Raw genomic sequence first — 57,671 nt, 5'->3', positions numbered from 1 at the left:
TGGTGCCCCGGGTGGGCTGGTACACCTTGGTCAGCAGGTTAAAGACGGTGGTCTTGCCCGCACCGTTGGGGCCGATGAGTCCGGCGATCTCGGTCCGGCCCACTGTGAGATTGAAGTCATTGACGGCGGTCAGTCCGCCGAAATCGATGCCCAGATGGCTGCACTCCAGGATGGGGGCCTTATCGACGTCCCGCTCCGGCACGATGGAGTGGCTGGGCACAGGCACCATCTTGGTGACCTGTCGCTTTTCCAGTCGGCTCATTTCGCCGCCCCCTTTCTGCTCATCTTACCATCCTCCTGCGCTCCATGCAGCTTCTCGGCAAAGAACTGGCGGATCGTGGCGTTGTTGGTGGCGATCATCACCAGGATGAGGACCACCGCGTAGATGAGCATCCGGTACTCGCCCACCGCACGGAGCATCTCGGGCAGCACGGTGAGCACTGCGGCGGCAATGATGGAGCCGCGGATGTTGCCCATACCGCCCAGGACCACAAAGACCAGCACCAGGATGGAGGTATTGAAGTCAAATTTCTTGGCGGCGATGGAGCCGTAATTCATGGCGTACAGAGCGCCGGCCGCACCCGCCAGCACCGCGGAGGTGACAAAGGCCATGAGCTTATACTTGGTGGCGCCGATGCCCACGCTCTCGGCGGCGATGCGGTTGTCCCGCAGGGCCATGATGGCCCGGCCCGCCCGGCTGTGGATCAGGTTGAGCACCACCACCAGGGAGACGATGACCAGCAGGAAGCCAGCGGTGAAGGTGGCAAGCTTGGCGTATCCGGTGGCTCCCATGGGCCCCTTGATGACCGCCGTGCCTCCCTCGGCCAGGTTGAGGGCCATCTCACTGGTGACCGAGAAATGCAGGCCATTCCCGTCCACGCCGATGTAGAGGCAGTTGATGATATTTTTGATGATCTCGCCGAAGGCCAGGGTCACGATGGCCAGATAGTCGCCCCGCAGACGGAGCACCGGCACGCCCACGATGATTCCGGCGATCCCCGCAAACACCGCGCCGATGAGCATGCACACAAAGAGGCGGGCGGGTCCCAGGGGGATGAGGTCCTGAAGGGCCACCGAGGCCACTACGCCGGAGAAGGCACCCACGCTCATAAAGCCGGCGTGGCCCAGGCTCAGTTCGCCCGAGACGCCCACCACCAGGTTCAGGGAAACCGCCATGACCACATAGCAGCAGATGGGGACCAGCTGTCCCTTGAGGGAGCTGGAAAGGCCGCCGCCGGCCTGAATAAACTGGACCACCAGGAAGGCAATCACCACGATACCATAGGTGATCAGATTGTCCAGCAGTCTTTTGTTCTTGCGCCCAGAGAGTTGTTTCATGGCGTCCACCTCAAACTTTCTCGCTGATCTTCTTGCCCAGCAGACCGGTGGGCTTGACCAGAAGCACCACGATAAGCACGGCAAAGACCACCGCGTCGGAGAGCTGAGTGGAGATATAGGCCTTACCGAAGATCTCAATGACCCCCAGCAGGATGCCGCCCAGCAGGGCGCCCGGGATGGAGCCGATCCCGCCAAACACGGCGGCGGTAAAGGCCTTGATGCCGGGCATGGAGCCGGTGGTGGGCATCAGGGTGGGATAGGTGGAGCAGAGCAGTACGCCCGCAATGGCCGCCAGGGCGGAGCCGATGGCAAAGGTCATGGAGATGGTGAAATTCACATCGATCCCCATGAGCTGGGCCGCCCCCTTATCCTCCGAGCAGGCCCGCATGGCCTTGCCCAGCTTGGTGTTGCCGGTGAAGGCGGTGAGGGCGATCATGATGATCACGCAGGCCAGCACGGTGACCAGCGTCACATAGGACACCGAGATCTGACCGCCCAGGAGAGAGACACTGCCCGTGGGCACCACGGAGCGGAAGGATTTCGGATCGGAGCCCCAGAGCTGGAGGGCCATATTCTGTAAAAAGTAGCTCACGCCGATGGCGGTAATGAGCACCGCCAGAGAGGGAGCCTGGCGCAGCGGTTTATAGGCCAGGCGCTCAATGACCACGCCCAGGACCGTACATACCACCATTGCCAGCAGGACCCCCACCACCGGCGGCAATCCAAAGGAGCCGGTGGCAAAGAAGCAGACATACGCGCCCACCATGATGACGTCACCATGGGCAAAGTTGAGCATCTTGGCGATGCCGTAGACCATGGTGTAGCCCAGGGCAATAATGGCGTAGATACTGCCCAGGCTGATGCCGTTGATCAGGTTGTTGAGGAACCCCAGTAACATACCACACACCTCAATATCTTAGGTCTCCTTATCCAGGGGAAAATGCCGCGGCGCCGGGACAGTGTCCACGGCGCTTTCCCCCCGATAAGGGAGGAGGGCTGCCGGGCGCTCCGGCAGCCCTCCCTTACTTATTCTTCCGTTTGGAAGCTGCTGATCTGGTCTGGATTACTCCATGGTGACGTACTTGGCATCCTCGACCTTGACCACAACGGGAGCCTTGGAGACTTCGCCGTTGGTACCCCAGGTCATGCCGGCGCCGGTCAGGCCGTCCACGCTGAAGTCAGAGGCGGTAAAGGTGCTGATGAGCGCCTCACATACGTCCTCGTGGCTCATATCGGCAGTGACACCGGCCTTCTCACAGGCGGCGGCGATGGCGTAGATGCAGTCATAGCCGTCGGCGGCAAACTGGTTGGGGGTGGAACCATACTTCTCCTCGTAGGACTTGGTGAAGTTGGCGCTCAGATCGTCGGTGCCCCAGGGGTTGAAGGCGGTCATGAGGACCAGGCCGTCGGCCAGAGAGGTGTCAAAGCCCTCCACGGCCAGGATACCGTCCATACCGTCGCAGCCGAAGAAGGTGGGAGCATAGCCCATGTTCTTGGCCTGGTTCAGGATCAGAGAGGCGGGCGTGTAGTAGATGGGCATGAACACCAGGTCGGCCCCGTTGCTCTGGGCATCGCCCAGCTGCACGGAGAAGTCGGTGTTGTCATCCGAGGGAAAGGTGGTCTCAGAAACCACTTCCAGGCCCTTGGCCTCGGCCTCGGCACGGAAAGCAGTGGCAATACCGGTGGAGTAGGCGTCGCCGTTGTTGTAGATGATGGCGATCTTGCTGCCCAGCTCCGGATGCTCAGCGATGTAGTCGGCAGCGGTGGAGCCCTGGTTGGGGTCAGTGAAGCAGATCTGGAACGCGTTATCCTTGCCGCTGGTCACGTCGGTGGAGGAGGCGGAAGGAGTCAGCTGGAAGTAGCGGTCCGCATAGGTGGAGCTGGCCACAGCCACACAGGGGTTGGTGGTGGTGCATCCGTAGAGGACCTGCATGCCCCAGTCCTGGAGCACGTTATAGGCGTTGGTGGCCTTCTCAGCGTCGTTCTCATCGTCCTGGAAGTTGAGCTCGAACTGGAGGCCGCCCTTGGCATTGATCTCATCCACCGCTAGCTGGGCACCCTGCTGGGTAGCCACGCCGTACACAGCAGCCGAGCCGGTCAGAGGGCCGATGCCGCCGATCTTGATGGTAGCAGCGGAAGAGCTGCCGGAAGGAGCATCCGAGCTGCCGGGAGCCGGAGTATTCGCCGTTTCAGAGCCGCCGCAGCCGGCCAGGAGCGAGACCGTCAGAGCAGCGGTCGCAGCAAGAGACAAAACACGCATCTGTTTCATAATCATGTACCCTCCTTATAGGTTGTTGACATTATACGCTCAGCACGCTAAATTGTCAACTTGTCATTTTGCTCAATACACCAGCCTATAATGTCTCCACGCTATGGACATATCGCACAACCTTAAATCAAAATACCGCCGTTAGGGCTGAGAATCTGGCCGGTAATAAAGCGGGCTCCCTCCGATGTGAGGAAAAAGACGCTCTCGGCCACATCCTCCGGCCGGCCGATGCTCTCCAGGGGGGTCTCCTGCCGCAGAGCCTCCAGATCCTCCGGTGTGAGATTGGCGTTCATCTCGGTGTCGATGACCCCGGGAGCCACGCAGTTTACAGTGATTCCAGAGGGTCCAACTTCCTTGGAAAGTGCCTTGGTAAGGCCAATAACAGCCGCTTTTGTAGCCGAATAGGCCACTTCACAGGAGCCTCCCGTAAGCCCCCACATGGAGGACATGGTCACGATTTTTCCCGCCTTCCGGTGGATAAAATGGGGCAGTACCGCCCGGCAACAGTAGAAGGTCCCGTCCACGTTGGTGCGGAAGAGTGTCCGCCAGTCTCCATCGCTGATGTCCGTGAACAGCTGCTGGCGGGCGATCCCGGCATTGCATACCAGAATGTCAAGTTGACAAAATTTATCCAACACATTGTCAACCATGCGTGCCACCTGCTCGGAATCGCCCACGTCGGCCTGTACCGCGATGGCCGTACCTCCCGCCGCCCGGATCTCCTCCACCAGCGCCTCGGCGGCCGCCTGGGCGTGGTGGTAATTGATCGCCACCCGGTCCCCCGCGGCGGCAAACCGCCGGGCGCAGGCCGCCCCAATCCCGCGGCTTCCCCCGGTAATGAGGACGGCACGTCCTGTGGATGTCTCGTTCATATCCCTTTCCTCCCCGCTTCTCCGGTGTGATGATAACAAAAAACCCCTGGAACAAATCGTTCCAGGGGATGTTGGTGGACGATACAGGACTTGAACCTGTGACCTCCCGCACGTCAAGCGGATGCTCTACCAGCTGAGCTAATCGTCCGAACAGCGTAGTTTATTATAGACCATACATCTTTTTTTGTCAATACCTTTTTTAATTTTTTCTGATAGAAATGGAATGGGGAGGACGGCCGGTCGGCCGTCCTCCCCATTCCATGAGAAAAAGAGAGAGAAAATGAAAAGAATCTGTATCCAAAACACGGAAGGCTCCGTGGAATTGTTTGTCTGCTCCCGCAGTCTGGAGCAGTGGTGGTTGGGTATTCCCTGACTGCATCTATAGGATACCACTCCTCCCGCGGAGAATGTTGAACGATCTTTGGCAGAATTTTAAATGTTCTGTAAACTGCCCTCCTCCCTGTCCACACAAAAAACCCCGTCCATTTGGACGGGGTTCTTTGCTTGAAAAGAGAGAGAGAGGAGGTACACAATGTTATCTATATACGCAAACACGGAGCTCTCCGTGGAATTGCTTGTCTGCTCCCGCAGCCCGGAGCAGTGATCGTTTTGGGGTTTTCCCCGACTGCATAGATAGGATACCACCCTTTTCTCTCCAATTGTTGGACAGTTTTTGAAAGGCCTGTGAACAATATGTAAACACAGCCTTCCGCGCTTACTTGAAGTAAGCCGCGCCGCTCTCAAAGAGGGGCTGATGGCGCTCGCCCGGGATATTCTTGCCCACGAACGCGCCACGGCGCTCCGAGTGGCCCATCTTACCGAAGACCCGGCCGTCGGGGGAGAAGATGCCCTCAATGGCCCGCAGGGCGCCGTTGGGGTTCACGTCGATGTCCAGGGAGGGGACGCCTGCGGCGTCCACATACTGGGTGGCCACCTGGCCGTTGGCCACCAGCTGATCCAGCAGGGCCTCGGGCGCCACGAAGCGGCCCTCGCCGTGGGAGATGGGGATGGCGTGCAGATCGCCCACCTGGCTCTGGAGCATCCAGGGGGAGCGGACCGAGGCGATGCGGGTGGTCACATAGCGGCTCTGATGGCGGCCGATGTTGTTGAAGGTCAGGGTGGCGCAGCTCTCATCCATGGGACGGATCTCGCCATAGGGCACCAGTCCCAGCTTCACCAGCGCCTGGAAGCCGTTGCAGATGCCCAGCATCAGGCCGTCCCGGTTCTTGAGCAGATCGTGGATGGCGTCGGTGATGCGGGGATTGCGCAGGAAGGAGCAGATGAACTTGGCCGAACCGTCGGGCTCGTCGCCGCCGGAGAATCCGCCGGGCAGCACCATCATCTGGGCGCCCTGAATGGCCTTTTCCAGCGCATCGGCCGACTGGGCCAGAGCACTGCCGGTCAGGTTGCGCACCACCAGAATTTCCGGCTCGATCCCGGCCCGCAGGCAGGCCGCAGCGGTGTCATATTCACAGTTGGTGCCGGGGAACACAGGGATGACCGCCTTGGGCATGGCCACCTTGTGCTTGGCCACGATGGGAGCGCGCTCGGTGCAGGAGATGGGCTCCACCGCGCCGGTGTCGGCGGTGCGGGTGGGATAGACCTCCTCCAGCACACCCTCGCTGATGGAGAGGAGCTCGGCAACCGGGACTTCCTCCCCGCCCAGACGGATGACCGGCTCCTGGGTGGTGTAGCCCAGCAGGAGGCCGCCCTCCACCTCGCCGTCGCACTCAGCCAGGATGGCGCCGGGCCGGGCGCCGAACCACAGGTTCTGCGCGTCCTCCCGGGCGGCAAAGCCGATCTCGTTGCCGAAGGACATCTTCATGATGCCCTCGGCCACATTCTCCTCCACCGCCCAGGCGGCCCGGATCTTACCGGCCTCGCTCAGGGCGTGGACACGGGCAAAGCAGGCGTTGATCTCATCGCAGTCCAGAGCATTGTCGGCCTGGAAGAGATAGACCGGGTGGCCTGCCTCCTTGAACTCAGGGGAGAGCACCTTCTCGGCCTTGGCGGGCGCGATGGCAAAGGAGATGAGTGTGGGGGGCACATCCAGATCCAGGAAGGAGCCGGACATGGAGTCCTTGCCGCCGATGGCGGCCACACCCAGGCCCAGCTGGGCGGAGAGGGCGCCCAGGAGAGCGGCAAAGGGCTTGCCCCAGCGCTCCGGCTCGTCCCGCAGCTTCTCAAAGTACTCCTGGAAGGAGGCGTAGGCGGCTGTGGGGTCACAGCCCGCCGCTACCAGCTTGGCCATGGAGGTCAGCACCGAGATAAAGGCGCCGGTGTAGGGATTGCGCTCCATGAGGTCGGGATCAAAGCCCCAGGCCATCACCGAGCAGGTGTCGGTGGTGTGGCCCGGTCCCACCGGGAGGAGGGCAGCCATGGCCTGGGTGGGGGTACGCTGGGTCTTTCCGCCGAAGGGCATCAGGACGCTGCCCGCGCCGATGGAGCTGTCAAAGCGCTCCACCAGACCGCGGCGGCTGGCGGTCTTGAGGCTGGCAGCGGTGGACCGGAGGCTCCCCTTGTGGAAGAGGCTCTCCGGGGTAAAGTAGTCGGGCACTCGCACGGTGGTGTGCTTGGCTGCGCCGTTGGTATTCAGGAAGGCACGGGAGAGGTCGGCCACCTTCTTGCCCCGCCAGGTCATGACCATCCGGGGAGACTCGGTGACCTCGGCCACCACATAGGCCTCCAGGTTCTCGGCCTCGGCATGGGCAATGAAGGTGTCCACGTCGGCGGGAGCCACCACCACGGCCATACGCTCCTGGCTCTCGGAGATGGCCAGCTCGGTGCCGTCCAGGCCGTCGTACTTCTTGCGCACGGCGTCCAGGTCGATGGCCAGGCCGTCGGCCAGCTCACCGATGGCCACGCTGACGCCGCCCGCGCCGAAGTCGTTGCACCGCTTGATGAGGCGGGTCACCTCGCCGTTGCGGAACAGGCGCTGGATCTTGCGCTCCTCGGGGGCATTGCCCTTCTGGACCTCGGAGGCCATGGTGGCCAGGGACTTCTGGTTGTGGCTCTTGGAGGAGCCGGTGGCGCCGCCGATGCCGTCCCGGCCGGTACGGCCGCCCAGAAGGATCACCTTATCCCCGGGGGCGGGGACCTCCCGCCGGACATTGGAGGCGGGGGCGGCGCCCACTACGGCGCCGGTCTCCAGGTGCTTGGCAATGTAGCCCTTGTGATAGACCTCGGCCACGTGTCCGGTGGCCAGGCCGATCTGGTTGCCGTAGGAGGAGTAGCCCGCCGCGGCCGTCTGGGCCAGCTTGCGCTGGGGGAGCTTGCCCTCCATGGTCTGGCTCAGGGGGACACGGGGATCGCCGCAGCCGGTGACGCGCATGGCCTGATAGACATAGGAGCGGCCGGACAGGGGGTCCCGGATGGCGCCGCCGATGCAGGTGGCCGCGCCGCCGAAGGGCTCGATCTCGGTGGGGTGGTTATGGGTCTCGTTCTTGAACATGAGGAGCCAGTCCTGCTCCTCCCCGTCCACGGTGGCGGTGACATGGACCGAGCAGGCGTTGATCTCCTCGCTCTCGTCCAGGTTCTTCAGGACGCCCCGCTTCTTGAGGACCTTGCCCGCGATGGTGGCCAGGTCCATGAGGGTCTGGGGCCGCTTGGCGGCCTTCTCCTTGCCGTAGACCTCCTCCCGGGCGGCCAGGTACATCTGATAGGCGGCCGCCACGTCGGCGTCATGGATCTCCACGTCATCGATATGGGTGGAGAAAGTGGTGTGGCGGCAGTGGTCGGACCAGTAAGTATCCACCAGGCGCAGCTCGGTCAGGGTGGGGTCCCGCTTCTCCTCGTCCCGGAAATAGGTCTGGAGGAACTTCAGATCGGCCAGGTCCATGGCAAGGCCGTACTCGCCGATCAGGTCGGAGAGACCGGCCTCGTCCCGGTCCCGGAAGCCCTCCAGCACCGCCACGTCGGCGGGCACGGCATAGGTGCGCTCCAGGGTCTCCACCCGGTCCAGTCCGGCCTCCCGGCTCTCCACCGGGTTGATGAGGTAGCTCTTGACCCGCTCCAGCTCTCCGTCGCTCACCTCGCCCTGGAGGATGTAGACGGTGGCGGCGGCGGCCAGAGGCCGCTCTCCGCCCGTGAGGAGCTGGATGCACTGGGCGCAGGAGTCGGCCCGCTGGTCATACTGCCCCGGCAGGGCCTCCACCGCGAAGACCCGGCAGGGCGCGGGGGCATCGGGGAAAGTCTCGTCATAGACGGCGTCCACCTGCGGCTCACTGAGCACGGTGGTGCGCACAGCCTGATAGGTGTCCCCGTCGATCCCCTCCACGTCGTAGCGGTGGAGGATGCGGACGCCCGTCAGGCCCTGAAGTCCCAGCTCGCTTCTCAGCTCACCCAGCAGGCGCCGGGCCTCCACGTCGAAGCCGGGCTTCTTTTCGGCATAGCAGCGAAATACGTTACCCATTACCATAACCCCTTATTCTCATATATAGTTGAATAAAAAACAGGCGCGGAGGGGCGCATCCCTCCGCGCCTGTCGGTTCCTCTTACATCATACCCGAAAAAACGCAGGAACTCAATTGGCGAAACTCCAATTTCCAAATCCATAGAACAGATTTTGTTGGGTGGGCGTGGCATTGGACACCTGCCCCCACTGGCTCAGCATGGACCAGTTTTTGAAGCAGAGCACCGCAAAGGGCGCCTGTTCCCCCAGCCGCTCATAGAGCTCCTTGGCCGCCGTGGTCCGCTCCTCCCCCTGGGCCGCCCGGAAGGCGGAGAGCAGTCCCGTCGCCGTGGGACCGTTGTACTTGCCGTAATTGAGGGCCCCGCCACCCAGCAGCGGAGAGGGATCAAAGTCGGCGCTCAGCTTGACCTCGCCCAGGTAGAGATCAAACTCCCCCGCGCTCAGGGCGGCGGTAAAGTCCTCCCAGGAGAGCTTTTTCACCGTCACCGATACGCCCGCTGCCGTCAGATCCCGCCCAATGGCGTCGGCCACTCCCGTCTTATAAGAGTTGTCCTGGTTGACCAGCAGGGTCAGCTCCAGCTTCTCTCTCCCCTTCTGATAGACGCCGTCACTCCGGCTCCACCCGGCCTGCGTGAGAATGGAATCCATCTCCTGGAGGGAGTAGTTGAGGGTGCCCGCCGTCTCGGCGTCATAGATACTGCTCACCGGGTGGGCGGGCAGCGTAGCGGCCACCGCGTGCCGGGAGAGCAGGGCCGAGCAGATGCTGTCCCGGTCCATCCCCCGCCCCAGCGCCTGGCGGACCGCCGCGTCCCGGCAGGGGCCCTGGGCCGTATTAAACCCGATATAGAGCATATTTGTCGTGGGATAGTCCATGGTCTCAAAGCTGCCCGAGAACCCCAGGGCGCCCACACCGGTGGAGTCGGTCCCCACCAGGGAGATCTCCTGGGTGTCAAAGGCATAGAGCAGGTCGTTGGCCTCCTCCACCGTCCGCAGGGGAATGGTCTCCAGTGCGGGCGCGGGAGTACGCCAGCTGTCATTCCGCCGCTGGAGGATATAGCTCTCCCCGCTCTGCTGGAGCACATAGGAGCCGGTCCCCAGAGGCACGCCTCCAGTCTCCCGGATGACCGGGATGTCCAGCAGGGCCGGCAGGTTTCCGTTGGGGCTGGTCAGGCGCACGGTCACAGCGCCCTCTCCGGCCTGGACCGAGGCAATCCCCGCCAGGCGGTTGCCGTACAGGGCGCTGGTCTTGGCCTGGGTCAGGGAAGCGGCCACATCGGCCGCCGTCATGGGAGTGTCGTCAGAGAAGGTGACGCCGCCGCGCAGGGTAAAGGTCCAGGTGAGGCCGTCCTCTGAGACAGTATACCCCGTCGCCAGGGCAGGCTGGGGCGTAAAGGTCTGATCCAGCTCATAGAGGCCGTCATAGACCAGCCCTCCCAGGGCCAGATTGGTCCGGTTGGTCCCCTGGATGGGGTGAAAACCAGCCTCCGGATAGCAGGGCAGCGCAAATTCCTTGGGCTGTGCCGTAGCCGTAGCGGTGGGCACAGGGGTCTGCGTGGGCGTGGGATCGGGCTCTTCCTCTCCACAGGCGCTCAGAACGGTGCTCAATAGCAGGACGGCGGCCAGGAGCCGCAGGTTTTTCTTCCGCTTTTTCATGGCTTTCCTTATCCCAGCAGCTGGACCATGGCGGCCTGGCTTCCCCGCACGCCCTGGGTATAGCGGTGGGACCAGAAGCGCTCGTGCTCACACATGGTGCAGGCCTCGGAGACCGCGATATGGTCCCGTTCCAGACCCATCTTTTCCAGGCGCAGGACATTGAGTCCCTTGAGGTCCACATGGAACTTCCCGCTCTCCTGCAGCTCGATGCACTTCAGCGCGGAGGCACCCAGCGCGCCGGTGAGGGCATTGGGCACATCCTCATCGGTCTCAAAGCAGCACTTGGAGATCCCCGGGCCAATGGCGGCCAGGATGTCCCCGGGCTTGGAGCCGTATACCTCCACCATCTTTTCTACGGCACGGCCCGCGATCCCGTTGGCGGTGCCCCGCCAGCCGGCATGGACGGCCGCGATGACCCGGCGCACCGGGTCATAGAACAAAATGGGCAGACAATCCGCCCCAAAGACCGTGAGGCACAATCCCGGAATGTCAGTGATGAGTCCGTCCGCCTCATAATCGCCCTTGCTGTGGATGCCCTTCCCCTTGTCGGCGGCGGTCACGGTGCGCACCGTGTCCCCGTGGACCTGGTTGGACAGGACCAGTCCCTCATAGTCCGCGCCGATGGCGGCGGTGAAGCGGCGGTAATTCTCCAGTACTTTTTCCCGGTCATCCCCCCGGCAGAATCCCAGATTGAGGGTGGCATAGGTTCCCTCGCTCACGCCCCCCTCCCGGGTGGAAAAGCCGTGGGCCACACCCCCCGCCTGTAAAAAGCCCTCGCTGGCCAGGAAGGGGACATTTTTGTTGACGCAAGTCACAATGCTCATAGTCAAAATCCTCAGTGAAACAGAGAAAAGCAGAATGGTCCCTCAGAGGCTGTCTCATTCTGCTTTTCCCATCGGTTTTCGGTTTTCACAGGGCGCGGCCCCTCACGAGGCCGGAGGCCGTCTTACTGATATTCAGGGCCGTGGTACTCCGCGCAGTCGCACTTCTTCCACTTCTTGCCGCTGCCGCAGGGGCAGGGATCGTTGCGGCCGATCTGAACGCCCTTCTTGACGGGCTGCTTCTTCACGGTCTCGTCGCTGCCGCCCGACTCGCCGGTGACACGGGCCACACGTTCGCGCTTGACGGCGCCGCCCACCTGCACCCGGGCCAGGTAGATCCGGCGGATGGTCTCCTCCTGGATGGCAGCGATCATGTTCTCGAACATCTCGTAGCCTTCCCGCTTGTACTCCACCACCGGGTCGTTCTGACCGTAAGCCCGCAGGCCGATGCCCTGGCGCAGCTCCTGCATGGCGTCGATGTTGTCCATCCAGTACTCGTCCACCACGCGCAGCATCATTACCCGCTCCAGCTCACGCATGAGGGGCTCACCCAGCTCCTGCTCCTTGCGGGTATAGATCTCAGTGGCCCGCTCCATGAGCTGCTCCACCAGCTGCTCGCCGCTGTACTGCTGCAGCTCGCCGTCGGTGTACTTGAGCTCATCGGGCCGCAGGAACAGGCCGCGGAAGGGAGCGCACACCTCGCGCCAGGTCTCGGCGTCCAGGTGCTTCTGCTCGCCCATCTGGCCCATGACCGCCCGGTTGATCACCGTGGAGAGCATCTTCTGGATGGCGTCCTTCAGGTTCTCGCCGTCCAGGACCTTGCGGCGCTCCTCATAGATGACCTTACGCTGGGTGTTCATCACGTCGTCGTACTCCAGCACCGTCTTACGGGTCTGGAAGTTGCGGGATTCCACCTGCTTCTGGGCGTTCTCAATGGCGCCGGAGAGCATCTTGGCGTCGATGGGGGTGTCCTCGTCCACGCCCAGGCGCTCCATCATGCCCATGACCCGCTCGGAGCCAAACAGACGCATGATGTCGTCCTCCAGGGAGAGGTAGAACCGGGTCTCGCCGGGGTCGCCCTGACGGCCGGCACGGCCCCGCAGCTGGTTGTCGATGCGGCGGGATTCGTGCCGCTCGGTGCCCAGAATGAACAGACCGCCCACCGCACGGACCTTCTCGGCCTCGACTTTGATGGTCTCCTTATACTTGGCCTCGGCGTCCGCAAACATCTTGCGGGCATTGAGGATGTCCTCATTGTCGGTCTCGGCGTAGCCGGTGGCCTCGGCCATCAGCTCATCGCTCAGTCCGGCCTTGCGCAGGTCGGCCATGGCCAGATACTCGGCGTTACCGCCCAGCATAATATCGGTACCGCGGCCGGCCATGTTGGTGGCCACGGTGACGGCGCCCAGCTTGCCGGCCTGGGCCACGATCTCGGCTTCCTTCTCATGGAACTTGGCGTTCAGGACCTTGTGGGGGATCCCCTTGCGCTTGAGCATGCCGGAGAGCTCCTCCGACTTCTCGATGGAGATGGTGCCCACCAGCACGGGCTGGCCTTTCTTGTGGCACTCCTCGATCTGCTGGACGATGGCGCGGAACTTGCCCGCCTCGTTCTTATAGACCACGTCGGGGTGATCCACACGCTGCACAGGCTTATTGGTGGGGATCTCCACGATATCCAGGGAGTAGATGGTGCCGAACTCCTCCTCTTCGGTCATGGCGGTACCCGTCATGCCGGAGAGCTTGTTGTAGAGGCGGAAGTAGTTCTGGAAGGTGATGGTGGCCAGAGTCTTGGACTCCCGGGCGACCTCCACCTTCTCCTTGGCCTCGATGGCCTGGTGCAGACCCTCGGAGTAGCGGCGGCCGTACATCAGGCGGCCGGTGAACTCGTCCACGATGATGACCTCGCCGTCCTTGACCACGTAGTCGATATCCCGCTGCATAAGGCCGCGGGCGCGGATGGCCTGGTTGATGTGGTGGGAGAGGGTGGTGTTCTCCACGTCGGCCAGGTTCTCCAGGTTGAAGGCCTCCTCCGCCTTCTTGATGCCGCGGGCGGTAAGGGTGACGGTGCGCGCCTTCTCATCCACGATGTAGTCGGCATCCTCGTCGGGATCTTCCTCTTCCTTGGTATCCACCTTGGCCACGCGCTTACCCTTCAGCTTGGCCACAAAATTGTCCACAATGGTGTAGAGCTGGGTGGACTGATCCCCCTGACCGGAGATGATGAGGGGGGTACGGGCCTCGTCGATGAGGATGGAGTCCACCTCGTCCACGATGGCAAAGGCATGGCCGCGCTGCACCATCTCGGCGGCGTAGATGGCCATGTTGTCACGCAGATAGTCAAAGCCGAACTCGTTGTTGGTGCCGTAGGTGATGTCGGCCTGATAGGAGAGCTTGCGCATCTGGGGCAGGATGTCGTGGATCACCAGGCCCACGGTCAGGCCCAGGAAGCGGTAGACCTTGCCCATCCACTCGCTGTCGCGCTTGGCCAGGTAGTCGTTGACGGTGATCACGTGCACACCCTCGCCGGTCAGGGCGTTCAGATAGGCGGGCAGGGTAGCCACCAGGGTCTTACCTTCACCGGTGCGCATCTCAGCGATGCGGCCCTGGTGGAGGATGATGCCGCCCACCAGCTGCACCCGGTAGGGCTTCATGCCCAGCACACGCCACGCGGCCTCACGGCAGGTGGCAAAGGCCTCGGGCAGGATATCGTCCAGCGTCTCACCATTGCGCAGGCGCTCTTTGAATTCGGGGGTCTTGGCTTTCAGCTGCTCATCGGTGAGCTTGCTGTACTCCGCGTCCAGCGCTTCGATCTTGTCCACAATGGGATAGATGGCTTTCAGCTCTTTGGCGGAGCTGCTGCCAAACAGCTTTTTTAAGAAATTCATGTTAGGTCATTCACCTTTCTTGCATGGTGCGGGAAAACCAATGCCTGTAAAACGTCATGTTAGAGTATAGCACATCCCCCTGTAATAAAAAAGGGGAAATTATGAACAAACGCCCTTTCTGCCCTCCTTTTCTTCCCTCTTCCGTCCTTTGGGCCCGTCATTTTGACCGAATCACCTTCTAGTTTGCCTCGACTTCCCGTATATTTTGTGGTACCCTATGGGCAGGCGGCGCCCTGTCCGCTGTCTCCGGTCGGGCCCGGAGGCTGGAGCGGGCGTCTCATTCCTTTTGGACAACTTGTAAAAAGGAGGATCTTGTATGAAGAAACAGTATCTGCGCAGGGCTCTGGCCTCTGCCATGGCTGTGGCCATGCTGGCCGGTCTCGTCCCGGCCGCTCTGGCCGCGGAGGGGGAGACTCACCTCACCATCATCGGTACATCCGACACCCATGGCAACATCTGGGGCTATTCCTATGAGGACATGAAGGAGAGCTCCAAGGACGGCCTGGCCCGTGTCTCCACCTATGTCAATCAGGTGCGTGCCGAGAATCCCAACACCATCCTGGTGGACGCCGGTGACACCATCCAGGGCACCATCATGACCGACGACCTCTACTCCAAGGACACCGCCGGCCATCCCGTGCCCGCGGCTCTCAACTACATGAAGTATGACGCCTGGACCCTGGGCAACCACGAGTTCAACTTCGGTGTGGACAAGCTCAAGTCCATCCTGGAGCAGACCGATGTTCCCGTGCTCTCGGCCAACATCAAGAACGCGGACGGCAGCTATCTCACCGGCGCCGGCTACACCATTGTGGAGCGGGGCGGTGTGAAGGTGGCCATCATCGGCGTCACCACGCCCAACATCCCCCGCTGGGACGGCACCAAGCAGGGCGTGTCCGACCTGACCTTTGAGCCCATGGCCGACTCGGTGGCCGAGTGCATCCAGGAGATCGGCGACAAGGCCGACGTCATCATGGTCTCCACTCACGCCGGTCTGGAGGCCGAGTACTCCACCGACGGCTCCGATGCCGCTCAGACCATCCTGGACAAGTGCCCCGAGGTGGACGTGCTCCAGCTGGGCCACACCCACACCACCTATATCAACAATGAGAAGATCCCCGTGGGCGAGGTCAAGAGCAACGCCGGCGAGGTGGTCCGCTATGACCTGACCCTGAACGCCGACAAGGAGATCACCACCGCTACCGTGGAGACCGTCTCCATGGAAGGCGTGGAGCCCGACCAGGGTCTGCGGGATGTGCCCGCCATCAAGGCTGCCCAGGAAAAGACCGTCTCCTTTATCCAGGATAACGTTCTGGGCCATGCCGCCGCGGATTTCCAGCCCACCAACGAGATCAAGGGCCTGCCCGAGGGCCGTCTCCAGGATACCGCCGTCATCGACCTCATCGGCACCGTGCAGCTGGAGAACTCCGGCGCCGATGTGACCGCCGTGGCCCTTTTCAAGGACACCAGCAATCTGAAGAAGGGCGACCTCAACTACGGCAACATGTTTGACATCTATAAGTTCCCCAACGTGCTCTACACCGTCAAGGTCACCGGCGCCGAGATGAAGGCCTACATGGAGTGGGCGGCCGCGTGCTGGAACCAGTGGCAGGAGGGCGACATCAACATCTCCTTCAATCCCGACAAGCCCGGCTACCTCCACGACCACTTCATCGGCCTGAACTATGAGGTGAACCTCTCCAAGCCCGCTGGAGAGCGCATCGAGAACGTGACCTTCCAGGGCAAGCCTCTGGCCGACGACCAGGTGCTCACCCTCTGCGTCAACGACTACCGCTATACCGGCCTCAAGAATGAGGGCATCATCTCCGGCGAGAAGGAGTGGGAGTCCCCCAACTCCGTGCGCGACATGCTGGTGGCCTATCTGGCCGAGCATGATCCCCTCCAGCCCACCGTGGACAACAACTGGAAGATCACCGGTGTGGACCTGAGCAAGGACGATCCTCGCCGCCAGGAGATCATCAACCTCATCAACGAGGGCAAGCTGGACACTCCCTACAATAAGAGCTACAATCTGGCCGACTATGACGCCCTGATCGCGGAGGCTCAGTCCCGCAATGTCATTGTGGACGGCAACGCTTTCCAGGTCGACAGCGCAGTCAGCAGCGGTCTGGGTGATATGGTCTTCTACCGTCTGCGCGATCTGGCAGTCGCCTTCAACGGAACCCCTGCTATGTTCAATGTAGAGTGGAATGGCCAGGTGGCCATCACCAAGGGCAGCGAGTACACCGCTGCGTCTCTCGCTCCCCGTCCGGAAGGCTCCGCCATTGATTACGCCAACATCACCATTCAGGTGGATGGCGTCGATGTGGAGACCTCCACTCTGCTCATCGGCGGCAACTACTATGTCTCCGCGGATGGACTGAACGCTCTTCTGGGCGTCTCTGCGGTTGAGGCCGACGGCGTGCTGACGGTCACCACCAAGTAAGCTTTTCCCCATCGGTCAAAAACGGGCGCGCGGCTGCGCGCCCGTTTTTTTACTTTTTCTGTCTCAAAATGGGCCTTCCGTACGTTATAGAAAAAGAACCCCGGCTTTCCGCCCCCGCCGAACAGGCGCTTCTAACGGGAGGCCGCCGTTCTCGACTCTACACAAACAGCGGAAAAAGGAGGAATCTCACATGAAACGTCTGCACCCGCTCCTCTCTCTGGGCCTAGCGTCGGCCCTGACCCTGGGCCTGCTCTGTCCCGGGGCCGCCGCGGCGGCCTTCTCCGACCAGGACCAGATCGTCCATCCGGATGCCGTCACCGCCGTGGCCGACCTGGGGCTCTTCGCCGGTCTGCCGGATGGCTCCTTTGCCCCCGCGCAGAACATCGACCGGGCCTCCTTTGCCCGGCTGGTCACCCTCATGCTCAACGGCGGAAAGATCCCCACCCTGGAGAATACCGCCGCGTCCTTCCCGGACACCGAGGGCCACTGGGCCCAGGACTGTATTACCTACTGTGCCTCCCTTGGGATTATCTCCGGCCGGAGCGAGACGGTCTTTGCCCCCGACGACCCGGTCACCATTGTGGAGGGGGCTCGGATGCTCCTCTCCGCCCTGGGCTATCGGGCGGACTACGAGGGGATCAGCGGTGCCACATGGCGCATCACGGTAGATATTCTGGCCGATCAGGCCGGGCTCTATGCGGACATGGGCTCCTTTGACAGCTCCACGCCCCTGACTCGGGATATGGCCGCCCAGATGGTCTACAACGCCCTGAACATCCCCCTTGTCACCTATGAGGAGACCACCGGTTCCGACGGCGTCAAATGCTGCACACGGGTGGAGCAGAAAGACACCCTCCTCACCAGCGTTTTTGCACAGGCAGAATCCGAGTAGTACAGCTGAGCGGCGGCGCCCTTTTTGAGGGCGCCGCCGCTCAGCTGTACGCCTGTCACAAAACCGCTTTGCCGTGCGTTATATGGGTGAAAACCGGTTTTCCGATCCAGCAGAAAGGAAGTGGTAGGATGGACACACAGGCACTGGAGGAGCGCTTCCCCGAGGCAGATGACGAGATCCTCTCAGAGGCCGTCTCTCGGTACGGCCCTCCTCTGCTGCGTTACTGTCACCACATTCTGTGTGATTACCATGAGGCGCAGGACGCAGTCCAGATTACGTTTTGTAAAGCTTATACCCGCCGCGCCCGGTTCCGGCGCGGCTCCAACCTCTCCGCCTGGCTCTACCGGCTGGCCTATACCACCTGCATAGATCTCCTGCGCCGCCGGAAGCGGCAGCTCTTTTCTCCCCCGGCCACCCCTGTGTCTGATCCGGACTACATCGGTCCCCAGCTCCGCGCGGCGCTCCTGACCCTCTCCCCGCAGGAGCGGGCGCTGGTCTTTGGCCGCGTCATGGAGGAGCGCAGCTATGAGGAACTCTCCCAAATGTTAGGGCACAGCGCGGCCACCCTGCGGAAACGCTATGAGCGCGCCCGGCATAAACTGGCCCGGGCTCTGACCGAACAGGAGGAATCTCTATGAAACGCACACCGGAAGAAGAGCGGATCTTCCAGGCCCTCTCCTCCATCCAAACGCCCCCCGCCCCGCTGGAAGCGGGCATCCATGCCCGCCTCGCCGCGCGCAGGACGCACCGGCGCCCCTATGTCCGCATGGCCCTGGTCTGCGCCTGTCTGCTGGCCGTTTTGGGCGCGGCCGCGGCGGCCGTCGGTCTCACGGACGCCTGGCGGTATTTCTTCTCCTCGCCCATTCCTTCCAGCGCGGTGACCGAGCTGGGGCTCTCCCAGACCAAAGGGGAATACACCCTCACGCTGGAGGACGCGGTGGCCGAGGATACCGGCGTCCTGCTCCTTCTCTCCCTCACCCGGGCGGATGGCGGGGTGATCGACCCGGCGGTGGGCCTCAACCTCTCCTCCCTGCGCCGCGCCCCGTCCCTCTCTCTGTCCGACGGCACATCCCTGTCCCTGCACGCGGTTTCTGCCCCGCAGCAGAGCACAGACCAAAAGGCCCTCTACTATGTCCTTCAGGCCTCCACTGCCGACCGGGCCGCCTCCCTGGCGGATGAAACCCTGACCCTGGACCTCTTTGCCCTGGGAAAGACCCCATACAATAAAACAGCGGTTTTGTCTCTGGCGGAGCTCTCCGCAGAGCACTGGGACACCTATTCCCCCTCTGATTTTTCCGGGATCTCCGCCGCGCTCTCCCGCCAGAATGCCGCTCTCCCGGTCCCGGCTGTGGATGGTTTCTCCGGTGCTGTTCTTCATGGTGCGGTCATGCTGGAGGAGAAGGGCCTTTCCATCGGGATCAGCGCTCCGGACATGGGCGTACAGAACGACATCCTCTGTGATAAGGTCTACCCCAACGCCATCGTCGATACCCGCACCGGTGCGCGGTACTATCACGGCTCCATGCGCTGCTATGAGCTGGAAAACGGGGAAGGCTCCTATGTATACAGCTTCCAGGACTGCCCCTTTACCCCGGAGGATCTCCCCTGGCTGGAGCTGGAGGTCGTCTATGCCTGCACTCCGCTGGTGCCTGACTCCTCCTTCTCCATCCCCTTCCAGGTAGATACTGTCACAAGCATCTCCGTTCCGCTGGACGGACTGGAGCTGGCCGGCCAAACCTTGCCCATCCACACCTTGCAGATCACCCCTCTGGGGATCTCCCTGATCGGTGCGGGGAATGATCTCACCCCCTATGAATGCCTCTATCAGGACACGCAGATCCCCTGCTCTCTCACCAAAACAGACGGCACCATTCTTTCCCTGGAGTGTACCGGCGGTTATGTGAGCGAATTTGCCGGAGAGAGCTGCTGTGTCCTCTCCCTCTCCAGGCCCCTTTGCTCGGATTCCGCCTTTACTTTCTGGGACCCCGGCGAGATCGCCTCCATTGCCATCGGGGACTGCGTACTGCCGGTGGCGTAGCCGTCCCCAAGTTGCCCCTGCCCTGCTTTTGTGGTAGAATAGCCGAAACACCATGCCCGGCCGAGCGCGGGCTGACAGAAGGATGTGCGAACATGGCACTGCCAAAACTGATCGTGATACTGGGCACCACCGCCTGCGGCAAAAGCGGCCTGGGTGTGGAGCTGGCCAAGCATGTGGGAGGCGAGATCGTCTCCGCCGACTCCCGGCAGGTCTACCGGGGCCTAGACCTGGGCACCGGTAAGGTCACAGAGGAGGAGATGGACGGGGTACCCCACCACCTGCTGGACGTGGTCTCCCCCAACCAGAGCTATTCGGTGGCCGAGTTCCAGCGGGACGCCTACGCCGCCATCGACGACATCCTGGCCCGGGGGAAGGTCCCCCTCCTGGTGGGGGGCACCGGGCTCTATGTCCGGGCGGTGGCCGAGGGGTACACCTTTCAGGAGAGCCAGCCCGACCCCGTCCTCCGGGCGCAGCTGGAGCGCAAGAGCGCCGAGGAGCTCTATGCCATGTTCCGCGCCCAGACCGGGCGCACCCTCTCGGGCGGCGAGGAGAAGAACCGTCACCGCCTGGTGCGCACCATGGAAAAACTTCTCTCGGGAGATTCCCTCACCGAATCCCCCCGTGTGCCCCGGTATGAGGTCCTCCAGCTGGGCATGACCTATCCCCGGGATGTCCTCTGCCGGCGCATCGACGAGCGGCTCCAGAAGCGGCTGGACGACGGCATGATCGAGGAGGTGGCCCGCCTGCGGGCAGAGGGGGCCACCGACGCCTTCTTGGAGGGGTTGGGGCTGGAATACCGCTACATCCTCTGGTATCTCACCGGCAAGCTCTCCTCCCAAGACGAGCTCTTTGACGAACTGGGCCGGGCCATCAAGCGCTTTGCCAAGCGGCAGATGGTATGGTTCAAAAAGGACCGGGACGTCCTCTGGCTGGACACGGAGGGGGCCCCCCTCTCCCAGGCCATCCAGGCCGCCGACGCCTTCCTCCGGGGCTGAGGGCGGGTCTTGCGCCCCTTGACGGCACATGGTAAAATAGGGAAGTAAGCCCATTCCGCCCTGCCTTGGCGGAACCGGGCACAGACCTTTACCATGGCCCGTTCTTCCGGGCTGTGAAACCATCCAAGGGAGGAACGGAGTGTAATGGGCTTTCGTATCGTCACCATCAACCGGGAATTTGGCAGCGGAGGACGCACCATCGGCAAGCAGGTGGCCCAGCGCATGGGCGTGACCTGCTACGATGAGGAGCTGGTCACCCAGATTGCCAAGGAGAGCGGTATGTCCCAGAGCTTTATCCAGAGCTTCAGCGAGGAGGCCAGCGCCACCAGCAGCTTCCTGTTTACCCTGAACAACTGGGCCAACAACGCCCTCTCCGATCAGATCTATATCACCCAGCGCAAGATCATTCAGGATCTGGCCGAGCAGGGTCCCTGCGTCATCGTGGGCCGCTGCGCCGACTATTTCCTCAAGGAGCGCACCGACTGTCTCAACGTCTTTATCCACGCCAACATGGAGTTCAAAAAGGACCGCATCGTCCGGCTCTACGGCGAAAAAGCGGACACGCCGGAAAAGCGCATCCTGGACAAGGATAAGCGCCGCATCGCCTACTATAAGTACTATACCGACCGCAACTGGGGGCAGGCCGCCAACTACCACCTCTGCCTGGACAGCAGCGTGCTGGGTGTGGATCGCTGCACCGATCTGATCTACTCTCTGGTGGAGGGTTGATTTCCGCTCCACGCTCTCCTTTATTGCGTCATCAAAGACGCCCGCATGTCTGCGGGCGTCTTTTTTATCGTGTACAGGCCGCCGTTTCTTCCTCTCTTTCCAAAAGTTTTACCCGCTCTTTTGAAAATCTTAAAGAGTTCGTCTCATGTTCTTTACCTTCCTCTGGTATCCTAGAGCTACAACCAGAGAAAGGAGTCCGCCCTATGTGGAATTTCAAATACAGAGACGAATACCTTCCCTTTGTGGAGGATCTTCTGGCCCATCCGGATGTGTGCGCTATGCGCCAGCTTCCCCAGCATGCCAAGGGATTCAGCTGTTTTCACCACAGCCTGCTGGTATCCTATCTCAGCTTCCGCCTCTGCCGCGCCCTGGGACTGGATATGCGCTCGGCCGCCCGGGGCGGACTGCTCCACGACCTCTACCTCTACAACTGGCAGGACAAGTCCACCCATCCCCATGTGAACCACGCCTTTGACCACCCGCTGGTGGCGCTGAAGAATGCCCAGGCGCGCTTTCCGCTCAACCCCACAGAGGCCGACATCATCGCCACCCATATGTTCCCTCTCGCCATCACCCGCCCCCATCACTGCCTGGAATCCGTGGTGGTGGGCGCCATGGACAAGCTCTGTGCCGTGGCAGAGCTTCTCCGTCTGACGCCCCCGGTCGTGGAAGAGGCCCCCGTCACCCTGCTCTCCCCCGCCCAAAGCGCCACTCTGGGCCGGGCGGCTTAATTCTCATTCAAAAATACAGTGGCCCCGGTACCATCTCCCGCAGGAGAGGTACCGGGGCCGCTCTGTTTGCTTAAAATCGGGATGGCTCTGCCGGTGCCAGGGAAAACCAGTAGGAAATGCAGGGCTCCTCCCCGGCATTGGCGTAGGTATGGGGGGTGTGGGCGGGCACCAGCGCCACGTCCATGGGGTGCAGAGTACAGGACATGCCCTCCATCTCCAGACGCATGCTCCCCTGGGTGACCAGGAGGAAATTCCCCTCCGGCAGGCCCATACTGTACTCCTTTTCCTCCCCGCCCCCCTGCATGGTGATGCAGACGCATTTGTAGGGAGGATTGCCGCACAGGGCCAGCTCATACTGCACCCTGGAGTGGAGGCGGAACACAGGCTCAAATTCCTCCCGCCGGGCATAGAGGCGGTGCTCCTGGGCGGGTTCTGTCAAAAAATCCGCGATCAGGATGTCCAGCGCCCGGCAGATCTGTCCCAGATGCTGGAGCGTAGGACTGGTGGCCTCCCGCTCCACATTGCTCAGGTAGCTCACCGAGAGCCCGCTCTTGTCGGCCAGCGCCTGAAGCGTGAGCCCCCGCTCTTTCCGCAGGCGCTTGAGCTTTTCTCCCACTTCCATTCCCGTTCCTCCTGTCGGCCGTTTTTGTCTATTATAGCAGTCGTATCCCTCGCCCGTCAAAGCTTTTTTATAATTATAAAATTTTATTGACATTTATAAAAATCGGAGCATAATAGAACCATCCATATCTGGTTCAGGAGGGATACTTATGCAGGCAGACCGTCTGATCGTTCACGCAACCCTGGTCACCATGGATCCCCAGCGCCGCATTCTTTCCGATCACGGCATCGCCATCCGGGATGGCCGGATCGCCGCCATCCTTCCCACCCAAGCGTTGCTGGAGCAGTACAGCGCCCCCCACGTTCTGGACGCCTCCGGCACCATTGCATACCCCGGCTTTATCAACACCCACAACCACCTCTTCCAGATGCTGCTGAAAAATCTCGGCAAGGATCTGGGGCTCATCCGCTGGCTGGATGAGTGCATTATCGCCCATTACCGCAACATTACCCCGGAAAACATCTACTGGGCCGCTCTGGTGGGCTGTGCGGAGCAGCTCCACAGCGGTGTGACCACCTGTGTGGACTACCAGTACGCCCACGGACGGCCCGGCCTGAGCGATGCGGTCATCAAGGCCTTTCAGGACATCGGCATCCGGGGCGTGCTGGCCCGGGGACATGCCAACACGGAGGACTACCCCGACCCCTGCAAGCCGCCCCATGTGGAGGCCATGGAGGACTTCTTTGACGACGTGCGCCGTCTCCACAGCCAGTACCGCTCCGACCCCCGCATCGATGTCGCCATCGCCCCCGGCATTGTCTGGAGCCTGTCCGAGGACGGCTTCCGCCGCTGCGCCGATCTGGCCCGGGAGCTGGACACCCTCCTGACCATCCACACGCTGGAGACCGAGGAGGACAACGCCTTCTGTCTGGAGCGCCACGGGGTATCCACCATTGAATTTTACGAAAAGACCGGCGTTCTGGACACCAAGCTCCTGACCGTCCACTGCGCCCTGATCCAGCCCCACGAGGTGGAGACCCTGGCCCGGCACGGGGTGAGCGTCTCCTATAATGCCATCTCCAACATGCTCATGGGGTACCAGACCCTGCCGGTGTGCCAGCTGCTGGAGCACGGCATCCCCGTGGGCCTGGCCACGGACGGAGCGGCCTCCAACGACAGTCAGAACATGCTGGAGGTGCTGAAGATCTCCGCCCTGTGGCAGAAGGCCTTCTACCGGGACCCCACGGTCCTCCCCGCCATGCGCCTTCTGGAGATGGCCACCATCGACGGCGCCCGGAGCATCCACCGCGAAAAGGACCTGGGCTCCCTGGAGGTGGGAAAGCGGGCCGATCTCTTCCTCTACGATCCCATGAACTGCACCACCGTCCCCAGCTTTGATCCGGTCACCTCTATTATCTATAACGCCAGCCCGGCCGGCGTCCGCACCACACTGGTGGAGGGCGAGGTGGTGCTGGAGGACGGCCGCCTCACCCGCATCGAGGAGGCCCGCTCGGTCTTCCGCCTCCAGGAGGAGGCCGCTCTGCTCCAGGAAAAGGGAGGGTTAAAGCCGTGAAAACGATAATTCTGGAGGGCTCCGCCCGCCGCCGGGGCCGCACGGCCGAACTGGTGGAATTCCTCCGTCTGCGCCTGCCCGGTGAGGTCACCGTGGTCCGGGCCTATGACACCCCGGTCTCCCCCTGCCGGGACTGCCGCTACTGTCTCTCCCACCCGGGCTGTGCCGTAAAAGATGAGATGAAGGATCTCTATCCGGCCATCGAGGGGTGTGACAATCTGATCATCGCCTCGCCCCTCTACTTCCACTCGGTGCCCGCTCCCCTGAAGACCATCATCGACCGGCTCCAGCCCTACTGGGCCGCCACCGTCCGGGGGGACGAAGATCAGATCTCCACCAAGCGGGGCGCGCTGCTGCTGGTGGGGGGCGCACCTCCCTTTGAGGGGCAGTTCCTTCCCGCCGAGCTCATGCTGCGGGGCGTCCTCTCCGATCTGCACGCCAGCTGTGAGGACATCATCCGCATGGATGATGCCGACCGCCGCCCACTTCCCCAGCGCCCGGAGATCCAGACACAGCTTACAGCTCTGGCCCAGCGTCTGTCCACCCTGTAAATTTCCAGAGAAAGAGCGCCTGTCCCTTCTGGGACAGGCGCTCTCTTTGCATATCCGATGGATTGGGTCTGTTTGGGCAGATTGGGATGCGTCACTGCCCCAGGAAGAGCTGGACCCATCCGCCCTCATGGTAACCCACGCCGATGTGGGTAAACGTGCTCTTGAGGATGTTGGCCCGGTGGCCCGGCGAGTTCATCCACAGCTCCATAGCCCGCTCCGGGTCATCGGTCCCCATGGCGATGTTCTCTCCGGCGGCGCGGTAAGAGGACACGCCGCACTCCTCCAGGACCGTAAAGCAGCTGCGCCCATCGGGCCGGGTGTGCTCAAAGAGTGTTCCCAGCTCCTGGGCCCGAATCTCAGCCGCTGTCTCCAGTTCGGAGAGGACCTCCAGCGGGGGCAGGCCCTCCTGGGCCCGGGCCTCATTGACCAGACGCACCACCGCCGCCACCGGGTCCTCTGCCTCGGGCGTGGTCTCCTGGGAGGGGAGCCCCGCTCCCGCTGTAAGCACACCCTCCAGACGGCCATATACCGCAGCGGCCTGGCCCCGGGTAAAGGTCGCACCACCGGCAAAGGTGCCGCTGCTGTCCGTACCAGAGAGGATACCCAGAGCCATGACCGCCGCCACGGACTCCTGATATTGCGCAGGGATCTGGGCCCAGTCCCCGATCTTGGCCTGGGTATCCCGCAGGGCCTCCTCATCCGGCATGGCCACGCCCTGCTCCTCCAGCACATGCCGGATGACCACCGCCATGGCATTTCGGGTCAGGGCCCCTTCCAGGGGCACATCCTCCACCCCATCCAGCAGGCCGTGATGCTCTGCCACCGCCGCCGCACCGGCATACCAGCTTCCAGAGGACGGGGCGGACGCCACCTCCTCCGGCCAGCAGGCGCGGGTCAGCATGCTCAGCCACTCCGCCATGCTGAGGGAGCCCTCGGGGGAAAACTGCCGGACTCCGGTCACGGCGTCATAGTAGGTCCCCGTCATCACTCCATCCGCATAGGCCTGCTCAATGGCCGCAAAGGCCCAGTGCTTCTCCAGGACATCCGAAAAGGCGCCCCGGCTCCCGGCCTGCGCCGGGACCCCCAGGATCATGGCGGCCGCCAACAGGGCCGCGGCTGCTCGCTTCTTCTGCATCCTCCATCCTCCTGTCATACTCTTATTTTCCCACACAGAACCGCTCAAAGATCCGCGCCGTCACATCCTCCCGGAGCGTCCGTCCGGTGAGTTCTCCCAGAGCCTCCATGGCCCCTTCCACATCCACCAGCACCGCGTCGGGCGTCATACCTAAGGCAAGGCTCTCCCGGGCGGCGCGGACCTGCTCCAGGGCCCGCCCGGCGGCCCCGGCCTGCCGGGCGTTGGTGAGCATCTCGCCCCGCTCTTCCCCTCCCTCCGAGGGGAAGCAGGCGGCGATGGCCTCCTCCAGGGCCGGAAGGCCCTCTCCCGTGCGGCTGCTCAGGGAGACCACCGGTACCGGCTTCTCCGCACTCCAGGGCAGCGAAAGGGGATGGGCCTGGGGCAGATCGGCCTTGGTGCCCACCAGGATCACCTGTCCGGCCCGCTCCACCGCCTCTCGGAAGAGGTCCTTGTCCACCTCATCCAGGGGCCGGGTCAGATCCACCAGCACCAGGGCCAGTTCCGCACCGGCCAGTGCCCGGCGGCTGCGCTCCACGCCGATGCGCTCCACCGCGTCCCCGGTCTCCCGGATGCCCGCAGTGTCGATGAGCCGCAGCAGCCGCCCGCCCAGCGTGCACTTTTCCTCGACCGTATCCCGGGTGGTGCCCGGGATATCGGTGACGATGGCACGCTCATAGCCCAGCAGGGCGTTGAGCAGAGAGGACTTTCCCGCGTTCGGCTGCCCCACGATGGCACAGGGGATCCCCCCTACCAGCAGCTTGCCCCGGCGGTAGGTATCCAGCAGGGCGGAGAGATCCCGCTCCGCCCCTTCCAGCGCCCGGTCCAGGGTCTCTGCCCCAAAGGCGTCGATGTCCTCATCCGGGTAGTCCAGCACCGCGTGGAAATGGGCGCTCACGTCCACCAGCGCGTCATAGACCGCCCCAATCCGGCGGCTGAGGGCGCCTGAGAGCTGTCCCCCCGCGATCCGGGCCGCCGCCTGGGTCTCCGCGTCGATCAGGTCGGCCACGGCCTCGGCCTGGGTCAGGTCCAGCTTTCCGTTCAGAAAGGCCCGGCGGGTAAATTCGCCCGGCCTTGCCTGGCGCACGCCCTGGGCAAACAGGGCCTCCAGCCCCAGCGTCAGCACTGCCGGGGATCCATGGCACTGCAATTCCGCCGTATCCTCTCCCGTATAGCTCTCCGGCGCCCGGGACACCGTGGCCAGCACCTGGTCCACCGGGTTTCCCGCCCGGTCCAGCAGAGCGCCCAGTACCAGGCGGCGATTTTCATACTCGGTCAGGCTCCGGCCGCTTGCCGCCCGGAAAACAGCGGCGGCCGCCGCAATGGCCTCCGGCCCAGACAGGCGTATGATTCCCACCGCCGAGCGGACCGGCCCCGTAGCAATGGCGGCAATGGTATCCCTCATGGTCTCACCTCATCGGCCGGCGCTCCATGGTACGCCGGTTTTCATGCAGAATACACCGCCTTCACAGCGGGCGGTGCCTTGTCGCTGTTTATTCTAGCACGGTTCCCCGGAGGGGGACAAGTCCCGCCCCTTTTCCTTTGGATATTCTGCCGTCTTTTTTCGTTATATTTTGCGTTATGTAAACAATATTTTGAATAATGCATCCACATAACTTGTCCACCACCTTGTGGATAACTATGTGGATAATGTGGAAAACTTACTCTCACAAGGATAGCCTTTTTCTTCCAATCCACATATCCTGTATATCATTTTGCATAGTGGGCTCCAAAGAAAAATTATTTTCACCCTTTTTTGACAGTCGGTTTTTACAAAAAGGTATGGACTACTCTTATAAAGTGTTATATAATCTCTCTAGATAAGGAGGTGAAGGCAATTCGGCCGCGCTTGCAGTGAATGCGCGGGAGGGCCGGAATTCTTTTCTCGTCTTATTCCACCCTCAAGCCTGTATACCGAAACGGCTCAGCCGGCGTCCCTTGGGGGACGGCGGTACTTTTTATGACCAGCCGACAGGCAGGCGGCACCCACCGAGTTCCCCCGACAGTGCCGCTTCGTCCGCAACGAGATGAGATGAAATGGAAGGGAACGCCCCTTCCCGTGGACATCCTGTGGAGGGACATACAACGTTGAAACAGTTCAAAAGCGCAAAAAGCAATGCCATCTATGAGTTGGACGGCAGACCGCCGTTCCTTCAGGCCTTTCCCCTTGGCTTCCAGCAGCTGCTGGCTATGTTCGTGGGCAACATCGTTCCCATGATCCTGGTGGCCAGCGCCGCCAATATGGACAGCTACTATTCCACCCTGCTCATCCAGTGCTCTGTTCTGGGCGCAGGCGTGGCTACGCTGATCCAGGCTTTCCCCATCCATCTGGGCAAGATCCGCATCGGTTCCGGCCTTCCCATTATGCTGGGCCTCACCTATACCTTCCTGCCCATCTGTTTGGCCGTGGCGACCAACGAAGAGCTGGGACTTCCCGTTTTGTTCGGTGCCCAGCTGGTGGCGGCCCTGTCCTCGGTCTTTGTAGCATTTGTGCTGCCTTACATTCGTAAATTCTTCCCGCCCATCGTGACGGGTACTATAATCGTCTCCATCGGTATCTCCTGCTTCTCCATCGCCGCCTACAACCTGGCCGGCGGTCAGGGAGATCCCACCATGGGACAGCTTCATAACTGGCTGATCGGCGGCCTGGTCATCGTGGTGATCGTGGCCTGCTCCGCCTTCGGCAAGGGCATGGTCAGCGCCGCGGCCGTGCTCATCGGCATCGTGGTTGGCTATGTGGTGGCCGCGGTGACCGGCTATGTGGACTTCAGCAACATCGCCTCCGCCAAGTGGTTTGACATTCCCCGTCCCCTGGCCTTCGGCGACGGCGGCCCCGCTCTGGTCTTCAAGCCCGAGTTCATCCTGGTCTTTATTCTGCTCTACTTCATCAACGCCGTGGAGATGGTGGGCGATATGACCGTGTCCGCCACCGGCGGCCTGGGCCGTCAGCCCAAGGACGAGGAGCTCTCCGGCGGTATCCTGGGCAACGCCTTCGCCTGCATGTTCGCCTCTGTCTTCAACTGCTTTGCCACCGGCTCTTACAGCCAGTGCTCCGGCATCGTGGCCATGACCAAGGTCTGCTCCCGCTGGGTCATGGGCACCGGCGCCCTGACCCTCATTGTGGCCGCCTTCTGCCCTAAGCTGGCCGGCCTTCTCTCCACCATCCCCAACTGCGTGGTGGGCGGTGCTACCATCGTGGTCTTCTCCATGATCGCCATGAGCGGCATGAGCCTGGTGGCCAAGAGCCGCTTTACCAGCCGTTCCATGCTCATCTGTGGTATCTCCATCACCCTGGGCCTGGGCATCTCCTTTGCCAAGGATACCCTGGATCTGGTGGGCGGCTATGTGCAGATGTTCTTCGGTGAGTCCAGCATCATTCTGGTGGCCCTGACTGCCATCGTGCTGAATATCGTCCTGCCCAAGACGCAGGAGGATCTGGACGCGGAAGCTTCCGCCGACTGATTTGGAAAGGAGCGCAACTACTATGATCGACCATCTGCTGAAAAACGGAATCATTGTCACCGTCAATCCCGACCGTGAGGTCTTTTTCCACGGTGCTGTGGCCATCCAGGGCAACCGCATCGTGGAGGTCGGCCCCAGCGACGCTCTGGAAGCCAAGTACACCGACGCCGCCAAGGTCACCGACCTGGACGGCAAGATCGTCTTCCCCGGCTTTGTCAACACCCATAACCACCTCTTCCAGACCCTGCTCAAGGGTCTGGGCGATGACATGGTGCTCAAGGACTGGCTGGAGACCATGACCTTCCCCGCTGCCACTAACCTGACCCGCAATGACTGCTACCTGGCCGCCATGCTGGGCTGCATGGAGGGTCTGCACAGCGGTATCACCACCATGCTGGATTATATGTATCCCCATCCCACCGGAGAACTCTCCGACGGCGTCATCGACGCCATGAAGGAGCTGGGCATCCGCGGCATCCTGGGCCGTGGCTGCATGAACACCGGCAAGCAGTTCGGCGTTCATCCCGGCATCATGCAGGATGTGGACACCATTGAGAAGGACCTGCGCCGCCTCTTTGAGACCTATCACAACAGCGAGGACGGCCGCATCAAGATCTGGGTGGCTCCCGCTGCCATCTGGTCCAACTCCAAGGACCTGCTGCAGATGCTCTGGCGTGTGACCAACGAGTACAAGTCCGGCTTTACCGTTCACATCTCCGAGACTCCCTTCGACCGCGACGCCGCGCAGGAGCTGCATGGTCTGCCTGACGCCGAGGTCCTGGAGGACCTGGGCATCGTGGGCCCCAACGTGCTGATGGTCCACTGCTGCTACCTCACCGACAAGGACATCGCCATGGCCAAGAAGTACGACATGAAGGTGTCCCACAACGTCTGCTCCAACCAGTACCTCTCCTCCGGCGTGGCCGATGTGCCCAAGATGCTCCGCAACGGCATCACGGTCTCCCTGGGCGTGGACGGCGCTGCCTCCAACAACGCCCAGGACATGGTGGAGCTCATGAAGTTCACCGCCCTCCAGCACAAGGTCGCCACCCGGGATCCCCTGGCCATGACCGCCGAGAAGGTGCTGGAGATGGCCACCATCGACGGCGCCCGCGCTCTGGGCATGGGGGACGAGATCGGCTCCCTGGAGGCCGGCAAGAAGGCGGACCTGGTCATCTTCGATCCGCTGGAGTGCCCCAAGGCCATCCCCATGCACAACCCCGTGTCCACGCTCGTCTACTCCGCCTCCATGAAGAACATCGTGGGCGCCATGGTAGATGGCAAGGTGGTCATGGAGAACGGCGTCATCACCACCGTCAAGGACGAGAAGGAGATCTACCGCAAGGTGCAGAAGTGCGCCGAGGACCTGTGCGAGCGCGGCCACATCACCAACCGCCGCGAGGGCCACAAGTGGAACCGCAGCTTCGGCTAATTGGCTCCTGTATTTCCTTTCTATCACACAAAAACATCCGCTCCGGAACTCCGGAGCGGATGTTTTCTTTTTTGCTCATTTCAAAATATTTTATTTTTGTGCCACTATAATCAAAAATGTAACCATTCCTGTAACCGCGCTGTGTTACAATAGCACCAAGAGTTACAAAATAGCATGTAATTGTCTTCTCTTTTCCTAGTTTGCAATCAGGTGGTGGTGTAGATGCGTTTTATCTATGAATTTACCGACCTGGCCGCCTTACAGGGCCTGTGTCTTCAGCGCCTGGGGATCCTGCCCGACGAGGTCTGGGACGTATCCATTCTGGATGTGACCGCCCACACCCGCCACGGCAACCTCCTCTTCTCCACAGCAGAGACTGACCTGCCCGAAAACCGCTGCCGCCTGGGCCTGTGTGTACATTCCGAAGATCTCCTGGCGCTGGAGATCCGGCTGGCCTATCAGCCGGGCTGGCAGTACCGGCGGCGTTTCGCAGTGGTCACCCTGCCGGTCTGGGAGCTCTGCTTTAGCCAGGGAATCCACTTCTCCCCCGTGGCCATCACCCTTGCACCCCAGGGCACCGCTTGCACCCTGTTCGACGGCCTTGCCCAGGTGGAGCTGCCCGAACTTCCCCACACCGATTCCGACCTCTATATTCTGGATACGTCGTCCCCGGTTCAGCCGGAACTGGCCGCTCTACCGCTGAGTTCCTGACCCGCTCTGCCCTTGTCTTCTATGGTCTGCTATGCTATAATGAACGAAATAATAATAGTAGCATAATGGTACTAATAGGAGAGGAGCTTGTCCTATGTCCCGTTCGGAACTTGTGCGGCGTTACGGCATTTTTACCTCCGGTGTTATCTTTGCTGCCCTTGGAATTGCTCTCATCACCCGTGCCGGGCTGGGCACCAGTGCGGTGTCCGGTCTGCCCTATGTGTGCAGTCTGATTTTCCCCGCACTCTCCTTTGGTACCTTCAATTTTATCTTTGAGATCCTGCTCTTTTTGGGGCAGGCCGCCCTGCTGGGCCGGGCATTCAGCCGGGTCCAATTTCTTCAGCTGCCCGCCAACTTTGTCTTTTCTTACTGCATTGACCTCTGGATGTGGGTGCTGCATTTCTTTATCCCGGAGGTCCTACCCTATCCGGTGCGGCTGCTCCTCTTGCTGATCGGCTGCGTTCTGCTTGGCTTTGGTGTGGCCCTGGAAGTGGTGGCTGATGTACTCATCCTCTCCTACGAGGGCTTTGTCAAGGCACTGAGCCAGCGCTTCCACCGGGATTTTGGACACACCGAGCTGGTGGTGGACAACACCATCCTGGTTCTGGCCATTCTGACCTCCTTTGCAGGACTGGGCCGTCTGGCCGGACTGCGGGAGGGCACCATCATTGGAACGCTCATCGTGGGGCATATCTCCGGCTTCTTCTGCCGCCGTCTGGCCCCGCTTACAAAGCGCCTTTGTCAGAGCGACGCTCTCGCACAATGATACAACAACGCCCCGGTCTCCCTTGAGAGGCCGGGGCGTTCTCTTTTTCAAACCGAATCAGGCATCGGCGGCACTGCCGCCAAACTCCCGCAGGGTGAGGTTTTTGTTCCGGTCGGCCGTCCACTGGATGGCCCACTGGGACCCGAAGAGCAGGAGCTGATTGCCCTTGTAGTCCTCCACCAGCTTGGTATCGGTGCCCAGAATCAGATCCTCCTCCTTGAGCGGCTCGGCGTCCTCATCCTCCCGGACGATCCAGCGCAGATACTCGTAGGGCAGGCCCTCCATATAGAGGTCCACGTTATACTCGTTTTTCAGGCGGTACTCCAGCACGTCGAACTGAAGGGTACCCACCACGCCCACGATGACCTCCTCCATACCGGAATAGGGGGTCTTGAAGATCTGGATGGCGCCCTCCTGGGCGATCTGCTCCATGCCCTTGAGGAACTGCTTGCGCTTCATGGTATCCAGGCTGCGCACCCGCTTGAAGTGCTCGGGCGCGAAGGTAGGGATGGGATCAAACTTAAACTTCTTGGCGGCAGTGCACAGGGTGTCGCCGATGGAGAAGATGCCGGGATCAAACACGCCGATGATGTCTCCGGCATAGGCCTCCTCAATGATCTCCCGCTCGGCGGCCATCAGCTGCTGCGGACGGGAGAGGCGGATCTTCTTCCCGCCCTGGACATGGTAGACCTCCTTGTCCGCGTCAAAGCGGCCGGAGACCAGGCGCATGAAGGCGATCCGGTCCCGGTGGGCCTTGTTCATGTTGGCCTGGATCTTAAAGACAAAGGCGGAGAAATTGTCGTCCATGGAGTCGATGATCTCCTCCCCCGCCTTCCGGGGCAGGGGCGCGGTGGTCATCTGGAGGAAGTGCTCCAGGAAGGGTTCCACGCCGAAGTTGGTCAGGGCCGAGCCGAAGAACACCGGGGAGAGCTTGCCGTGGCGCACCCGGTCCAGGTCAAACTCGGCGGCGGCGCCGTCCAGCAGCTCGATCTCGTCCACCAGCTGCTGGTGGAGGGTGGAGCCGATCAGGCCGTCCAGGTTGGGATCCCCCAGCTCCACCTCGGTGGCAGTGGCCGCCTTGGAGCCGCCGTTGCTGGTAAAGTGGATGATCTTCCGGCTGCCCCGGTCGTAGACGCCCTTAAAATCCTTGCCGCAGCCAATGGGCCAGTTGACGGGGTAGGTCTCGATCCCCAGCTCCTTCTCCAGCTCTTCCAGCAGCTCGAAGGAGTCCCGGGCCTCCCGGTCCATCTTGTTGATAAAGGTGAAGATGGGAATGTCCCGCATGGCGCAGACCTTGAAGAGCTTGCGGGTCTGGGCCTCCACGCCCTTGGCCGCGTCGATGACCATGACCGCGGAGTCGGCCGCCATCAGGGTGCGGTAGGTATCCTCCGAGAAGTCCTGGTGGCCGGGGGTGTCCAGAATGTTGATGCAGTATCCGTCATACTGGAACTGCATGACCGAAGAGGTCACCGAGATGCCGCGCTGCTTCTCGATCTCCATCCAGTCGGAGGTGGCGGCACGGGTGTTCTTCTTGCCCTTGACCTGGCCGGCCTGGGCAATGGCCCCTCCGTAGAGGAGGAACTTTTCGGTCAGGGTCGTCTTACCGGCGTCGGGGTGGCTGATGATGGCAAAGGTGCGCCGGCGCTTGATTTCCGATTCATATTTTGACAAGGCAAAAACCGTCCTTCATTTCAAAAATAACGTTTTATTTTATCACATATGCCGCCCTCGTCACAAGGGACCCCGCCGGGCGGTCTCATTCCTTCAGGGGGGCGTGAGCAGACCGGTCAGCTCCGAGATGGACTGAATGCGCCCCTCGGCCTGGTCGACGCTGCCAAACCCATAGGCCGCATGGAAAAAGGGCACGCCCGCCCCGTGGGCGGCGTCGCAGTCCCCCTGGGTATCCCCCACATAGACCGGTGCGGAGAGTCCGTTGCGCCTCGCCACCAGGGCGATGTTCGCGGCCTTGGCCTGTCCGGTCCGGCCCGGGCACTCAAAATCCCGGATATACTTCTCCAACCCGTGGACTTTCAAGAAGCACTGGATATAGCCATCCTGGCAGTTGCTCACGATGAAGAGGGGAACGCGCCCGGACAGCTCCTCCAGCGTCTCCGCCACACCGGGGTAGAGCTTCCCGCCGTGCTCCCCCAGATAGCGGAGCTGGTGGCGGTAGCAGATCTCCATGATCTCCATCCGCCGTGCCCCGTCTTCGATCTGGGGCAGGATCCGGGCGGCGATGTCCTCCATCAGCAGCCCCATGCAGCTGCGCAGCTGGGGCACGGTCAGTACAGGCTCCAGCCCGCACTCCTGAAATCCGGCGTTCCAGCCCTGGCAGATCCCCTCCACGGCGTCCCAGAGGGTTCCGTCCAGATCAAATAAAATGCCGTCCGTCTCTCGCATGGCACTGCTCTCCTTCCGCAAAAATCACCTGTCTAGTGTACCATGTCCAGGCCGGTACGGCAAGGTGATAATTGGGCCAAAAAAGCCGGCTTTCGCCGGCTTTTTGTCTCTGTTTCTCTCAGTTGGCGGCCTCTTTGGCCTCGTCGATGTAGCTGTACAGCGTATATTTGGAGATCCCAAAGAATTTGCACACTTTATCACCGCTCTTGGTGATGAGGAAGGCCCCCGAGTTATTGAGGAACTGGATGGCCTTGACCTTGTCCTCCTTGTTCATCAGCGCCACCGGCTTACCCACCACCCGGACGCTCTGCTCGATGAGCTCGTCCAGCAGGTCGCTGACGTTACGGGAGATCTCCTCCGGCTCCTGGTTCTCCTGTTCGGTGGAGGTAAACTGCTTGAGGCTGTTCTCCATGGCCAGCATGAGGGTAATGTCGTAGTTGATGCCGAAAATGCCAACGGCATTCCCATCGTCATCCCGGATATAGAAGGTACTGGACTTGAGGATCTTGCCATCCTTGGTCCGGGTCAGGTAGCTCAGATGGTCCTGCAGATTGGCCCGCTCGCTGCGCAGGGCCTCCAGCACTACATGGGAAGGGCCGTCTCCCACCTTCCGACCGGTCACATGGCCGTTTTCAATGGCCACAATGGAGCTGTCCGGATCATTGGAGATCAGATCGTGGACCACCACTTCACAGTTGGGGCCAAATTGCTGGGCAATTCCCTTGGCCAGCTGAAACAAAAACTGAAGTATGGATGCGTTGAGCATAATTCATTCCTTCCTTCCGCCAGAGGCCGGCAGTCAAGCGCCTTTTTGCGGAAAATATACCTTTTTTTGGCTCTTCCATCCCCATTCTCTCCTTCTCTGCCTCAGAATCGGTCGTAAAAGCCACATATGCATTGAGAATATTGTATCATATCATGGAAGAATTACAAGAAAAATCGTTATGCCTGAAAAATTTTCTGGTACTCTAAAAAAGGGTTGATTTTCGGTGCACTCTGTGTTAGACTTGGAGTATAAAAAGTGATTTGCCTGTGCAAATCCACTAAAAAGTCATCATATTGGTCGTGGCTGCAACGAAGTGCTTCGCGCACGGGCTGGAGGAGTGTTTCTGAATCCGATTGCTGGTCATGGGCCGCAACCGGCAGGACGCTCATTTCCATGAGGGTCCTTTTTTATTCCGCCGCGCAAAGGGGAACAGGGGCATCTCGTGCAGACCCGCCGAACAAATAAGGAGGACAACCATATGCTGCTAGTGGGAAACGGTAAACTCATCACCCGCAACGAAGCCCTCCCCTATGTGGAGGATGGCGCTGTCGTGATCGACGGCCAGGTCATCAAGGAGATCGGCTCCTTTGCCGACCTGAAGGCCAAGTATCCCGAGGCTGAATTTGTGGACGCCAAGGGCGGCGTGATCATGCCCGGCCTCATCAACGCCCACACCCACATCTACTCCGGCCTGGCCCGCGGCCTGTCCATCAACGGCTTCAACCCCACCAATTTCTTTGAGGTGCTGGACGGCCAGTGGTGGTACATCGACCGGAATCTGACCCTGGACGGCACCCGCGCCTGCGCCTATGCCACGGTGCTGGACTGCATCCGGGACGGTGTGACCACCATCTTTGACCATCACGCCTCCTTCTGTGAGATCCCCGGCTCCCTCTTCGCCATCAAGGATGTTTGCCAGGAAGTGGGCATCCGTGCCAACCTCTGCTACGAGGTCAGCGAGCGCGACGGCATGGAGAAGTGCGACCAGGCCATCCAGGAGAACGCCGACTTTGCCAAGTGGTGTAAGGAGCAGGACGACGACATGATCAAGGCCATGTTCGGCGGCCACGCCCTCTTCACCATCTCGGACAAGACCTTCGAGAAGATGGTCAAGGCCAACGACGGCATGACCGGCTTCCACATCCACGTGGCCGAGGGCATGAACGACGTGTATGACTCTCTGCGCAACTACGGCTGCCGCCCGGTCAACCGCCTGCTCTACAACGGCATTCTGGGTGAGAAGACCATGCTGGGCCACTGCATCCACGTCTCTCCCGCCGAGATGGACATCATCAAGGAGACCAACACCATGGCGGTCAACAACCCCGAGTCCAACATGGGCAACGCCGTGGGCTGCGCGCCGGTCCTCCAGATGTACCAGAAGGGCATCCTCATCGGCCTGGGCACCGACGCCTACACCCACGACATGCTGGAGAGCCTGAAGGTCCTGCTGCCCATGCAGCGCCACAACACCGCCCAGCCCAACGTGGGCTGGTGTGAGGCCACCGGCATGCTCTTCCAGAACAACGCCAAGATCGGCGCCCGCTACTTCAAGAAGCCTCTGGGCATCCTGGCCGAGGGTGCCGCGGCCGACGTGATCGTCATGGACTACAAGCCCTTCACCCCCTTCTCCGACGCCAACATCGACGGCCACATGCTCTTCGGCATGATGGGCAAGAACTGCCGCACCACCATCATCAACGGCAAGGTGGTCTACAAGGACCGCGAGTTCGTCGGCATCGACGAGGACAAGATCAACGCCTGGTGCATGGAGCAGTCCAAGAAGCTCTGGGGCACCCTCAATCACTGCACCTACTAAGTCCTGTCTGCACGTGCAATAAACATATTTGATCCTCCGCGGGGCGGTAAGCCCCCGCTTCGCGGAGGGATGTCCCTATTTGTCTGGAGAAAATACGGAAATAAGCCGGGAGGTTTTCTTTATGAGCGATATTATGCGTCCCATGTCCTTTGCCCATCTGATGAACTGGATCCTGACCGAGCATCATGACCAGGGTACTATCTTCGGCGTCTCTAAGATCGTCGAACACAAGGACGGCCAGGCCCGTCCCATCTTCCAGGAGAAGATTGAGTCTCCCTTTGGTCCGGCCGCCGGTCCTCATACCCAGCTGGCCCAGAACCTGATCGCCGCCTATGCCGGCGGCAGCCGCTTCTTCGAGGTCAAGACCGTCCAGATCATGGACGGCGACGAGCTGTCCAAGTGTGTGGCCAAGCCCTGTATCACCGCTGAGGACGAGTGCTACAACTGCGAGTGGTCCACCGAGCTCTATGTGCCCCAGGCCTTTGCCGAGTATGTGAAGGCTTGGTTCGCCTGCAAGTTGCTGGCCAAGGAGTACGGCCTGGGCGATCCTGACGGCTTCGTGTTCAACATGAGCGTGGGTTACGATCTGGCCGGTATCCAGTCCGAGAAGATCGACAAGTACCTCAATGAGATGCGGGATGCCTCCAACACCGAGGTGTGGAAGGAGTGCATGGACTGGGCCCTGAACAATCTGGACCGGTTCCAGAACGTGGACGAGGCCTATGTGAAGGCCATCACTCCCCGGATCAGTGAGTCTGTCACCATCTCCACCCTGCACGGCTGCCCCCCCGATGAGATCGAGCGCATCGCCAACCATCTCATCCAGAACAAGGGCTTCAACACCTTCATCAAGTGCAACCCCACTCTGCTGGGCTATGAGTTTGCCCGCAAGACCCTGGATTCCCTGGGCTTTGACTACATCCAGTTTGACGACCATCACTTCCTGGAGGATCTCCAGTTCTGCGACGCGGTGCCCATGCTCCGCCGCCTGATGGCCCTGTGCGCCGAGAAGGGCCTGGAGTTCGGCGTCAAGCTGACCAACACCTTCCCCGTGGACGTGGCCGCCGGCGAGCTGCCCAGCGAGGAGATGTACATGTCCGGCCGCTCCCTGTACCCCCTGACTCTGTCTCTGGCCGGCAAGCTCTCCCACGAGTTCGACGGCAAGCTGCGCATCTCCTACTCCGGCGGCGCGGATTATCACAACATCAAGGCTCTGGTGGACTGCGGCATCTGGCCTGTCACCATGGCTACCACCATGCTCAAGTCCGGCGGCTACAACCGTCTGGCCCAGATCGCCGCTCAGTTTGACGACAAGGAAAACGGCGCCTTCCAGGGCGTGGATGTGGCCAAGCTGGACGCCCTGCTGGCTCAGCTCTTTGCCGACTGCCACTACCAGAAGCCCATGAAACCTCTGCCCAGCCGCAAGCTGGACAAGAAGGTCCCCCTCATCGACTGCTTCACCGCCCCCTGCCGCAACGGCTGCCCCATCGAGCAGGATATTCCCGCTTACCTGATGCTGGTCAACGCCGGTAAGTATGAGGAGGCCCTGGAGGTCATCACCCACCGCAATGCTCTGCCCTTCATCACCGGCACCATCTGCTCGCACCGCTGCCAGGACAAGTGCATGCGCAACGCCTATGAGGAGAGCGTGTACATCCGTACCCAGAAGCTCAAGGCGGCTGAGGGCGGCTTCTCCGCTCTGCTGCCCAAGCTGAAGGCGGGCGCGCCGGTCTCCGGCAAGAAGGTTGCCGTCATCGGCGGCGGCCCGGCCGGTATGTCCGCCGCCTACTTCCTGGGCCGCGCCGGCGTGGACGTGACCATCTTTGAGCGCAAGGATTCCCTGGGCGGCATCGTGCGCCATGTGATCCCCGCCTTCCGTATCCCCGCCTCCGCCATCGACAACGATGTGAAGCTCATGGAGGCCATGGGTGCCAAGGTGGTCCTCAATACCGAGGTCAAGAGCGCGCAGGAGCTCTTTGATCAGGGCTACACCCACGTCATCTTCGCCACCGGCGCCTGGAACAAGGGCAGCGCCGGTCTGGAGTACGGCGAGGAGATGAACGTCATCGAGTTCCTGGAGAAGGCCAAGAAGGCCCCCGAGTCCCTCCAGCTGGGCGAGAACGTGGTGGTCATCGGCGGCGGCAACACCGCCATGGATGCCGCCCGGGCTGCCAAGCGCATCCCCGGCGTTAAGAAGGTCTCCCTGGTCTACCGCCGCACCAAGCGCTATATGCCCGCCGATCAGGAGGAGCTGGAGCTGGCTCTGGAGGACGGCGTGGAGTTCCGTGAGCTGCTGGCTCCCGTGGGTGTGAAGGACGGCGTCCTCACCTGCCACGAGATGGAACTGGGCGCTCCCGATGCGACCGGCCGCCGCACCCCCGTGGATACCGGCCGCGTGGTGGAGGTCCCCGCCTGCACCGTCATCACTGCCGTGGGCGAGAAGGTGGACACCGCTCTCTACACCGCCAACGGACTGGCTGTGGATAACCGCGGCAAGGCTGTGGTCAACGCGGAGACTCTGGAGTCCAGCATCAAGAACGTCTTTGTGATCGGCGACGGTCAGAAGGGCCCCGGCACCGTGGTGGAGGCCATTGCCGGCGCCACCAAGGCCGCTAAGGCGATCCAGGCCTTCGACACCGAGAAGTATGTGGAGAAGAACGTCAACGCCGACTACCAGGCTCCTCTGGCCAAGCGCGGCATCCTCTGCAACGACTGCAAGAGCTGCGACGAGATCCGCTGCCTGGGCTGCGCCACCGTCTGTGAGACCTGTACTGAGGTCTGCCCCAACCGCGCCAACGTGGCCGTCTGGGTCCCCGGAAAGCGGATGCGCCAGATCATCCATGTGGATGGCATGTGCAACGAGTGTGGCAACTGCGCCACCTTCTGCCCCTATGACTCCCGTCCCTACAAGGACAAGTTCACCCTCTTCTGGAGCGAGGAGGACTTCAACAACAGCGAGAACGAGGGCTTCCTCCGTCTGGAGGGCGATCTGACCCGGGTACGCCTGGGCGGCCAGGTCAAGGAGTACCACGTGGAGGACGCCTCCTGCGGCCTGTACGAGGACCTGCGGAAGCTCATCTGTGCGGTCTACGCCAATTACAGCTATCTGCTGAAGTAAGCGTGTTCCGATAAAAACCCCTTTCTTCTTTCTCAACTCTGCAAACGAGAATCCCCGCCCGGAGCGCATGCCGGGCGGGGATTCTCGTTGTATCATTCGGTTCAATGTATAAAGCTGCCGGTCTCCCGCGGGAGACCGGCAGCTTTCCTCTGTTCAGCTTTGGACGGAGACCTCGGACGGGTCGGCCTCCTCCGTTGTCCGGTCCAGGAGGCTCCCAAGCTTCTCCCGGAAAAAGCGGGAGATGCCGCCTACGGTGGCCGCCGCTACGATCGTGCCTTCCCGCAGGCCGCTGATGTGCCCCAGACAGAGCACCGATACCACAATGGCCGAGAGCACCATGCTCAGATCAAAGAGGGTCTTAATCGTCCCAAACTCGGCGTGGCTCTTGTAGCTGATGGCCTTGACCACCCCTTCGCAGGGCAGATAGAGCACATCGCCCAGCACCTCCAGCGCCACGCCCAGGCCCAGGATCACACAGCCCGCCAGGAGGGGAATCCATCCCATGGGGTAGGCGCCCACGGTCCAATCCCGCATCAGGTAGGTCCAGAGATCGATCCCCGCCGAGAAAATGACGGTAGCCGGCAGCTGGAGAAACTGAATGGGCCGAAATTCCCGTCTCAACAGCAGGATCTGGGCTCCCAGCGCCGCCAGATTTACCAGCAGCGTAAAGGTCCCCAGCGAGACGCCCGGGACCACAAAGGTCATGACATAGGCCAGACTGGAGATGGCACTGGTTCCCAGCCCCGCCTTGGTGATGAGCGCAATGCCCAGGGCAGACAGGACCACCCCTCCGAAAAAGATGCCGTACCGGCAGGCGAGTGTGTGACGCTGCATGATGCGCCCTCCCTCTTTTTCTAAAAAATATTTTTTATTACTTATAAAATTTTAGCATATTTAGACAGAAAAAGCAACCCCTCCACGTTCTTATATGTCTGGAATTGCATTTTATTTTTCAGGCTTTCCAGTCTGCACTTTCCGCCTTCTGCGGCATAAGATGGCACAGAAAGGGGGCGGTATGGATCGAAACCGAACGTTCTTCCCTTTTGGAGGGGCAGCGGGATGTAACGTGTACCATCCTCTTTCTGCTGTTTGCCGTCCTCTCTCTGCTGCTCGCCCTTCAGACAGCACTCTGGGAACGGGAATCTCTGGATGCCCAGCTGGAGGGCCGCACCCCCCGGGAAACCGACTCCCTCCCCCTCTCCTGGGGGAGTGCCGCCCTGGAGGTGGGGGGCGGACTCTTCTTTCTCTGTCTGGCCTGGAAAAATCAGCGCTCCGCCCCTGCGGAGGAGCGGCGGGCCGCCGGGCTGGAGAGTGCTGCCTCGCTCCTCACCCTCCTGGCGGCTCTGCTCCGCTTTCTCGCCCTGGAGAGCGGTACCCTTCCCACAGACGATACCCTCCCCTAGAAAAAAGCGGGACCATTTCCGTGGAAATGGTCCCGCTGGTTTTATTCGCTTTTCTGCGTCTGTCCGTATGCTTTGGCCCGCTCCACCAGCTCTTCAAAGTTGGGCAGGGGTTTATCGGTGAGGAAAAAGCTGAAGGTCCCCACCGCCACCAGCGCGCCCTCGTCGTTGGTGAGCTCCGCCCGATAGAGGGTAATGGTCTTCCCGATCTTCTGGGGAATGGCCACGCAGCGGATCTTTTTCGTGTTGACCGCCGGCCGGAGGTAGTCCATCCGACAGTCCATGGTCACGCCCACCCGGCCCCGGGTGGCCACCGCCGTACCGGTGACCGTGTCGGCCAGAGTGGCGAGACAGCCGCCGTGGACCATCCCCATGGGGTTGAGATGGGCCTCGGTGACGGTGATCTCCCCCTCCACATGGTCGGTCTCGATCAAGGTAAGCTCGATGCCGTTGTGCTCGGCAAAGCGGTTGCACTTGGCACGGGCCCGCAGGTTACTGTAAGAATCCATCCAAAATTTTCTCCTCTGCCTCTTCCTCGGTCAGGCCCAGCGTCATCAGCTTGAGGAGCTGATCGCCGGCGATCCGGCCGATGGCAGCCTCGTGGATCAGCTGCGCGTCCACATGGTTGGCCACGATGGCCGGGATAGAAGATACCTGGGCGTTCCCCATGATGATGGAGTCACACTGCACATGGCCGAAGCACTTGTTGTTGCCCGTCATCTTGGGGTAGAAGATCTGCTTGGACTCCTCCTGTGCCACGGAACGGGAGATCACCCGGCCGCTGGCCCCCTCGCCGTCCAGGATAATCTCCATGTCGGACTCGGCGGTCTGGCTGCCGTGGGTAAGGAGCTTTTCGGTGATGACCGCCTCGGCGTTCTTCCCCACTACGATCTTGGTGTCCCGCTTGGTGGAGTCCACGCCCCGGATCTGGGTGGTCTCCATCTGGATAGAGGCCCCCTCTTCCAGATAGACCACGGTCTGGGGATTGAAGATCCGCTCGCCGGTCCCCTCGCCCTCGCCGTAGTGGCGCTCCACATAGCGCACCTTGGAGTTCTTTCCGATGTAGAAGGTGTGCAGGCCGTCGTGCTGGGCGGTCTCACAGCCGGTATTGTGGATGCCGCAGCCCGCCACGATGTCGATGTCGCAGTCCTCGCCGATGAAGAAATCGTTGTAGACCAGCTCGGTGAAACCGGTGGCGTGGATGATGACGGGGATGTGCACCGACTCCTTCTTGGTGCCCGGCTTGACCCGGATATCGATGCCCGACTTTCCGTCGGTCTTGGTGGTAATGTCGATGTTGGCTGTGGTGGAACGGGAGTCCATCTGGCCGTTGACGCGGATGTTGTAGGCGCCCTGGGGGGTCTTTTCCAGGTCCGCGATCTCCTTGAGGAGCTTCCAGTCGGTCTTGTCCATCATTACTTGTTCGCCTCCTGGCTGAGATAGGTGCATCCGGCGGAGGTCCGCTCCAGAATGAGGGGGAAGATCTCCTCCTTGGGCCCGTGCTGGGCCACGCGTCCGTCCTCGATCATGACGATCTCGTCGGCCAGATTGATGATCCGCTCCTGGTGGGAGATGATGAGAAGGGTGGCCTCTCCCCGGGCATGGATGGCCTGGAAGGTCTCGGTCAGCTTGGCAAAGGACCACAGGTCGATGCCGGCCTCCGGCTCGTCAAAGATCATCAGACCGCTCTTGCGGGCCAGAATGGTGGCGATCTCAATGCGCTTGACCTCGCCGCCGGAGAGGGAGGCGTCCACCTCCCGGTCAATGTAGTCATGGGCACACAGACCCACCTTGGTCAGGTACTGGCAGGCCTCCTCCGTGGCCAGATTCTCCCGGCCGGAAGCCAAGCAGAGCAGATCCTTCACCCGCAGGCCCTTGAACCGGGGGGGCTGCTGAAAGCCGTAGCTGATGCCCATGCGGGCCCGCTCGGTGATGCTCTTTTCGGTGATGTCCACGCCATTCCAGAGGATGGAACCGCCCGTGGGCTGCACCAGGCCCATGACTGCCTTGGCCAGCGTGGTCTTACCGCCGCCGTTGGGGCCGGTGATGACCACCAGTTTATGATCCTCGATCTCGAGGGATACGTCGTTGAGAATACCAAGGGACTCGCCGCTCTCGTCCGCCACCTGGTATTTCAGCCCTTTGATTTCCAGCATAATACCGATACTCCTTGTATCCAGAGATATTCTTTTCTCAATGGTGTATTATAATACGTAAGAAACAAAGCCACAAGCCTTGAAAGCCCATGCTTACAAGGCACGATGGCTTTGTTTGGGCGCAGGGTTTTATCCCTGCGCCTTCCATCCGGGCCGTGTATGCCCGGATGGAAATACGCATTGCAACAATGGATCCTTCTTTTCCGAGAACTGCTGGCAGTTTTCGGAAAAGAATTGTGCGGCGCAGCCGCACGAATCAACCGCTATGCGGTTGATTCAGCAGGCATTATTATAGCATTCTTTCCCCCATTATACAAGCTTGCCCCCGCCAAAGCCCGTTATAGGATACCCAAAACAGGGGCAATTTCTTCGCCTCGGACATAGGATGGAGAGAAATCCAAACAAACGGGAGGTATTTCCCATGACGCAAGTTCCAACCCCCGCCGGCAGCCCGCCCACTGTGGACGGCCGGAACGAACAGGACTTTGCCCGGATCTGGGGCCGGGTCATGCCGCTGGAGCAGGCCGGATGTCCCATCCGGGTGGGGCGTCCGCCGGAGGAATCGCCCTCCGCCCCGCCCCAGGAGCGAGAAGACATGTGCTCCTCCACCCCCGCTGTCCCGGAAGTCCCCACTCCCCTGCCCTGTCCCCGGGAGGCTCCTCCCCTGTCCAGGGCCCACATCTCCCCCGCCGCGCAGCCGGACGTCCCCCTTCTGGGGGCGGGTTCCGCCGTCTACGGGGAACAGCTCCAGACGTACATTGACCAGGAGGCCGCCGACTGGCGGACCTACCTCTCCCTCTCCCGCCGCTCGCCCGGCGGGTGTGCCCGGGTACTGGCCGCTATGGCGGCGGAAGAACGCCGCCACGCAAAACGCCTCTCGGCGGCCTACTTTCTCATCTCCGGGGTGCGGTATTTTCCCTCCGAGGCCTCTCTGCCCACGCCCCGGGGTGCACTGCCTGCGGCTTTGCGGCAGTGCTTCTGTGCCGAGCAGCGGGGAGCGCTGGCCTATCTGGCCGCTGCGGAGGAGTGCTCCGACCCCGCCCTGCGCGCCCTCTACCAGGAGCTGGCCCGGGATGAGGCCCGTCACGCCCAGCTTCTGCGGGAGCTGGTGGAAGAGCTCTGAGTCCGCCCATAACAGCGGGCAGGCGCGGCCAATGGCCGCGCCTGCCCGATTTTTTCTGTTGTGCTCTTAGCGCCGCTTGTCCAGCTCCGCCTTGATGGCCTCCAGGAAGGCCCGGCTGTCCACCGCATTGGCAGGGGTCTCCCCCTCCCAGAGTCCGGCCAGGTCCTTGGTCATGGTGCCCCCCTCGATGGTGGCCAGGGTGGCCGCCTCCAGCTGGTCGGCAAACTCCCGCAGCTCCACCAGGCAGTCCAGCTCTCCGCGCTTGCGCAGGGCGCCGGTCCAGGCGAAGATGGTGGCCACCGGGTTGGTGGAGGTGCTCTCCCCCTTGAGGTACTTGTAGTAGTGGCGGGTCACGGTGCCGTGAGCGGCCTCGTACTCGTACTTCCCGTCGGGAGAGACCAGGACCGAGGTCATCATGGCCAGAGAACCGAAGGCAGTGGAGACCATGTCGCTCATCACGTCGCCGTCGTAGTTCTTGCAGGCCCAGATATAGCCGCCCTCGGAGCGGATGACACGGGCCACCGCGTCATCAATGAGGGTGTAGAAGTAGGTCAGGCCCATGGTCTCAAAGCGCTCCTGGTACTCCTTCTCATAGACTTCCTGGAAAATATCCTTGAAGGTGTGGTCATACTTCTTGGAGATGGTGTCCTTGGTGGCAAACCACAGATCCTGCCGGGTGTCCACCGCGTACTGGAAGCAGGCCCGGGCAAAGGAGTAGATGGAGGAGTCCTTGTTGTACTGACCCTGGAGCACGCCGGCGCACTCAAAGTCGTAGATGGTCTGGCACAGCTCCTGCCCATCCTCCCCGTGGAAGACCAGCTCGGCCCGGCCGGGGCCGGGGACCCGGTACTCGGTGGACTTGTATACGTCGCCGTAGGCGTGACGGGCAATGGTGATGGGCTTCTTCCAGTTCTTCACCACCGGAGAGATCCCCTTGACCATAATGGGGGCACGGAACACGGTGCCGTCCAGAATGGCCCGGATGGTGCCGTTGGGGGACTTCCACATCTCATGGAGCTGATACTCCTCCATGCGCTGGGCATTGGGGGTGATGGTGGCGCATTTCACCGCCACGCCGTACTTCTTGGTGGCCTCAGCGGCGTCCACCGTCACCTGGTCTCCCGTCCGGTCCCGCTCGGGAAGACCCAGGTCATAATACTCAGTCTTCAGGTCGATATAAGGGGTGAGCAGGATGTCCTTGATGTCCTTCCACAGGATGCGGGTCATCTCGTCGCCGTCCATCTCCACCAGGGGAGTTCTCATCTGGATTTTTGCCATAATACATGCACCTCCGAACGCAGTACGCGCTATGTTCTGCTGTTTCCTGTCTATTATACTGGGGTGGGCCTGCTTTTGCAATGTCAATTTATTATATTAATGTAACAAAGCAACAGCCGCCCCGGAACCTTGGTTTCGGGGCGGCTGTTCTGTTCATAATTTACTTCACGCTCTCACCGGCGGCCTGCTTGGCCTTGATCTCCTTCAGAGCGTCCTTGTAGGAGAGGTTCACACGGCCCTTCTCGTCGATATCGGTGACCTTGACCCAGATCATATCGCCGATGTTGACCACGTCCTCCACCTTCTCCACCCGGCGGTCGGCCAGCTTGGAAATGTGGACCATGCCGTCCTTACCAGGAGCCAGTTCCACGAAGGCGCCGAACTGGAGGATGCGGACCACCTTGCCGTAGTAGAGCTGACCCACCTCGGGCACAAAGACGATGGTCTCGATGATCTTCTTGGCGGCGTCGCAGCTCTCGGCATTCTCGCCGGCAATGTAGATGGTGCCGTCGTCCTCGATGTCGATCTTGGCGCCGGTGTCGGCACAGATCTTCTGGATGACCTTGCCGCCGGAGCCGATGACCTCGCGGATCTTGTCCACGTCGATCTTCATCTTCACCATCTTGGGGGCGGTGGGAGCCACCTCGGGCCGGGGCTCGGCGATGCAGGGCAGCATGATCTCGTCCAGGATGGCAAAGCGGGCGTCCTTGGTGATCTCCAGGGCTTCCTTGATGATCTCATGGGAGAGGCCGTCGTTCTTCAGGTCCATCTGGATGGCGGTGATGCCCTTCTTGGTGCCGGCCACCTTGAAGTCCATCTCGCCGTGGAAGTCCTCCACGCCCTGGATGTCGATGAAGGTGGTGAAGCCGCCGTTGTCGTCCTGGATCAGGCCGCAGGAGATGCCGGCCACGGGGGCCTTGATGGGCACACCGGCGTCCATGAGGGCCAGGGTGGAGCCGCAGATGGAGCCCTGAGAGGTGGAGCCGTTGGAGCTCAGGACCTCAGACACCACGCGGATGGCATAGGGGAACTCCTCCACGCTGGGGATGACGGGCTCCAGAGCACGCTCGGCCAGGGCGCCGTGGCCGTACTCACGGCGGTTGGTGGACCGGGCGCCGCGGGCCTCACCCACGGAGTAGGAGGGGAAGTTATAGTGGTGCATGTACCGCTTCTCGGTCTCCTCCCAGATGGTATCCAGCTTCTGGGCGGCGGAAAGGGTGTTCAGGGTACAGACGCTGAGCACCTGGGTCTGACCGCGGGTGAAGAGGCCGGAGCCGTGGACGCGGGGCAGCACGCCCACCTCGGCGGAGAGGGGACGGATCTCGTTCTTGGCGCGGCCGTCCACACGGTGACCCTCCAGAAGCCAGGCCTTGACGATCTTCTTCTGGAACTTGTAGGTGATCTCCTCCAGGTACTTGTCCATCTCAGGATAGTCCTCCAGGAAGAGCTCGTGCCAGTGATCGATCAGGGCATTCCAGCGGGTCTCGCGGACGTTCTTGTCGTCGGTGTCCATGGCGGCCTTGGCCTCGTCCATGGTGGCCTCCACGATCTTGTCGAAGAGCTCCTGATCAAAGTCCGCATGCTCATACTCCATCTTGGGCTTGCCGATCTCAGCCACAATGCCGTTGATAAAGGCCACCTGCTTGCGGATCTCCTCGTGGGCCTTCACGATGCCCTCGTACATGATCTCGTCGGGGATCTCCTTGGCACCGGCCTCGATCATGACCACCTTACCGTCGGTGGCGGCCACGGTCACGTCCATCTGGGAGGTAGCCCGCTGCTCCTGGGTGGGGTTGAAGACGATCTGGCCGTCGCAGTAGCCCACCTCCAGGCAGCCGATGGGGCCGGCCCAGGGAATGTCGGAGTAGGAGAGGCACACGGAGGTGCCGATCATGGCGGCCACCTCGGGGGAGCAGTCATAGTCCACGCTCATGACGGTGCAGGTAACGCACACGTCGTTGCGGAAGTCATAGGGGAAGAGGGGACGGATGGGCCGGTCGATGAGACGGGAGGCCAGCACGGCGGGCAGAGAGGGGCGGCCCTCCCGGCGCATGAAGGAGCCGGGGATGCGGCCCACCGCGTAGAGCTTCTCCTCAAAGTCCACGCTCAGGGGGAAGAAATCCACGCCGTCCCGGGGACGGGCGGAGGCGGTGACGGCCACCATGACGGTGGTCTCGCCGTACTTGACCATGCAGGCGGCGTTGGCCAGCTCGGCCACCTTGCCGATCTCGATGACCAGGGGGCGGCCGGCCAGGTCCATGGAATAGGTCTTGAAGCCGGGGAATTCTCTGTGCTTGATAACAGTAGACATATGTTGTCCTCCTTTTCGCTGGCACAGCAGAGCCCGTCGGCCTTTTAGCACTTGAATCCAAGGCGAATCCCCATTCGTCCCGCATTCAACTGCTAAAAAAGCGTTCCGGCTCTGCGTGTCGTGTTCGGTGAAATGATAATTGGAGAAAAGGGTGGTGTGGAATCCCACACCACCCCTATTTTCTCATGCTGCGCGTCCTCCGCAGCGGCACACGGCGCACCGCTCCGCGAAAAATCCGCGCCGCCGGGGCGGCACCTGTTTTTCCGTCTGCGCGGTCTCCTGTGCACCTGCTCCCGGACGCTCCGCGCTTCCGGCGTTACGCTTGGTTCTTACTTGCGGATGCCGAGCTTGGCGATGATCGCACGGTAACGCTCGATGTCCTTGGCAGCCAGGTAGTCCAGCATCTTGCGGCGCTTACCGACCATCTTGAGCAGGCCGCGGCGGCTGTGGTTGTCGTGGATGTGCACCTTCAGATGCTCGGTGAGCTCCTGGATGCGGGCAGTCAGGATCGCGATCTGGACCTCGGGGGAACCAGTATCGGTCTCGTGGGTGCGGTTGGCCTCGATAACAGCCGTCTTCTCGTCCTTACGGATCATGGGAAAATTCCACCTTTCTGATATTCTTCCCGGTAACTGAGTGCAGGGCGGGTGAATCCCCCGCGTCAAAGCGGGCAAACTCCCTGGACTAAGTCACGGGACTGCACCTAATGCGTGCTTGTCTACTATATCATAGTTTATTCCATGTGTAAAGAAAAAAATCAAAGATAAATCCAGCAAAAGAGACCATTTTTGATGAATCTCAGTACAAAATTTCTCTCGACACGCTGTTTCCAATTAAAATACAGGTCCCGCTCCGGTGTCGGCGGAGCGAAACATCATCCCCGCTTCTTATGCGCTCGGCCAGGTTTCCCACCGGCCCGGCCTATCCCATCCGGTCTGCTGGGCCGCGCTGGAGCTGGTTGAACTTCCTTGCGTGGTTTGGGTCATGAGCTCAGTAATCCGCTCCGCCACATCCGAGATGGGGATGGCGTAGCCCATGCCCTCCACATCGGTATCCGAGAACTTGGCGGTGTTGATGCCGATGAGCTCCCCATCCAAATTGAGCAGTGTGCCGCCGCTGTTGCCCGGGTTGATGGCGGCGTCCGTCTGAATATAGGAGGCGGTGGTGCCGCTCTCATTGGTGAGGCTGCGGTCTAGGGCGCTGACAATGCCCGTGGTCACCGACTGGCCATAGCCCAGGGCATTCCCGATGGCCACGACCTGTTCCCCTACTTCCAGCTCATCCGAGTCCCCGATGGAAATGACTGCGATCTGGGACAGCGTATCCGAAGACAGGTCGGCAACAGCCACCTTGATCACCGCAAGGTCGGCCTCCTCATCAGTCCCGCATAGCTGGGCCTCATAGACCGAGTGATCCACAAAGCTCACCGAGAGGGTGGTGGCGTTTGCCACCACATGCTGATTGGTGACCATGTAGAGGTAGGTCCCGTCGTTGGCAATGATGACTCCTGAGCCGCAGCTGGTGGTCTCCTCCAACTGGGTCTGTCCCGCTCCGTTAGGCCCAAAGCGGTTAAAGTAGCTGCGCACCTCCTGTACGGAGATGTTGGTGATGGCCACCACGCTGGGCAATGCGGCAGAGGCGATGTCCGACACATCCATGCCATACCGGGCGGCAGCGTAGGAGGTGCTGGCCAGAGTGGTAACTACCTCCCCCGAAGTCCCGGCGCTTAGGGTACCTTCCGCCTCGCTCTCCGGAGAGAGCATTTTCCCCACACCATAAAAACTTCCGGCGGAGACCGCCCCGAACAGTGCGGCGCTCAGCACCAGAGAGGTCAGCCGCCGCCAGGCCTTCTGTGCGGGCTTTTTTGCCCTCCGGTCCATTTGCGGCATGGGAGTCGGGGGGAAGGGGGATGGATTTTCCATAGAGATATCTGTTTTTTTCATAGGACATACTCCTTTTCCATTTGGCGTATTTCTCTCAGGTTTCTGCCATCAGGATAAAAGAGCAACCCTAATTGAACTTAAAAATCAAACGAAACTGTCATCGCGGGAGAAGGACCACCACTGACAGTGTCGTTCCCTCCGGGCTCTCCGCCCGGATCTTTCCCTTATGGGCCACCACGATGCTCCGGGCAATGGACAGTCCCAGCCCGTAGCCACCGGTCTGACTGTTGCGGGACTGGTCCGTCCGGTAAAACCGATCGAAGAGATGGGAGAGCTTTTCCCGCTCCAGCGGCCGCTCGACGGTATTGGACACGGTCAGCTGGAGGGTCCGCCCCTGCTTTTCCAGCCGCAGCTCTATTTTTCCTCCCCTTGGGGAATATTTCAAGGCGTTGTCCAACAGGATGGAGATGAGCTTTCGGATGTTTTTTTCATCCCCCGTAAAGGAGAGCATGGGCTGGATGGAGAGAGAGAAGTCCTTTTCCTGGCTCTTGGCGGGGGCCTGGAAGGAGTCGGCCATCTCCTCTGCCACGTCGGAAATGGGAAACTCAATGCACTGCAGCTTGGGCTGCTCCTCCTCCATGCGGGAGAGATAAATGAGATCATTGGTCAGCTCGGTCAGGCGCCTGGCCTGACGGCGGATGTCGGTGAGCCACTGGTTTTCTCCGCACTCCATCTCTGCCAGATCCGCGTCGGCGCTGATGATGGTCATGGGGGTCTTCAGCTCATGGCCGGCGTCGGTGATGAATTGCTTCTGCTTTTCATAGCTCTCCGCCACCGGCCGGACAATATGCTTGGACAGGATCAGCAGCAAAATCAAGACCGCCGCCAGCCCCAGCAGGGCCAGCGACAGGCTGGCAAGGAGGGTGGTGCGGAAGGAAGAGAGGCTGCGGCCGCAGTCCAGAAAAATGACCCGGCTGCCCAACTCGTCATCACAGAGCAGATAGCGGTAGTTTCCCCAGAAACCGGCGCTGTGCCCGGATTTCACTACACTCTGAGCATAGGCGGCGGCGTCCTCGGCATCCACAGCGGCGATCTGGCCGGTGTCTGTCTGGAGCACCTGGCCGTCTTCGCCGAGGAGAACCGAAAAGAAGCGGGACTCATACGGCGTCTCCGGGGACATGCCCCGCTGGTCAAAGAGGTCCGGTTTCCTTCCCAGCTCACCGGGCGGGGGTTGCTGGAGCCCTCCCTGGTGTTTGGGGAAGGTCCCGTCATTGGTGGCCAGCACAGCCAGGATGGCATCGGCGTCAGAGACCACCTTGTGATAGCTCATCAGGTTCACGCCCCCCAGGATCACCAGCAAGACGATGGCCAGGGAGAGCATACAGGCGGCGATCAGCTTATGCCGCAGACGTCTGATCATGGCCGCTCCTCCAGGGAATAGCCCGCGTTGCGGGTCGCCTTAATTTGAATATCCGCCTGAAGGGCCGCGAGCTTTTTCCGCAGATAGGAGATATACACCCACACCACATTCAGCTCCACCTCGCTGTCATAGCCCCAGATCCGCTCGAAAAACCGCTCGCTGGAGATGAGCTGCCGGGGATTGCGCAGGAGCAGCTCCATCATCTGATATTCCTTGTTGGCCAGGCGGAAGCTTCCGTGGGGAGAGGATAGCTCATAGGTAGTCTGATCCAGGGTGATGTTGCCCAGGCTCAGGCGGCTGGTCAGCTGGCCGCCGGTCTGGCTGCGGGTTATGGCCCGGATGCGCGCCATGAGCTCCTCGGTGGAAAACGGCTTGGTGAGATAATCGTTGGCCCCGGTGTCCAATCCGGTCACCTTATCCTCTATTTCTGACCGGGCGGTGAGCAGCAGCACCGGGATGGGATTCCCCGCCGCCCGCAGCCGCCGCAGGACCTCCAGTCCATCCAGCTTGGGCATCATGATATCCAGGATCAGGGCGTCGTAATTCCCCGCCTCCAGATAATCCAGGGCCTCTTCCCCGTCATATACCACGTCAGCGGAATAGTTGTGCTTTTCCAGCAGGGCCACCACGGCCCGGGACAGGGACCGCTCGTCCTCTGCCAATAAAATGCGCATTGCGCCACCTTCTCTCCTGTGTTATAAGGCAAGAATAGCATACGCTCCTTAACTCTAATTAAAAGAATAGCACCGGGGGCGAAAAATGTCAGCCGAAAAGAGTGGGCGGATTTTAAGTTCAATTAGGGTTGGATCTCTATACTGACCTCACGATGTTCAAAAAGGAGGCCACACCCGTGAAAAATCAGATGGTCTTTCAGCGATATGAGATCAAATATCAGATGAGCCGCCGGCAGCAGCAGGCCATCCTGGCCGCGATGGCGCCCTATGTGGTGCCCGACGAGTACAGCCACAGCTCCATCCGCAATCTCTACCTGGATACCCCCGACTTCCGCCTCATCCGCCGCAGCCTGGAGCGGCCGGTCTACAAGGAAAAGCTCCGTGTCCGCAGCTACGGCCGGGCCGGTCTGGAGGCGCCGGTATTCGTGGAGTTGAAGAAGAAATACTGTTCCGTGGTCTACAAGCGCCGTCTCACCATGCCCCAAAGGGAGGCCCTGGACTGTATTGCGGGCAGTGCCTCCTGGCCGGAGACCCAGATCGGCGGGGAGCTGGCCTATACGGCGGGATTTTACGCCGCCCTACGCCCGGCCGTCTTCCTCTCCTATGAGCGGGACTCCTACCGTGGGGTGGAGGACGAGGCGTTCCGGGTCACCTTTGATACTGAAATCCGCTACCGCCAGGAGGCTCTTACCCTGAACTCTGACCCCTGGGGCATTCCCATCCTTCCTGCCGACCAGGTGCTCATGGAGGTCAAGACCGCGGGCAGCCTGCCCCTCTGGATGGCCCGTACCCTGTCCGAACTGGGCATCTTTAAAACTTCTTTTTCCAAATATGGAACCGCCTATCAAACAATCCTGCTTTCCCAGCAGAGAGGAGAACAAAAATATGCCTGACAACTTGTTTCAAGGTCTCTTCGATACCGCTTTGACTAATACCATTGCCCCCGGCGCCTTTCTGCTGTGTGTGGGGGTGTCCCTGATTCTGGGCCTTCTGTTGTGTGCCATGACCCTGTGGCGCTCCCACTTCAGCCGGAGCCTGGCCGTAACACTCGCCATCCTGCCCGCAGTGGTCTGCGTGGTCATCCTGATGGTCAACGGCAATGTGGGCACCGGGGTGGCCGTGGCCGGAGCCTTCAACCTGGTGCGCTTCCGCTCTGCCCCGGGCTCCGCCCGGGAGATCGGGGCCCTCTTTGTGGCCATGGGAACAGGCCTCATTACCGGCATGGGCTACCTTGGTTATGGGGCTCTCTTTACCCTCATCCTGGGCGGAGCCATGATGCTCTATAACGCCCTGAGCCTGCGTCCCTGGGCCCAGAATACCCCCGAGCGCACCCTCCATATTACCATTCCTGAGGACCTGGACTATGCCGGGGTATTTGATCCCGTTTTGCATCAGTATGCCCGCCGGTATTCCCTCACGCAGGTCAAGACCACCAACATGGGCAGTCTCTTTAAGCTGACCTATGATCTGACCTTAAAGGACCCTTCCCAGGAAAAACGCTTTATCGACCAGCTGCGGCTGCGCAACGGGAACCCTGGAGATCTCCCTGGGCCACCAGGATACCAGCGCCGCCGCCCTGTAAAGGAGGAAGTTTTTATGAAACACCCAATCCTGCGGCTGACCCCTCCCCTGCTGTCCGCTCTGCTGCTCCTCAGCAGCTGTGGAGCGCAGAACACCCAGGCTACTCCCTCTGCCGCCGTTGAAACTGCCGCTCAGACGGCAGAGCCCACTGCTGCCGCCATCGATACCCAGGCGCTTTTCAGTGACCGGGACCTGGCGGGCACCTATGACGAGAGCGCCGCCATCCCCATCCAACTCAATGGGGACAGCGCCTCCTGCGCCTCCGATGCCGTGACCATCGAAGGCAGCCGGGTCATCCTATCCTCCGAGGGCGTATATCTCCTCTCGGGCACCCTCACGGACGGGCAGATCGTCGTCAACGCCGGCGAGAGCGACAAAGTCCAACTTGTCCTCAACGGCGTGGATGTGACCAGCGCCACCTCCGCTCCCATCTATGCTCTGTCGGCGGATAAGGTGTTCCTTACCCTGGCCGATGGGACTGAGAACTACCTTGCCAATGGCGGGGAGTATGTGGCCATAGATGAAAACAACATTGACGCGGTTCTTTTTTCCAAGACCGACCTGACTCTCAACGGCACCGGCAGTCTTACCATCCAGTCTCCGGCCGGGCACGGGGTGGTGTCCAGGGATGAGCTGGTGATCACCGGCGGCAGCTATACCATCACTGCCGCCAACCACGGCCTGTCCGGAAAAGACAGCATCGCCATTGCCGACGGCAGCTTTACCATTACCTCGGGTAAGGACGGCCTCCATGCAGAGAACAGCGACGATCCCTCTCTGGGCTTCCTCTACCTTGCTGAGGGCAGCTTCTCGGTTACCGCGCAGGGAGATGCCATCAGCGCCGCCGGCGCCCTCCAGATCGACGGAGGGACCTTTGACCTACACACGGGGGCAGGCAGCGCCAGCGTAGATCTAAGCAGTAGCGAGGATGCGTTTGGCCCCATGGACGGTGGACAGCAAAAGAGCGGGGTAGCGCAGAGTGAAACCACTGCCGCAGAGACCGAAGCGGACACCGTGAGCCAGAAGGGCATAAAGGCCGAGGGCAGCTTCACCATAGCGGGCGGTACTTTTACCCTGGATACCGTCGATGACGGCCTCCACGCCGGCGGGGAGGCTCTCATCACCGGCGGCACCTTCTCCCTCCGCAGCGGTGACGACGCCATCCACTCCGACGCCGCCCTCACCATCCAGAACGGCTCCTTTACCATCCCCTATTGTTACGAGGGGATCGCGGGGTTGAGCATCACAGTTGATGGCGGCACATTCGACATTACCTCCTCCGACGACGGGCTCAACGCCGCCGGAGGGGCCGACAGCTCCGGTTTCCGCGGACCTGGCGGGCAGTCACAAGACACCTTTTCCAGCGGCACGGACAGCTTTATCCTCATCAACGGCGGAGAGTTCACCATTGTCTCCACAGGGGACTGTGTGGATTCCAACGGAGATCTGGGAGATCTGACCGTCAACGGCGGAACGTTGGATCTGACCTGCAATGGCAGCGGCAATACGGCGCTGGACTGCGACGGCACTTATACCAACAACGGCGGCACAGTCACCACCAATGACGGCTCAGAGCAAAATCCCGGCCAGATGGGGGGCGGTATGGGCGGCCGCGGTGGTCTCCGCGGCAATCCGGGCACCCAACCCAGCGGTGCTCCCTCTGAGAATGGAGATCGTCCCCAGCCACCGCAAGACAGTGCCCAGGAGGCTCCTTCCGAGGCGTAACCTATTGACTTTTCCTCCATGCAGGCGTATAATACCCCAAAAATCGCAGGAGGTGTGACAATGCACAGCCATTTTTATGTTTGCCATGTGGACCATGTATTTGGTAACCCTATGCCTACTTGCTGCATGGGGCTTACATTGTCATACTCTTTTTTCCAATAATCCAGGCGGATCTGGAGTGAAAACAGAGCAGTGTGGGCCAAAACCTTCCACGGTTGGCCCGCACTGCTTTTTTATTTTGTACGCTACATGGAAAGGACTGATTTTATGGCGATCCACAGGGGAACCCAAACCATTGAAACCCAGAGACTTCTTCTCCGCAGAGCCGTACCGGAAGATGCGCAATCGATGTTTGACAACTGGGCCTCCGATCCGGACGTGGTAAAATACTTGACCTGGCCCGTCCACAGCAGTGTAAAAGCTTCCCAACAGGTTCTGCAGGATTGGATCAATCACTACGTCCAAAGCGATTACTACCAGTGGCTCATTGTCCTAAAAGAGGTGGGACAGCCCATCGGAAGTATCAGTGGCATGGACCCCAACGAACAGCTCTCTTCCATTGAAATCGGATATTGCATCGGACGACGCTGGTGGCATCAGGGCATCATGACCGAAGCGCTGCAAGCGGTCATCCACTACCTTTTTGACACCTGTGATTTCAACCGCATCACTGCCAGACACGACCCCAACAATCCCCATTCTGGCGCTGTCATGAAAAAATGCGGCATGAAATATGAGGGTACCACCAGGCAGTCCGGCCGCAACAACCAGGGGGTCTGTGATACCGCCCATTACGCCATTCTGAAAAATGACTGGGACAGACCCGCGCTTTTTTCAAATGGCCTCTCGTTTAAAAATGACACCGAACTTGTACAGACCCTGTATTCCCGCTTAGACGAAAACAGCCGTCTGAATCGCTCCAAAGCTGCCCGTGTGGAGTTCTTGACCACGGTGCGGTATATAGAGCAGTACCTTGCTCCGGAGGCAAAGATCCTGGATGTAGGAGCCGGCGCAGGGGAATATAGCCTGTATTTTGCCCGCAAGGGCTATGCCGTCTCCGCTTTGGAACTGTCCGACCGAAACATCGAAGCTTTTCAAAAAAAGCTGACTCCTCAGGACTCCATTAATTTGGTACAGGGCAACGCTATGGATCTCAGCCGCTACCCCGACGATTCCTTTGATATCGTCCTTCTCTTGGGCCCCCTGTACCACTTACACAGTGAAGCGGACAAGCTCCGGTCCATTGCCGAGGCAAAGCGTGTGTGCAAACCCGATGGCAAACTGTTCTTTGCGTTTATTTCCAATGACATGGTCATACTCACTATGTTCCACGAGATACCGGACTATTTTGTAAACGGGGACTACAACAAAGAAACATTCCGCTGTGATGATTTCCCCTTTGTATTTCATACCATTGACGCCTGTCGGGATCTGCTCCGTGCGGGTGGTATTAAAATCTTGCACGAGGTCGCCTCCGACGGTATCAGTGAACTGCTTCACGATAAGATCAATGCAATGGATGACGAGAGCTATGCCCAATATCTGCGGTATCACTTTTACATCTGCGAAAAGCCCGAACACCTGGGCGCCTCCGATCACCTGCTGTTTATCGGTGAAAAATAAAGGTAGTGTCAAGAGTTTTGCGCAAATTGGTTTACAGCCCCTGGCATGAATGAAGTTAGCCAGCAATGGAGGCATCCTCAAAGGCTGCTTCCAGGTGCTTCATATTCATGTATTTCTTGTTGCCC

General features: G+C 60.9%; 46 protein-coding genes and 1 tRNA gene (1 of these 47 running past the window's edge). 20 read left to right on the top strand and 27 right to left on the bottom strand.

Annotation, left to right across the window (positions count from 1 at the left end; all coding sequences use genetic code 11):
* The 10 genes from INF37_RS13850 to secA form a co-directional block, all read right to left on the bottom strand.
* Positions 1-229 carry the 5' end (the start) of an ABC transporter ATP-binding protein gene (locus INF37_RS13850; protein WP_390453520.1) on the bottom strand. Its footprint begins 596 nt before the window's first position, so 229 of the gene's 825 nt are visible here — the first part of the coding sequence; it begins with the start codon at positions 227-229; its stop codon lies beyond the left edge, outside the window.
* Positions 230-258: 29 nt separating this feature from the next.
* The gene (locus INF37_RS13845; protein WP_193538920.1) at positions 259-1,338 is read right to left on the bottom strand and encodes a branched-chain amino acid ABC transporter permease; all 1,080 of its coding nucleotides are present in this window, start codon (positions 1,336-1,338) and stop codon (positions 259-261) included.
* Between the two features lie 10 nt (positions 1,339-1,348).
* Positions 1,349-2,230 (bottom strand): branched-chain amino acid ABC transporter permease, encoded by an 882-nt coding sequence (locus INF37_RS13840; RefSeq protein WP_101691091.1) that lies wholly within the window; start codon positions 2,228-2,230, stop codon positions 1,349-1,351.
* Between the two features lie 171 nt (positions 2,231-2,401).
* Positions 2,402-3,607, bottom strand: a complete 1,206-nt coding sequence (locus INF37_RS13835; RefSeq protein WP_193538918.1) for an ABC transporter substrate-binding protein — start codon at positions 3,605-3,607, stop codon at positions 2,402-2,404.
* Positions 3,608-3,729: 122 nt separating this feature from the next.
* On the bottom strand, positions 3,730-4,479 hold the full coding sequence (gene ymfI, locus INF37_RS13830) for an elongation factor P 5-aminopentanone reductase (protein WP_101690983.1): 750 nt from the start codon (positions 4,477-4,479) through the stop codon (positions 3,730-3,732).
* 72 nt (positions 4,480-4,551) lie between these two features.
* Positions 4,552-4,627, bottom strand: a tRNA-Val gene (locus INF37_RS13825).
* Positions 4,628-5,194: 567 nt separating this feature from the next.
* Positions 5,195-8,890 carry a phosphoribosylformylglycinamidine synthase gene (locus tag INF37_RS13820; RefSeq protein WP_101690981.1) on the bottom strand — a complete coding sequence of 1,232 codons (3,696 nt, stop codon included), beginning with the start codon at positions 8,888-8,890 and terminating at the stop codon, positions 5,195-5,197.
* A gap of 111 nt (positions 8,891-9,001) precedes the next feature.
* The gene (locus INF37_RS13815) at positions 9,002-10,543 is read right to left on the bottom strand and encodes an ABC transporter substrate-binding protein (RefSeq protein WP_235964353.1); all 1,542 of its coding nucleotides are present in this window, start codon (positions 10,541-10,543) and stop codon (positions 9,002-9,004) included.
* Between the two features lie 8 nt (positions 10,544-10,551).
* Positions 10,552-11,367 carry a peptidoglycan editing factor PgeF gene (gene pgeF, locus INF37_RS13810; RefSeq protein ID WP_101690980.1) on the bottom strand — a complete coding sequence of 272 codons (816 nt, stop codon included), beginning with the start codon at positions 11,365-11,367 and terminating at the stop codon, positions 10,552-10,554.
* A 122-nt stretch (positions 11,368-11,489) separates the two neighbouring features.
* Positions 11,490-14,249, bottom strand: a complete 2,760-nt coding sequence (gene secA / locus INF37_RS13805; protein WP_193538916.1) for a preprotein translocase subunit SecA — start codon at positions 14,247-14,249, stop codon at positions 11,490-11,492.
* 316 nt (positions 14,250-14,565) lie between these two features.
* Between secA and INF37_RS13800 the strand changes: the two genes are divergently transcribed.
* The 7 genes from INF37_RS13800 to INF37_RS13770 all read left to right on the top strand — a co-directional run bounded on the left by INF37_RS13800 (position 14,566) and on the right by INF37_RS13770 (position 22,080).
* Entirely contained in the window at positions 14,566-16,695 is a 2,130-nt protein-coding gene (locus INF37_RS13800) for a bifunctional metallophosphatase/5'-nucleotidase (RefSeq protein ID WP_193538914.1), read from the top strand.
* Positions 16,696-16,885: 190 nt separating this feature from the next.
* Positions 16,886-17,587 (top strand): S-layer homology domain-containing protein, encoded by a 702-nt coding sequence (locus tag INF37_RS13795; protein ID WP_193538912.1) that lies wholly within the window; start codon positions 16,886-16,888, stop codon positions 17,585-17,587.
* A 128-nt stretch (positions 17,588-17,715) separates the two neighbouring features.
* Positions 17,716-18,225 carry an RNA polymerase sigma factor gene (locus INF37_RS13790; RefSeq protein ID WP_193538910.1) on the top strand — a complete coding sequence of 170 codons (510 nt, stop codon included), beginning with the start codon at positions 17,716-17,718 and terminating at the stop codon, positions 18,223-18,225.
* Complete coding sequence (locus tag INF37_RS13785) at positions 18,222-19,625, top strand: hypothetical protein (protein ID WP_193538908.1); 1,404 nt, start codon at positions 18,222-18,224, stop codon at positions 19,623-19,625. Before INF37_RS13790 ends, INF37_RS13785 begins: the two co-directional genes overlap by 4 nt.
* 92 nt (positions 19,626-19,717) lie before the next feature.
* The gene (gene miaA / locus INF37_RS13780; protein ID WP_193538906.1) at positions 19,718-20,620 is read left to right on the top strand and encodes a tRNA (adenosine(37)-N6)-dimethylallyltransferase MiaA; all 903 of its coding nucleotides are present in this window, start codon (positions 19,718-19,720) and stop codon (positions 20,618-20,620) included.
* A gap of 144 nt (positions 20,621-20,764) precedes the next feature.
* On the top strand, positions 20,765-21,349 hold the full coding sequence (locus tag INF37_RS13775) for a cytidylate kinase-like family protein (protein ID WP_101690973.1): 585 nt from the start codon (positions 20,765-20,767) through the stop codon (positions 21,347-21,349).
* 203 nt (positions 21,350-21,552) lie between these two features.
* Entirely contained in the window at positions 21,553-22,080 is a 528-nt protein-coding gene (locus INF37_RS13770) for an HDIG domain-containing metalloprotein (RefSeq protein WP_193538904.1), read from the top strand.
* A 70-nt stretch (positions 22,081-22,150) separates the two neighbouring features.
* On the opposite strand, the gene INF37_RS13765 is transcribed toward INF37_RS13770, so the two are convergent.
* Positions 22,151-22,702 carry a helix-turn-helix domain-containing protein gene (locus INF37_RS13765; protein ID WP_193538902.1) on the bottom strand — a complete coding sequence of 184 codons (552 nt, stop codon included), beginning with the start codon at positions 22,700-22,702 and terminating at the stop codon, positions 22,151-22,153.
* A gap of 148 nt (positions 22,703-22,850) precedes the next feature.
* Here INF37_RS13765 and INF37_RS13760 point away from each other — a divergent pair, with 148 nt between their 5' ends.
* Entirely contained in the window at positions 22,851-24,215 is a 1,365-nt protein-coding gene (locus INF37_RS13760) for an amidohydrolase family protein (protein WP_193538900.1), read from the top strand.
* Positions 24,212-24,766 carry a flavodoxin family protein gene (locus tag INF37_RS13755; protein ID WP_193538898.1) on the top strand — a complete coding sequence of 185 codons (555 nt, stop codon included), beginning with the start codon at positions 24,212-24,214 and terminating at the stop codon, positions 24,764-24,766. Before INF37_RS13760 ends, INF37_RS13755 begins: the two co-directional genes overlap by 4 nt.
* Before the next feature lie 91 nt (positions 24,767-24,857).
* On the opposite strand, the gene INF37_RS13750 is transcribed toward INF37_RS13755, so the two are convergent.
* Both INF37_RS13750 and mnmE read right to left on the bottom strand, forming a co-directional pair.
* On the bottom strand, positions 24,858-25,901 hold the full coding sequence (locus tag INF37_RS13750; RefSeq protein ID WP_193538896.1) for a CAP and S-layer homology domain-containing protein: 1,044 nt from the start codon (positions 25,899-25,901) through the stop codon (positions 24,858-24,860).
* A 22-nt stretch (positions 25,902-25,923) separates the two neighbouring features.
* Positions 25,924-27,303 carry a tRNA uridine-5-carboxymethylaminomethyl(34) synthesis GTPase MnmE gene (gene mnmE / locus INF37_RS13745; RefSeq protein WP_193538894.1) on the bottom strand — a complete coding sequence of 460 codons (1,380 nt, stop codon included), beginning with the start codon at positions 27,301-27,303 and terminating at the stop codon, positions 25,924-25,926.
* A gap of 683 nt (positions 27,304-27,986) precedes the next feature.
* Between mnmE and INF37_RS13740 the strand changes: the two genes are divergently transcribed.
* From INF37_RS13740 to INF37_RS13725, 4 genes are all read left to right on the top strand, one after another.
* On the top strand, positions 27,987-29,360 hold the full coding sequence (locus INF37_RS13740) for a uracil-xanthine permease family protein (RefSeq protein ID WP_235964352.1): 1,374 nt from the start codon (positions 27,987-27,989) through the stop codon (positions 29,358-29,360).
* A 22-nt stretch (positions 29,361-29,382) separates the two neighbouring features.
* On the top strand, positions 29,383-30,792 hold the full coding sequence (locus INF37_RS13735; protein WP_193538891.1) for an amidohydrolase family protein: 1,410 nt from the start codon (positions 29,383-29,385) through the stop codon (positions 30,790-30,792).
* A 222-nt stretch (positions 30,793-31,014) separates the two neighbouring features.
* On the top strand, positions 31,015-31,503 hold the full coding sequence (locus INF37_RS13730) for a hypothetical protein (protein WP_101690963.1): 489 nt from the start codon (positions 31,015-31,017) through the stop codon (positions 31,501-31,503).
* Between the two features lie 94 nt (positions 31,504-31,597).
* Entirely contained in the window at positions 31,598-32,269 is a 672-nt protein-coding gene (locus tag INF37_RS13725) for a YczE/YyaS/YitT family protein (RefSeq protein ID WP_193538889.1), read from the top strand.
* Between the two features lie 57 nt (positions 32,270-32,326).
* On the opposite strand, the gene INF37_RS13720 is transcribed toward INF37_RS13725, so the two are convergent.
* The 4 genes from INF37_RS13720 to INF37_RS13705 form a co-directional block, all read right to left on the bottom strand.
* Entirely contained in the window at positions 32,327-33,940 is a 1,614-nt protein-coding gene (locus INF37_RS13720) for a peptide chain release factor 3 (RefSeq protein WP_186964031.1), read from the bottom strand.
* A 93-nt stretch (positions 33,941-34,033) separates the two neighbouring features.
* Positions 34,034-34,669, bottom strand: a complete 636-nt coding sequence (locus INF37_RS13715; protein ID WP_193538886.1) for an HAD family hydrolase — start codon at positions 34,667-34,669, stop codon at positions 34,034-34,036.
* A gap of 118 nt (positions 34,670-34,787) precedes the next feature.
* Positions 34,788-35,435 carry a helix-turn-helix transcriptional regulator gene (locus INF37_RS13710; RefSeq protein ID WP_193538884.1) on the bottom strand — a complete coding sequence of 216 codons (648 nt, stop codon included), beginning with the start codon at positions 35,433-35,435 and terminating at the stop codon, positions 34,788-34,790.
* A 176-nt stretch (positions 35,436-35,611) separates the two neighbouring features.
* Complete coding sequence (locus tag INF37_RS13705; RefSeq protein ID WP_186964032.1) at positions 35,612-35,830, bottom strand: hypothetical protein; 219 nt, start codon at positions 35,828-35,830, stop codon at positions 35,612-35,614.
* Between the two features lie 83 nt (positions 35,831-35,913).
* Here INF37_RS13705 and ssnA point away from each other — a divergent pair, with 83 nt between their 5' ends.
* Both ssnA and ygfK read left to right on the top strand, forming a co-directional pair.
* Positions 35,914-37,254 (top strand): putative aminohydrolase SsnA, encoded by a 1,341-nt coding sequence (gene ssnA, locus INF37_RS13700; RefSeq protein ID WP_101690958.1) that lies wholly within the window; start codon positions 35,914-35,916, stop codon positions 37,252-37,254.
* 121 nt (positions 37,255-37,375) lie between these two features.
* Positions 37,376-40,372 carry a putative selenate reductase subunit YgfK gene (ygfK, locus tag INF37_RS13695; protein ID WP_193538882.1) on the top strand — a complete coding sequence of 999 codons (2,997 nt, stop codon included), beginning with the start codon at positions 37,376-37,378 and terminating at the stop codon, positions 40,370-40,372.
* Between the two features lie 153 nt (positions 40,373-40,525).
* Here ygfK and INF37_RS13690 read toward each other — a convergent pair whose 3' ends face one another.
* The gene (locus INF37_RS13690) at positions 40,526-41,206 is read right to left on the bottom strand and encodes a YczE/YyaS/YitT family protein (RefSeq protein WP_193538880.1); all 681 of its coding nucleotides are present in this window, start codon (positions 41,204-41,206) and stop codon (positions 40,526-40,528) included.
* Positions 41,207-41,415: 209 nt separating this feature from the next.
* Here INF37_RS13690 and INF37_RS13685 point away from each other — a divergent pair, with 209 nt between their 5' ends.
* On the top strand, positions 41,416-41,775 hold the full coding sequence (locus INF37_RS13685) for a hypothetical protein (protein ID WP_193538878.1): 360 nt from the start codon (positions 41,416-41,418) through the stop codon (positions 41,773-41,775).
* A 41-nt stretch (positions 41,776-41,816) separates the two neighbouring features.
* Here INF37_RS13685 and INF37_RS13680 read toward each other — a convergent pair whose 3' ends face one another.
* Genes INF37_RS13680 through INF37_RS13670 form a run of 3 tightly spaced genes read right to left on the bottom strand, consistent with a single transcriptional unit; the run spans position 41,817 to position 43,928 of the window.
* Positions 41,817-42,281 (bottom strand): PaaI family thioesterase, encoded by a 465-nt coding sequence (locus INF37_RS13680; protein WP_101690954.1) that lies wholly within the window; start codon positions 42,279-42,281, stop codon positions 41,817-41,819.
* Positions 42,265-43,185 carry a SufB/SufD family protein gene (locus INF37_RS13675; RefSeq protein WP_101691089.1) on the bottom strand — a complete coding sequence of 307 codons (921 nt, stop codon included), beginning with the start codon at positions 43,183-43,185 and terminating at the stop codon, positions 42,265-42,267. Before INF37_RS13675 ends, INF37_RS13680 begins: the two co-directional genes overlap by 17 nt.
* Positions 43,186-43,187: 2 nt before the next feature.
* Positions 43,188-43,928 (bottom strand): ABC transporter ATP-binding protein, encoded by a 741-nt coding sequence (locus tag INF37_RS13670; RefSeq protein WP_101690953.1) that lies wholly within the window; start codon positions 43,926-43,928, stop codon positions 43,188-43,190.
* Positions 43,929-44,349: 421 nt separating this feature from the next.
* On the opposite strand from INF37_RS13670, the gene INF37_RS13665 reads away from it, so the two are divergent.
* Positions 44,350-45,051, top strand: a complete 702-nt coding sequence (locus INF37_RS13665) for a ferritin-like domain-containing protein (RefSeq protein ID WP_193538876.1) — start codon at positions 44,350-44,352, stop codon at positions 45,049-45,051.
* Positions 45,052-45,117: 66 nt separating this feature from the next.
* Here INF37_RS13665 and INF37_RS13660 read toward each other — a convergent pair whose 3' ends face one another.
* From INF37_RS13660 to INF37_RS13635, 6 genes are all read right to left on the bottom strand, one after another.
* Positions 45,118-46,329, bottom strand: coding sequence for an NADP-dependent isocitrate dehydrogenase (locus INF37_RS13660; RefSeq protein WP_101690952.1), 1,212 nt, complete (start codon positions 46,327-46,329; stop codon positions 45,118-45,120).
* Between the two features lie 160 nt (positions 46,330-46,489).
* A complete protein-coding gene (locus tag INF37_RS13655) occupies positions 46,490-48,640 on the bottom strand; it encodes a polyribonucleotide nucleotidyltransferase (RefSeq protein WP_186964037.1) in 2,151 nt (716 codons plus the stop codon).
* Between the two features lie 329 nt (positions 48,641-48,969).
* Entirely contained in the window at positions 48,970-49,236 is a 267-nt protein-coding gene (gene rpsO / locus INF37_RS13650) for a 30S ribosomal protein S15 (RefSeq protein WP_087263108.1), read from the bottom strand.
* Between the two features lie 291 nt (positions 49,237-49,527).
* On the bottom strand, positions 49,528-50,583 hold the full coding sequence (locus tag INF37_RS13645; protein WP_193538874.1) for a S1C family serine protease: 1,056 nt from the start codon (positions 50,581-50,583) through the stop codon (positions 49,528-49,530).
* A gap of 97 nt (positions 50,584-50,680) precedes the next feature.
* Complete coding sequence (locus tag INF37_RS13640; RefSeq protein ID WP_193538872.1) at positions 50,681-51,943, bottom strand: sensor histidine kinase; 1,263 nt, start codon at positions 51,941-51,943, stop codon at positions 50,681-50,683.
* Positions 51,940-52,617, bottom strand: a complete 678-nt coding sequence (locus tag INF37_RS13635) for a response regulator transcription factor (RefSeq protein WP_193538870.1) — start codon at positions 52,615-52,617, stop codon at positions 51,940-51,942. Before INF37_RS13635 ends, INF37_RS13640 begins: the two co-directional genes overlap by 4 nt.
* Positions 52,618-52,793: 176 nt before the next feature.
* Between INF37_RS13635 and INF37_RS13630 the strand changes: the two genes are divergently transcribed.
* From INF37_RS13630 to INF37_RS15940, 3 genes are all read left to right on the top strand, one after another.
* On the top strand, positions 52,794-53,510 hold the full coding sequence (locus tag INF37_RS13630; RefSeq protein ID WP_328821085.1) for a polyphosphate polymerase domain-containing protein: 717 nt from the start codon (positions 52,794-52,796) through the stop codon (positions 53,508-53,510).
* Positions 53,503-55,923: a carbohydrate-binding domain-containing protein gene (locus INF37_RS13625; protein ID WP_193538868.1), complete on the top strand. Its 2,421-nt coding sequence runs from the start codon at positions 53,503-53,505 to the stop codon at positions 55,921-55,923. Before INF37_RS13630 ends, INF37_RS13625 begins: the two co-directional genes overlap by 8 nt.
* Positions 55,924-56,115: 192 nt before the next feature.
* Entirely contained in the window at positions 56,116-57,546 is a 1,431-nt protein-coding gene (locus tag INF37_RS15940; RefSeq protein ID WP_328821084.1) for a GNAT family N-acetyltransferase, read from the top strand.
* The last annotated feature ends 125 nt before the right edge of the window (positions 57,547-57,671 follow it).

The organism is Pseudoflavonifractor gallinarum, assembly GCF_014982855.1.
Taxonomy (GTDB): domain Bacteria; phylum Bacillota; class Clostridia; order Oscillospirales; family Oscillospiraceae; genus Pseudoflavonifractor_A; species Pseudoflavonifractor_A gallinarum.
This window is presented reverse-complemented; position numbering and strand designations above follow the sequence as displayed.

What these genes read in the sequence shown, in the direction of transcription:
- INF37_RS13815 (WP_235964353.1), bottom strand. Translation starts at nt 10,543, where the DNA reads ATGAAAAAGCGGAAGAAAAACCTGCGGCTCCTGGCCGCCGTCCTGCTA.
- INF37_RS13625 (WP_193538868.1), top strand. Translation starts at nt 53,503, where the DNA reads ATGCCTGACAACTTGTTTCAAGGTCTCTTCGATACCGCTTTGACTAAT.
- ymfI (WP_101690983.1), bottom strand. Translation starts at nt 4,479, where the DNA reads ATGAACGAGACATCCACAGGACGTGCCGTCCTCATTACCGGGGGAAGC.
- INF37_RS13645 (WP_193538874.1), bottom strand. Translation starts at nt 50,583, where the DNA reads ATGAAAAAAACAGATATCTCTATGGAAAATCCATCCCCCTTCCCCCCG.
- INF37_RS13690 (WP_193538880.1), bottom strand. Translation starts at nt 41,206, where the DNA reads ATGCAGCGTCACACACTCGCCTGCCGGTACGGCATCTTTTTCGGAGGG.
- INF37_RS13835 (WP_193538918.1), bottom strand. Translation starts at nt 3,607, where the DNA reads ATGAAACAGATGCGTGTTTTGTCTCTTGCTGCGACCGCTGCTCTGACG.
- ssnA (WP_101690958.1), top strand. Translation starts at nt 35,914, where the DNA reads ATGCTGCTAGTGGGAAACGGTAAACTCATCACCCGCAACGAAGCCCTC.
- INF37_RS13760 (WP_193538900.1), top strand. Translation starts at nt 22,851, where the DNA reads ATGCAGGCAGACCGTCTGATCGTTCACGCAACCCTGGTCACCATGGAT.
- INF37_RS13845 (WP_193538920.1), bottom strand. Translation starts at nt 1,338, where the DNA reads ATGAAACAACTCTCTGGGCGCAAGAACAAAAGACTGCTGGACAATCTG.
- INF37_RS13655 (WP_186964037.1), bottom strand. Translation starts at nt 48,640, where the DNA reads ATGTCTACTGTTATCAAGCACAGAGAATTCCCCGGCTTCAAGACCTAT.
- INF37_RS13730 (WP_101690963.1), top strand. Translation starts at nt 31,015, where the DNA reads ATGCGTTTTATCTATGAATTTACCGACCTGGCCGCCTTACAGGGCCTG.
- INF37_RS13660 (WP_101690952.1), bottom strand. Translation starts at nt 46,329, where the DNA reads ATGGCAAAAATCCAGATGAGAACTCCCCTGGTGGAGATGGACGGCGAC.
- INF37_RS13725 (WP_193538889.1), top strand. Translation starts at nt 31,598, where the DNA reads ATGTCCCGTTCGGAACTTGTGCGGCGTTACGGCATTTTTACCTCCGGT.
- INF37_RS13680 (WP_101690954.1), bottom strand. Translation starts at nt 42,281, where the DNA reads ATGGATTCTTACAGTAACCTGCGGGCCCGTGCCAAGTGCAACCGCTTT.
- INF37_RS13670 (WP_101690953.1), bottom strand. Translation starts at nt 43,928, where the DNA reads ATGCTGGAAATCAAAGGGCTGAAATACCAGGTGGCGGACGAGAGCGGC.
- secA (WP_193538916.1), bottom strand. Translation starts at nt 14,249, where the DNA reads ATGAATTTCTTAAAAAAGCTGTTTGGCAGCAGCTCCGCCAAAGAGCTG.
- rpsO (WP_087263108.1), bottom strand. Translation starts at nt 49,236, where the DNA reads ATGATCCGTAAGGACGAGAAGACGGCTGTTATCGAGGCCAACCGCACC.
- INF37_RS13675 (WP_101691089.1), bottom strand. Translation starts at nt 43,185, where the DNA reads ATGGACAAGACCGACTGGAAGCTCCTCAAGGAGATCGCGGACCTGGAA.
- INF37_RS13735 (WP_193538891.1), top strand. Translation starts at nt 29,383, where the DNA reads ATGATCGACCATCTGCTGAAAAACGGAATCATTGTCACCGTCAATCCC.
- INF37_RS13715 (WP_193538886.1), bottom strand. Translation starts at nt 34,669, where the DNA reads ATGCGAGAGACGGACGGCATTTTATTTGATCTGGACGGAACCCTCTGG.
- INF37_RS13775 (WP_101690973.1), top strand. Translation starts at nt 20,765, where the DNA reads ATGGGCTTTCGTATCGTCACCATCAACCGGGAATTTGGCAGCGGAGGA.
- INF37_RS13785 (WP_193538908.1), top strand. Translation starts at nt 18,222, where the DNA reads ATGAAACGCACACCGGAAGAAGAGCGGATCTTCCAGGCCCTCTCCTCC.
- pgeF (WP_101690980.1), bottom strand. Translation starts at nt 11,367, where the DNA reads ATGAGCATTGTGACTTGCGTCAACAAAAATGTCCCCTTCCTGGCCAGC.
- ygfK (WP_193538882.1), top strand. Translation starts at nt 37,376, where the DNA reads ATGAGCGATATTATGCGTCCCATGTCCTTTGCCCATCTGATGAACTGG.
- miaA (WP_193538906.1), top strand. Translation starts at nt 19,718, where the DNA reads ATGGCACTGCCAAAACTGATCGTGATACTGGGCACCACCGCCTGCGGC.
- INF37_RS13790 (WP_193538910.1), top strand. Translation starts at nt 17,716, where the DNA reads ATGGACACACAGGCACTGGAGGAGCGCTTCCCCGAGGCAGATGACGAG.
- mnmE (WP_193538894.1), bottom strand. Translation starts at nt 27,303, where the DNA reads ATGAGGGATACCATTGCCGCCATTGCTACGGGGCCGGTCCGCTCGGCG.
- INF37_RS13635 (WP_193538870.1), bottom strand. Translation starts at nt 52,617, where the DNA reads ATGCGCATTTTATTGGCAGAGGACGAGCGGTCCCTGTCCCGGGCCGTG.
- INF37_RS13750 (WP_193538896.1), bottom strand. Translation starts at nt 25,901, where the DNA reads ATGCAGAAGAAGCGAGCAGCCGCGGCCCTGTTGGCGGCCGCCATGATC.
- INF37_RS13795 (WP_193538912.1), top strand. Translation starts at nt 16,886, where the DNA reads ATGAAACGTCTGCACCCGCTCCTCTCTCTGGGCCTAGCGTCGGCCCTG.
- INF37_RS13820 (WP_101690981.1), bottom strand. Translation starts at nt 8,890, where the DNA reads ATGGGTAACGTATTTCGCTGCTATGCCGAAAAGAAGCCCGGCTTCGAC.
- INF37_RS13770 (WP_193538904.1), top strand. Translation starts at nt 21,553, where the DNA reads ATGTGGAATTTCAAATACAGAGACGAATACCTTCCCTTTGTGGAGGAT.
- INF37_RS13765 (WP_193538902.1), bottom strand. Translation starts at nt 22,702, where the DNA reads ATGGAAGTGGGAGAAAAGCTCAAGCGCCTGCGGAAAGAGCGGGGGCTC.
- INF37_RS13640 (WP_193538872.1), bottom strand. Translation starts at nt 51,943, where the DNA reads ATGATCAGACGTCTGCGGCATAAGCTGATCGCCGCCTGTATGCTCTCC.
- INF37_RS13665 (WP_193538876.1), top strand. Translation starts at nt 44,350, where the DNA reads ATGACGCAAGTTCCAACCCCCGCCGGCAGCCCGCCCACTGTGGACGGC.
- INF37_RS13705 (WP_186964032.1), bottom strand. Translation starts at nt 35,830, where the DNA reads ATGGAAATGAGCGTCCTGCCGGTTGCGGCCCATGACCAGCAATCGGAT.
- INF37_RS13710 (WP_193538884.1), bottom strand. Translation starts at nt 35,435, where the DNA reads ATGCTCAACGCATCCATACTTCAGTTTTTGTTTCAGCTGGCCAAGGGA.
- INF37_RS13800 (WP_193538914.1), top strand. Translation starts at nt 14,566, where the DNA reads ATGAAGAAACAGTATCTGCGCAGGGCTCTGGCCTCTGCCATGGCTGTG.